General features: G+C 63.4%; 42 protein-coding genes and 1 pseudogene. 27 read left to right on the top strand and 16 right to left on the bottom strand.

Annotation, left to right across the window (positions count from 1 at the left end; translation table 11 throughout):
* Positions 1-200 precede the first annotated feature (200 nt).
* From Q4G22_RS13195 to Q4G22_RS15740, 6 genes are all read right to left on the bottom strand, one after another.
* Entirely contained in the window at positions 201-362 is a 162-nt protein-coding gene (locus Q4G22_RS13195; RefSeq protein WP_303386358.1) for a hypothetical protein, read from the bottom strand.
* A gap of 148 nt (positions 363-510) precedes the next feature.
* Positions 511-702: a hypothetical protein gene (locus Q4G22_RS13190; RefSeq protein WP_303386357.1), complete on the bottom strand. Its 192-nt coding sequence runs from the start codon at positions 700-702 to the stop codon at positions 511-513.
* Positions 703-723: 21 nt separating this feature from the next.
* Positions 724-891, bottom strand: coding sequence for a class IIb bacteriocin, lactobin A/cerein 7B family (locus tag Q4G22_RS13185; RefSeq protein WP_303386356.1), 168 nt, complete (start codon positions 889-891; stop codon positions 724-726).
* A gap of 59 nt (positions 892-950) precedes the next feature.
* On the bottom strand, positions 951-1,103 hold the full coding sequence (locus tag Q4G22_RS13180) for a hypothetical protein (protein WP_303386355.1): 153 nt from the start codon (positions 1,101-1,103) through the stop codon (positions 951-953).
* A gap of 11 nt (positions 1,104-1,114) precedes the next feature.
* Positions 1,115-1,255 carry a hypothetical protein gene (locus Q4G22_RS13175; protein WP_303386354.1) on the bottom strand — a complete coding sequence of 47 codons (141 nt, stop codon included), beginning with the start codon at positions 1,253-1,255 and terminating at the stop codon, positions 1,115-1,117.
* 10 nt (positions 1,256-1,265) lie between these two features.
* The gene (locus Q4G22_RS15740) at positions 1,266-1,379 is read right to left on the bottom strand and encodes a bacteriocin (protein WP_368661481.1); all 114 of its coding nucleotides are present in this window, start codon (positions 1,377-1,379) and stop codon (positions 1,266-1,268) included.
* A 359-nt stretch (positions 1,380-1,738) separates the two neighbouring features.
* Between Q4G22_RS15740 and Q4G22_RS13170 the strand changes: the two genes are divergently transcribed.
* The 3 genes from Q4G22_RS13170 to Q4G22_RS13160 all read left to right on the top strand — a co-directional run bounded on the left by Q4G22_RS13170 (position 1,739) and on the right by Q4G22_RS13160 (position 3,385).
* The gene (locus Q4G22_RS13170) at positions 1,739-2,134 is read left to right on the top strand and encodes a response regulator transcription factor (protein ID WP_303386353.1); all 396 of its coding nucleotides are present in this window, start codon (positions 1,739-1,741) and stop codon (positions 2,132-2,134) included.
* 118 nt (positions 2,135-2,252) lie between these two features.
* Positions 2,253-2,477 (top strand): hypothetical protein, encoded by a 225-nt coding sequence (locus Q4G22_RS13165; RefSeq protein ID WP_303386352.1) that lies wholly within the window; start codon positions 2,253-2,255, stop codon positions 2,475-2,477.
* 65 nt (positions 2,478-2,542) lie between these two features.
* Entirely contained in the window at positions 2,543-3,385 is an 843-nt protein-coding gene (locus Q4G22_RS13160) for a RimK family alpha-L-glutamate ligase (protein WP_303386351.1), read from the top strand.
* A gap of 93 nt (positions 3,386-3,478) precedes the next feature.
* On the opposite strand, the gene Q4G22_RS13155 is transcribed toward Q4G22_RS13160, so the two are convergent.
* The gene (locus Q4G22_RS13155) at positions 3,479-3,832 is read right to left on the bottom strand and encodes an Hpt domain-containing protein (RefSeq protein WP_303386350.1); all 354 of its coding nucleotides are present in this window, start codon (positions 3,830-3,832) and stop codon (positions 3,479-3,481) included.
* A 196-nt stretch (positions 3,833-4,028) separates the two neighbouring features.
* Between Q4G22_RS13155 and Q4G22_RS13150 the strand changes: the two genes are divergently transcribed.
* Together Q4G22_RS13150 and Q4G22_RS13145 are read left to right on the top strand one after the other, a co-directional pair.
* Complete coding sequence (locus Q4G22_RS13150) at positions 4,029-5,219, top strand: PP2C family protein-serine/threonine phosphatase (RefSeq protein WP_303386349.1); 1,191 nt, start codon at positions 4,029-4,031, stop codon at positions 5,217-5,219.
* A 34-nt stretch (positions 5,220-5,253) separates the two neighbouring features.
* Positions 5,254-5,415 (top strand): annotated as a pseudogene (locus Q4G22_RS13145) (M48 family metalloprotease); the annotation flags it as partial.
* A gap of 484 nt (positions 5,416-5,899) precedes the next feature.
* Here the strand turns inward: Q4G22_RS13145 and Q4G22_RS13140 are convergent.
* Together Q4G22_RS13140 and Q4G22_RS13135 are read right to left on the bottom strand one after the other, a co-directional pair.
* Positions 5,900-6,694, bottom strand: coding sequence for a VOC family protein (locus tag Q4G22_RS13140; RefSeq protein WP_303386348.1), 795 nt, complete (start codon positions 6,692-6,694; stop codon positions 5,900-5,902).
* A gap of 11 nt (positions 6,695-6,705) precedes the next feature.
* Positions 6,706-7,128 carry a DoxX family protein gene (locus Q4G22_RS13135; RefSeq protein ID WP_303386347.1) on the bottom strand — a complete coding sequence of 141 codons (423 nt, stop codon included), beginning with the start codon at positions 7,126-7,128 and terminating at the stop codon, positions 6,706-6,708.
* Between the two features lie 125 nt (positions 7,129-7,253).
* Between Q4G22_RS13135 and Q4G22_RS13130 the strand changes: the two genes are divergently transcribed.
* From Q4G22_RS13130 to Q4G22_RS13090, 9 genes are all read left to right on the top strand, one after another.
* Positions 7,254-8,162 (top strand): LysR family transcriptional regulator, encoded by a 909-nt coding sequence (locus Q4G22_RS13130; protein ID WP_303386346.1) that lies wholly within the window; start codon positions 7,254-7,256, stop codon positions 8,160-8,162.
* A gap of 107 nt (positions 8,163-8,269) precedes the next feature.
* Positions 8,270-9,088, top strand: a complete 819-nt coding sequence (gene exbB, locus Q4G22_RS13125) for a tonB-system energizer ExbB (RefSeq protein WP_303386345.1) — start codon at positions 8,270-8,272, stop codon at positions 9,086-9,088.
* 2 nt (positions 9,089-9,090) lie between these two features.
* Positions 9,091-9,510, top strand: a complete 420-nt coding sequence (gene exbD, locus Q4G22_RS13120) for a TonB system transport protein ExbD (protein WP_303386344.1) — start codon at positions 9,091-9,093, stop codon at positions 9,508-9,510.
* Positions 9,507-10,337 carry a TonB C-terminal domain-containing protein gene (locus Q4G22_RS13115; protein WP_303386343.1) on the top strand — a complete coding sequence of 277 codons (831 nt, stop codon included), beginning with the start codon at positions 9,507-9,509 and terminating at the stop codon, positions 10,335-10,337. The genes exbD and Q4G22_RS13115 overlap by 4 nt, the downstream gene beginning before the upstream one ends.
* A gap of 168 nt (positions 10,338-10,505) precedes the next feature.
* Positions 10,506-11,387: a siderophore ABC transporter substrate-binding protein gene (locus Q4G22_RS13110; RefSeq protein WP_303386359.1), complete on the top strand. Its 882-nt coding sequence runs from the start codon at positions 10,506-10,508 to the stop codon at positions 11,385-11,387.
* Positions 11,384-12,340 (top strand): ABC transporter permease, encoded by a 957-nt coding sequence (locus Q4G22_RS13105; protein ID WP_303386342.1) that lies wholly within the window; start codon positions 11,384-11,386, stop codon positions 12,338-12,340. The genes Q4G22_RS13110 and Q4G22_RS13105 overlap by 4 nt, the downstream gene beginning before the upstream one ends.
* A gap of 103 nt (positions 12,341-12,443) precedes the next feature.
* Positions 12,444-13,331 carry an iron chelate uptake ABC transporter family permease subunit gene (locus Q4G22_RS13100; RefSeq protein ID WP_303362080.1) on the top strand — a complete coding sequence of 296 codons (888 nt, stop codon included), beginning with the start codon at positions 12,444-12,446 and terminating at the stop codon, positions 13,329-13,331.
* On the top strand, positions 13,328-14,086 hold the full coding sequence (locus Q4G22_RS13095; protein WP_303386341.1) for an ABC transporter ATP-binding protein: 759 nt from the start codon (positions 13,328-13,330) through the stop codon (positions 14,084-14,086). Before Q4G22_RS13100 ends, Q4G22_RS13095 begins: the two co-directional genes overlap by 4 nt.
* An 11-nt stretch (positions 14,087-14,097) precedes the next feature.
* Positions 14,098-14,376: a DUF2218 domain-containing protein gene (locus Q4G22_RS13090; protein WP_303362048.1), complete on the top strand. Its 279-nt coding sequence runs from the start codon at positions 14,098-14,100 to the stop codon at positions 14,374-14,376.
* 57 nt (positions 14,377-14,433) lie between these two features.
* Here the strand turns inward: Q4G22_RS13090 and Q4G22_RS13085 are convergent, their stop codons facing one another.
* A complete protein-coding gene (locus Q4G22_RS13085) occupies positions 14,434-15,747 on the bottom strand; it encodes a short-chain fatty acid transporter (RefSeq protein ID WP_303386340.1) in 1,314 nt (437 codons plus the stop codon).
* Between the two features lie 206 nt (positions 15,748-15,953).
* Between Q4G22_RS13085 and katG the strand changes: the two genes are divergently transcribed.
* From katG to glpK, 3 genes are all read left to right on the top strand, one after another.
* Entirely contained in the window at positions 15,954-18,113 is a 2,160-nt protein-coding gene (gene katG / locus Q4G22_RS13080; protein ID WP_303386339.1) for a catalase/peroxidase HPI, read from the top strand.
* A gap of 126 nt (positions 18,114-18,239) precedes the next feature.
* Positions 18,240-19,766: a glycerol-3-phosphate dehydrogenase gene (gene glpD, locus Q4G22_RS13075; RefSeq protein WP_303386338.1), complete on the top strand. Its 1,527-nt coding sequence runs from the start codon at positions 18,240-18,242 to the stop codon at positions 19,764-19,766.
* Between the two features lie 143 nt (positions 19,767-19,909).
* Positions 19,910-21,388 carry a glycerol kinase GlpK gene (gene glpK, locus Q4G22_RS13070; protein ID WP_303386337.1) on the top strand — a complete coding sequence of 493 codons (1,479 nt, stop codon included), beginning with the start codon at positions 19,910-19,912 and terminating at the stop codon, positions 21,386-21,388.
* Between the two features lie 57 nt (positions 21,389-21,445).
* Here glpK and Q4G22_RS13065 read toward each other — a convergent pair whose 3' ends face one another.
* The 3 genes from Q4G22_RS13065 to Q4G22_RS13055 all read right to left on the bottom strand — a co-directional run bounded on the left by Q4G22_RS13065 (position 21,446) and on the right by Q4G22_RS13055 (position 24,483).
* Entirely contained in the window at positions 21,446-22,768 is a 1,323-nt protein-coding gene (locus Q4G22_RS13065; RefSeq protein WP_303386336.1) for a TRAP transporter large permease, read from the bottom strand.
* On the bottom strand, positions 22,765-23,391 hold the full coding sequence (locus Q4G22_RS13060) for a TRAP transporter small permease (protein WP_303386335.1): 627 nt from the start codon (positions 23,389-23,391) through the stop codon (positions 22,765-22,767). Before Q4G22_RS13060 ends, Q4G22_RS13065 begins: the two co-directional genes overlap by 4 nt.
* An 81-nt stretch (positions 23,392-23,472) precedes the next feature.
* The gene (locus tag Q4G22_RS13055; RefSeq protein ID WP_303386334.1) at positions 23,473-24,483 is read right to left on the bottom strand and encodes a TRAP transporter substrate-binding protein; all 1,011 of its coding nucleotides are present in this window, start codon (positions 24,481-24,483) and stop codon (positions 23,473-23,475) included.
* A gap of 157 nt (positions 24,484-24,640) precedes the next feature.
* On the opposite strand from Q4G22_RS13055, the gene Q4G22_RS13050 reads away from it, so the two are divergent.
* The 10 genes from Q4G22_RS13050 (at position 24,641) to Q4G22_RS13005 (ending at position 35,505) form a co-directional block, all read left to right on the top strand.
* Positions 24,641-26,614, top strand: a complete 1,974-nt coding sequence (locus tag Q4G22_RS13050) for a sensor histidine kinase (RefSeq protein ID WP_303386333.1) — start codon at positions 24,641-24,643, stop codon at positions 26,612-26,614.
* Complete coding sequence (locus tag Q4G22_RS13045; protein ID WP_303386332.1) at positions 26,611-27,222, top strand: response regulator transcription factor; 612 nt, start codon at positions 26,611-26,613, stop codon at positions 27,220-27,222. The genes Q4G22_RS13050 and Q4G22_RS13045 overlap by 4 nt, the downstream gene beginning before the upstream one ends.
* Before the next feature lie 288 nt (positions 27,223-27,510).
* Positions 27,511-28,065: an NAD(P)H-dependent oxidoreductase gene (locus tag Q4G22_RS13040; RefSeq protein WP_303386331.1), complete on the top strand. Its 555-nt coding sequence runs from the start codon at positions 27,511-27,513 to the stop codon at positions 28,063-28,065.
* Positions 28,066-28,077: 12 nt separating this feature from the next.
* Positions 28,078-29,526 (top strand): LLM class flavin-dependent oxidoreductase, encoded by a 1,449-nt coding sequence (locus tag Q4G22_RS13035; protein ID WP_303386330.1) that lies wholly within the window; start codon positions 28,078-28,080, stop codon positions 29,524-29,526.
* On the top strand, positions 29,523-30,650 hold the full coding sequence (gene ssuD, locus Q4G22_RS13030; RefSeq protein WP_303386329.1) for an FMNH2-dependent alkanesulfonate monooxygenase: 1,128 nt from the start codon (positions 29,523-29,525) through the stop codon (positions 30,648-30,650). Before Q4G22_RS13035 ends, ssuD begins: the two co-directional genes overlap by 4 nt.
* Before the next feature lie 10 nt (positions 30,651-30,660).
* Positions 30,661-31,560: an amidohydrolase family protein gene (locus Q4G22_RS13025; protein ID WP_303386328.1), complete on the top strand. Its 900-nt coding sequence runs from the start codon at positions 30,661-30,663 to the stop codon at positions 31,558-31,560.
* On the top strand, positions 31,557-32,975 hold the full coding sequence (locus tag Q4G22_RS13020; RefSeq protein WP_303386327.1) for an FAD/NAD(P)-binding protein: 1,419 nt from the start codon (positions 31,557-31,559) through the stop codon (positions 32,973-32,975). The genes Q4G22_RS13025 and Q4G22_RS13020 overlap by 4 nt, the downstream gene beginning before the upstream one ends.
* 9 nt (positions 32,976-32,984) lie before the next feature.
* Positions 32,985-33,938, top strand: coding sequence for an aliphatic sulfonate ABC transporter substrate-binding protein (locus Q4G22_RS13015; RefSeq protein WP_303386326.1), 954 nt, complete (start codon positions 32,985-32,987; stop codon positions 33,936-33,938).
* A 4-nt stretch (positions 33,939-33,942) separates the two neighbouring features.
* The gene (locus Q4G22_RS13010; RefSeq protein WP_303386325.1) at positions 33,943-34,761 is read left to right on the top strand and encodes an ABC transporter permease subunit; all 819 of its coding nucleotides are present in this window, start codon (positions 33,943-33,945) and stop codon (positions 34,759-34,761) included.
* Between the two features lie 3 nt (positions 34,762-34,764).
* The gene (locus Q4G22_RS13005; RefSeq protein ID WP_303386324.1) at positions 34,765-35,505 is read left to right on the top strand and encodes an ABC transporter ATP-binding protein; all 741 of its coding nucleotides are present in this window, start codon (positions 34,765-34,767) and stop codon (positions 35,503-35,505) included.
* Between the two features lie 527 nt (positions 35,506-36,032).
* On the opposite strand, the gene Q4G22_RS13000 is transcribed toward Q4G22_RS13005, so the two are convergent.
* The 3 genes from Q4G22_RS13000 to Q4G22_RS12990 form a co-directional block, all read right to left on the bottom strand.
* Entirely contained in the window at positions 36,033-36,533 is a 501-nt protein-coding gene (locus Q4G22_RS13000) for an acetone carboxylase subunit gamma (protein ID WP_303386323.1), read from the bottom strand.
* A gap of 44 nt (positions 36,534-36,577) precedes the next feature.
* Positions 36,578-38,884, bottom strand: a complete 2,307-nt coding sequence (locus Q4G22_RS12995; RefSeq protein WP_303386322.1) for a hydantoinase B/oxoprolinase family protein — start codon at positions 38,882-38,884, stop codon at positions 36,578-36,580.
* 21 nt (positions 38,885-38,905) lie between these two features.
* Positions 38,906-40,812, bottom strand: a 1,907-nt coding sequence (locus Q4G22_RS12990) for a hydantoinase/oxoprolinase family protein (RefSeq protein ID WP_303386321.1), incomplete at its 5' end; no start/stop codon positions are given.

Below are 40,812 nucleotides of genomic sequence, written 5' to 3'. Positions count from 1 at the left end.
CCGACAACGACAACAAAACCTCACCATCCAAGCCCCGAGACTGATGAAAAACAGCAGCATGACGGAAAAGGGGAATCGGCTTTTTGCCTTCCTCCTGCTCGCTCATTGAAAATCCATCCCTGTTGTGATATGTGTGGCGTCAGAGGATGCACCCTCTGACGCCTTGAGGGCGGGTCGGCCCGCTTTGGTGGGCCGACTGGTTATTTGCGGGCCAGATCACGACCAACCTGGTAGCCCAAAGCAGCAGAGGCTACGCCCAGTGCCAGCAGCGGGATTAGCGGGAAGACGACACCGCCAGAGATCAAGTCAACATCCTGATCGTTCAGTTCAAAAGACAGCAGTTCTTTTTCACGAGCATTCATATCTTTTTCCTTTCAGAGATTTTATTTCAGTGATTAGCCAGATCCGATCCGATCCCATAGCCCAAGACCATCGCTAACACCGTCAGGACGGCCAACCAGATGATCGTTTCAGACGAGAGATTGAACATTTTACCAGCCTTCCTTTGGTTTACCGATTGATGAGGTAGCCCAAGCCAATACCAGCCGCGCCACCAGAGGCAATCGCGATAACACCCCAAACAATAAGGGGAATGGCAGCACCCGACACTTCTTCCACGTCCATCGCATTCAGCTCGACGATGGCGTTTTCGTTCAGGTCCTCGAACAGTTTCAGTTCAGTCTTTTCAGCAAACATCTTCATCATTCCTTTCTGATTTTGCGATTAGCGACGACTGGCGCGACCAACGACATAACCAGCAACAAACGCACCGAAAATGATTGCGGGAATAACTCCCCCCGACACTTCCTCTACATCCGCCGCGTTCAATTCGACGATGGCGTTTTCGTTCAGGTCTTCGACCAGTTTCAGTTCGGTCTTTTCAGCAAACATGATTTCCTCCTTTGTTGCTGTGATTTGCCCGAAATGGGCGGTTTTGCCCGGATGGGCGTTCAGCGTGCGCGGAGCATGGCCCAAACCGCACGCAGAATATGCACGGCGACAACGACACGCGCACCGCCAGAAACGTCTTCGATCTGCCGGTCATCCAGCGCGATCACAGAGCTTTCGTCCGCGTCATTCGCCAGAGCATCTTTCCGGCTCATGACACTCTCTATTACCGCCTGAATTTACTGAGCACCCAAAGAGCAAACCGATATCCGATCGGATCCGGAAAAATTGGACCAACAATCATCGCGCCCGAAACCTGTTCAATTTGTATCTGGTCCAGTTCGATGAAGGTGTTTTCCTTGCTCATGCCAAAACCCTCACAGTATCGGCCAACGCGGGAAGGGCTGCCACGGCAGCGGCCAAGGGCGCGGCCAGGGTAGAAACAAGCCACCCGAAACCTGATCGAGTTCTTGCTCGCTCAGTTCTTTCATGTTTCTTTTCATCATAGTTTCCTTACAGGATCATTTGGTTATTCCGACAATCTCTCGACAGCCCCATCAAACCATAACATCCGGCATCTGAAAATCGGGACAGATGGCTTAAAAAATAGAACACAATGGCTAAACTCACGCGATTTTTCGCCGATATCCGCTAAATATCCCATGCCCGTTCCTGACACACCATATTCGAATCACCTCAAGGCTGAGCACAAATCCCGCATTTTTCGACCCGCACAAATGCGGGGGCCGTATCCTGCCCCACCTGATGGGCGGTTATTCACATAAAAAATTTTGGCACAGGCTCTCTCCGGCAAAACCAGACACACCCGGAACCGGAGGAGACAAAAACCATGACCGCCGAGCACGCGCAGGACATCAAAACCAGAATCATCGTCACCAATGCCAACCCGGCCTATCAGGACGACATGCGGCAGATCATCCGGCAGCTTAACCCCGGCGCGGATATCGTCATCATGGCTGCCCCGCCCGCAGAGGCACGGCACCGGGCAACGCCGGGCGGCGGCCCGTTTGAAAGACTGTCGCTGCGACAGCGGACCGTGCTGAAACTGATCGCTGAAGGACGCACGAACAAGGATATTGCCCGCGATCTAGCCATCTCGCCCTCGACGGTGCGAGTGCATGTTTCAGCCGTTCTGCGTGTGCTGGGGGTCAGTTCCCGCACGGCGGCGGCTGTGATGGCCGCAGGGGCCATGCCCCGGCCCGCCGCACAGATCGCCGCCGAATAGACCGGAAGATGGCGTGATTCGCCGGATGTTTAGCACATCCGACCGAATTGCCGCACCTGTCCCGCCCGGCAATCATCAAGCAGCGCAATCCCGCGCAAACAGCAGAAAGGCTGACACGATGACGACAGAAAACAACGCCGTTCGCCCCCTTTCCTTACAGGAATGCGATGATGTTGGCGGCGCGCTGCACGGCTCTGGCTGGGCGACCACCATGGCCATTGGCGAAGAAGACGGCGGCTGGCGTGGTCCGATCATGACCACCATGGCCCTGGGCGAAGAAGAACCGCGCGAGCTGAACCGCCACAAGCTGCCGCTGGATGCAGCTTTTCACATCGGCGTCTAAGCCTGGGCAAGAGGCCAGCCGGGGCGCCTGACGGATGCCCCGGCTGCGGCCTGAAAGGGGGGCAGATGATCTTGATTGCAGGCGGACGGGGCGACCCCAGCATGGTGGTTTTGGCTGACCGTTTAAATCGTCGCGGTATTGATTACCATGATCTGCTGCTGGGGCCGCAGAGCAACGTTCAGTTTCATATTGATATTCAGCCCAATCGTTTTTCAATAAACGGCAAAACCATTTCTCCGACCGGATTCTTTGGTCGCCATGATGTGTTTTTGTATCAGACCGACAACCCGGAACAGGCGCAGGCAGCGGCGTTGAACTGGTATCAGGCTGTTCGCGGCTGGATCAGCGCCCAACCCGGCATCCGAATGTTCAACCGGCACACACATCTGCGGGAAAACAACAAGATCGAAAATCTTTTGACTGCACAGGAGTTGGGGTTGGCGATCCCGCCCACACAGGTCATGAATGACCTGTCCGGCCTTTTCGGTCATGAAAACCTGATTCAAAAGCCGGTTGCAGGTGGGGAATATACAGCCCTGATCGCAGACACACCACAGGGGGCGGATTATCCGCGCTTTGTTCAGCCGCGCCTGAATCGCCCTGAACTGCGGATCTACCGGATTGGCGATGCGATATTGGGGTTCTGGCTGAACTCGCCCGATCTTGATTATCGCCGCAGTCAGACGGCGGAACTGACCGTAGCCGATGTGCCGCCTGATCTGGCGGATCGTCTGGTGCGGTTGTGCGACAGGCTGAATCTGGATTTCGCCGCCGCAGATTTCATGGCGGATGACACGGGCGCGTTGCTGTTTCTGGAACTGAACAGCCAACCGATGTTTGCCGCCTTTGACCGTGTGGCCCAGGGGCGGTTGTGTGATGCGATCATCGACCACTTGCGGGCAGGCTGACCGGCAGATCCTGATCTGGTCGCGGCCCGGGCGGGCTTGTGCCCGCCCTGTCTGGATCAGAAATCCTGCGCCCCGCCCCGGCAAAAGCCGCATTCAGGCGACGCCGGTTTCCTCCTGATCCGGACCGACCGCACAGGCCAGATCGCGCATGAAGATCTGTTTCGAGGTCGAATAGCAGGCCACGAAATCCTCGGGCTTCACATCCTCAGTCCGGCCCCGCATGGCCAGAGTTTCACCCTGCTGACACAGCGCACCGAATTCGGCAAAGCCCAGATTCCATGCACTGCCCTTGAGAAAATGCATGTCGCGCGCCAGCCGTGCCGGATCACTGGCATCAAGGCGCATGACGATTTCTTCTACTTCGTCCATGAATAGTTCCAGAACCGGCCCGAATTCATCCGGTCCCACTTCGTTGCGCAGTTCGATCACACGATTCCAGTCAATCATCCTTGCCCCATACCGAGAATCCCTTTCCGGCACGATAGCACGCGCCGCTTACCGAAACCTTAAGCCATGAGAATTTGTCCTATTTACCCGATCTTTACGCTCGGCAGGTTACGTTCGCCCCATGAAAGAAGCGAATCGATCCTTTGACCCACCATCAGATTGCACCGTGGTCCGGGCGTGCCGACAGGTTTTGCTGGTGGATGACAGCCGCGCCCAGCGACGCACGCTGGCCATTCAACTGCGCCGTGCCGGTTACGAGGTGGTCGAGGCCGCATCAGCACCAGAAGCCATGGCGATCTGTCAGGCGCGCCAGCCCGACATGATTCTGTCGGATTGGGTGATGCCGGGCATGTCGGGGCCGGAGTTCTGTCAAGCGTTCCGGGCGATGAAGCGCGAAGGCTATGGCTATTTCATTCTGCTGACCTCGAAAACCGACAAGGCCGACATTGCCTATGGTCTGGCCGCCGGGGCCGATGATTTCATGACCAAGCCGGTCGCGGGGGCCGAATTATTGGCCCGGCTGGCCGCAGCCGAACGCATCCTGCGGTTCGAAGAACAATTACGCGCCACCAACGCGCAACTGCTCAGCGCATGGGAAAAGCTGCACGCCGCGCAAGAGGCCATGGACCGCGACCTGATCGAGGCGCGCAAGCTGCAACAGGGGCTGGTGCGCGAACGCAACGGCAGTTTCGGCCCGTTCGATCTGTCGCTGATGCTGCGCCCCGCAGGCCATATCGGCGGCGATCTGGTGGGATTTTTTCCTATCGACGCAGATCGGGCGGGCATCTTTGCCATTGACGTGTCGGGCCACGGTGTCGCCGCAGCCTTGCTGGCCGCACGACTGGCGGTGCATCTTTCCGGTTCCGCCGAACAGAACATCGCGCTGCACAACACACCAGGCGGGGTCAATTCTGTGCCGCCCAAACGTCTGGCCCGCATTCTGAACACCATGATGCTGGACGAAATGCAGACGGACACCTATTTCACCATGCTCTATGCCGAACTGAACCACCGCACCGGCATGGTAAATCTGGTGCAGGCCGGGCATCCGCATCCGGTGCTGCAACGCAGTTCGGGCGAGGTGGTGTGGCTGGGCAATGGCGGGATGCCGATTGGTCTGTTTACCGAACCCCGCTTTGACGAAGTATCGGTGCGCCTGCACCCCGGCGACCGGCTGCTGATAACCTCGGACGGCATAACCGAGGCGGAAAACCCCGACGGTCGCCTATTGGGCGAAGAGGGGATGTCGATGATCCTGCGAACCAACCAGATGCTGCACGGCCACAACTTTCTGGAATCAATGTCGTGGTCGATTTCCGAATACACCAAGGGCGAACGCGGCGATGACATGTCGGCGGTGCTGATCGAATACCGCGCCACGCCATGATCCGCCCCGCCACCTGCCGGGAACCGTGCAAGATGCCGGGCAGGTCGTGCCCGAGGAACCAGCCTCGGGCATTGCGCATGAGTCAGGCCATGTCACGCATGGCCACACCCGCCGCCGCATGGTCGATTTCGCCGGTCAAAACGTGATCCGTGTGGTTCTGGCCAACGTGCCGGGGCGGTTTGTTCCGTTCGGCGGCGCAAACAGATACGCATGAACCCGCATCAGAGCAGGTCTCCCGGCACCAGTTTTGTTGCCCGAGGTGACTGACCCTGAACGGTTGTGCTGTGGCTGGCGGGCTGGCGAATGCAGGATCATACCCGATGGTCGCCTGCAAGCAGATCATCCTGCATCCGATTGTCGCACGGATCACGAATGCCCCCGCGCCTGCTTTGCGGCGCTGATGCAGACACCCCGGCAAGGCCGCGATGAACGACACACCGCACGTTCGGCGGTGCGGGCCGTCAGATCAGTTCGCGATACGGTCGCGGAGCAGCAGGCACATTATAAACAGCGTCCAATCTTTCTGGTGATGACGCCGGTGCCTGTCCTGACGTCGCCTGCCGTCTGGCAGCGCGATAGCCTGTCCAGCGCGTCGGGGCGCAACCCCGGCCAATCCCCCAACCCGACCAAAGAAACAGGCCGGGCACCTGCCCCAACCGGGTCACAGGTGCCCGTTACGCTCAGGCCGCCCGCGATGCGACCACCACCCGGTTGCCCCAGGGATCATGCCATTCACGGCGACCCAGACGGGCGATGCTGTCGGCATCCGCACTCAGCACCAGTTCGGCCAGACCGGCGGTATCCGCCCCGCGTGGCCCTGCGCCGCGACTGTTCCAGATATTCGTGGCCAGATGGTGATGATAGCCACCCGTCGCATAGAAACTGGCCCCGTTGATCTGCGAGGTCAGGTCAAAGCCCAACTCCCCGGCATAGAACGCCTCGGCCTGCGGAATGTCACCAACTTGCAGGTGAACATGGCCGATCACCGTGCCATCGGGTGCCGCCGTCCAGTCGCCCGGCGCGCGCATCAGGCCGGGCACATCCAGCGCGACCGTATCCATCTGCACCCGCACGCCGTCGGTTTTCCAGCTCGACCGGGGGCGGTCGGCATAGATCTCGATACCGTTGCCCTCGGGGTCGCGTAAATACACCGCCTCGCTGACCAGATGGTCCGAGGCACCGTCCAGCCGCAGATCCAAAGCCACGGCATGACGCAGCCAGCGGCCCAGATCGTCGCGATGGGGCAACAAAAACGCGGTATGGAACAGCCCGGCCCCGCGCGGCTGCGGGCGCGCATCAGGATCACGCCGCAGTTCCAGCAGGCGGGTATCGCCCTGCCCCAGCGTCAGGCTGTCGCCATCCGAGGTCAGATCGTTCAGCCCCAGCACGCGACGATAAAAATCGCCGGTGCGGGGCAGGTCGCGGACGGTCAGCGCCACATGGCTGACCGAAACAGGAGCATCACTTGTCGTCATCATATTCTCCTTCAGTTACGGGTCAGCGCCTTCGCGCCGCCCCCCAGCATCGCCTGCACCAACAGGGTCACGGCCCAAAATGCCGGATATTCCCAGCCGCCGCCCTGATTGTTGAACCAGAAACCGTTGCCGCCATGGCCCAGCACAGCCGCCCCCAGCAGCACCGGGATCAGCGCCAGCGCGACAAGGCTGGTTTGAAACCCGACGATCAGCGCCAGCCCGCCCAGGGTTTCGGCGGCGATGGTCAGATAGGCCAGCGCCCCCGGCAACCCGAGCGAGGCGAAATAGCCCGCGGTTCCCGATGGGGTGAACACAAAGATCTTCAGCCCGGCATGGGCCAGAAACAGCACGCCCAGTGTGACACGCAAAATCAGCGCCGCATGGGCGGTGGCGTTGGCTTTGCCAAAGCCGAAAGAGGACAGCACATTCGTCATCGGTCATATTCCTGCAAACAAGGCGCCCAAAGCGGCGCGTTTTGTGATGCCCCGCAGATAGGTCTGTTCTTTATGCCCGTTAATAGGCAATATTGGCGGAACACTATCGCCTGAACAGGGATAATATGGATTTCATCGACGGGGTGCGCGCTTTTGTGGCGGTGACAGATGCCGGATCATTCACGGCGGCAGCACAGAGGCTGGGCATCTCGAACAAGCTGGCGGGCAAGCATGTGTCGGCGCTGGAAACCCGGCTGGGCCATGCATTGCTGTATCGCAGCACGCGAGCGTTGTCGTTGACGGCGGCGGGCGAACGTTGGCTGCCCCATGCACGCGAAGTGCTGGCCGCTGTCGAATCCGCCGCTGCGGCGCTGGATGGCGATGGCGCGCTGTCAGGGCGGCTGCGCATCGCCTGCGGCACCACCATGGGCGAGCTGATCGTCGCCGACGCATTGCGCGAATTCGCCGCACAGCATCCGGCAGTGCAGGTTGATCTGGTGCTGGGCGACAGCACCGCCGATCTGACGGCGGGTGGCTTTGATCTGGCGGTGCGGCTGGGGGTGCCGCGCGATTCCAGCCTGCGGATGCGCAGATTGTGCACCACCCGTATCCGTATCGCGGCCAGCCCCAGCTATCTGGCCCGCGCGGGCACCCCGCGCCAGCCTGCCGATCTGGCGGCCCATCGCGCGATTATCGACCTGAACGAAGAGGTTCCGGGCCGCTGGTCGTTCCGGGTGAACGGGCAGGATGTCATTGCCGGACCGCAGGCGAATTTTGCCGTCAACAGCGCCTCGGTCACGATCAGCGCCGCCGTGCAGGGGCAGGGTCTGGTGCGCGCGCCCGACATCTTTCTGGCACCGCATCTGGCCAGCGGCGCGTTGATCCCGGTGCTCGATGACGCGGCCAGCATCGAACGGCAGGTCTATCTGCTGAGCCATGCCAGCGGTTTTCGTCAGCCCAGAATCGCGGCATGTGCCGATGCGCTGCGCAGGCGCTTTGCCACGGTGGCGGTAAATCACCCCGGCGATAGTTGACAAATTTCATATGAATTCTTAACAGCGCCTTAACTGCGCAAGCCATCGCCAGCGCGACGCCCGATTCTGACCCTGCGGATACCGTGCGGGATCATGTCGCCGTGTGGATGGCCGGACCTTTCGCCACGACAGATCGCCCCACACCGCGCCTGCCGCCGAAAGAGACCGACATGAAGCCGACCCGGATTATCCTTCCTGCCTTTGCCCTGCTGGCCGTGGCCAGCACCCCCGTGCAGGCGCAAATCGCGATCGACAGCGGGTTGCCACACGACCTGTCGCCGTTGGGCATGTATCGGCAAGCGGACATCGTGGTGAAATCGGTGATGATCCTGCTGCTGGCGGCCTCTGTGGTGACATGGACGGTGCTGGTGGTAAAAGCCGCCGAGATATTCAGCGCAAACCGCCGTGCCGGCGCCAGCCTGCGCCGCATCATCGCCGCGCCCAGTCTGGACGCCGCCGTCGCCACGACAAAAGGCAGCAGCGATCCGGCCAGCCATATGCTGCGGCTGGCCCAGTATGAGCGTGACATCGCGGCCGACGCGACCTCTGCCGGGCTGAAGGATCGCGTGGCCTCGCAACTGGATGGCGTCGTCGGACGCGCGGGCCGCGCCGCCGGCATCGGCACCGGGGTTCTGGCGACCATCGGTTCGACCGCGCCCTTTGTCGGGCTGTTCGGCACCGTCTGGGGCATCATGAACAGCTTTATCGGTATCGCCGAAGCGCAGACCACCAACCTTGCCGTCGTGGCCCCCGGCATCGCCGAGGCGCTGCTGGCAACCGCACTGGGGCTGGTGGCGGCAATCCCGGCAGTCATCGTCTATAACCTGTTCGCGCGGGCCATCACCGGCTATCGCCAGCGGCTGAATGATGCCGCGCAGGCGGTGATCCGGCTGGTCAGCCGCGATCTGGACCGGCGGGGGGCATAACCATGGCGGGCGGTCTGCATTCCGACGATCTGGACGAAAACCACGACATCAACGTCACGCCCTTCATCGACGTGATGCTGGTGCTGCTGATTATCTTTATGGTCGCCGCACCTCTGGCGACGGTGGATGTGAACGTCGATCTGCCGGTGTCCGGCGCGACGGCGGCGGCGCGGCCCGATCAGCCGGTCTGGTTGACCGTCGGCCCTGATCTTGCGCTGAGCCTTGGCAATGATCCGGTGGGCGAGGGTGCCCTGCCCGCCGCGCTGGAATCCGCAACCGGCGGCGACCGCGAGGCGCGGATTTTCCTGCGCGCCGACCGCAGCATCGCCTATGGCGAGGTGATGGGGGTGATGAACCGCGTCCGCGATGCCGGCTGGACCCGGATCGCGCTGGTCGGGCTGGATCAGGGGACCGCGCCATGAGCGCGGGACGATTCCTGCAAGACACCGCCCGCTGGGCGCTGGCCGCCGGAGTGGTCATCGGCGCACATGGCGGCGTGGCGTGGTGGGCGATGGCGCAGGAACGGCAGCTCGCCAGCATGTCCGCCCCGGTCTATGTCGAACTGCTGGACCTGGAACCACCCCCCGGCCTGCCCGGCGAAGCGGCCCCGCCTCAGGCCGAGGTCGAGGAAATCGAAACCGCCGAAGCCGAGCCGGAAGACGAGCCTGAGCCAGAACCCGAGCCGGAACCCGAAATCGCGGAACTGCCGCCGATCCCGCTGCCGCCCCTGCCCGAAATGCTGACGCCGCCCCCCGATGCGGCGTTTCTGCCGCCCCCGCCGGATAACGCGCTTGAGGTGTCCGAACGTCCCGCCCCCCGGCCCCTGCGCCGCACCCCGCCACGCGAAACCGTGCAGCGCGAACGGGAACGCCCCCGGCAGCAGCAGACTCAGCAACGCCCCACACGGGAAACGCAACAACCCCGGCAAGCACAACGCGCGGGCGGGGGCGGCGGTGGCAGCGGAGCACAGCCAAGCGCCAGCCCACAGCAGATGAACCAGTGGAAATCCCGTGTCGGCGCACAGATCACCCGGCACATGTCGCGCGCCAGCGGGCGCGGCGGGTCGGGCCAGGTGCAGGTCGCCGTCACCGTGGCCCCGAACGGGGCCATCAGCGGGCGACTGGTCAGTTCCACCGGCAATCCACGCACCGATCAGGCCCTGACCCGTCAGGCCGCACGTCTGCCCCGCGTGTCACCCCCCCCCAGCGGACGCAGCGAAAGCTTTATCCAACCGATCACGATCAGATGACCCGCTGCCAGATACCCCCTGCGATACGGGCTGCGACACTGATTCCCGATTTTTTTACTAGGAAAACTGGTCATTCTGCGGCAAAGGCAATAAAAACGCCTCCGCGTGAAGCCAGCCGCACAGCCACACGCCAGACATATGCGAAAGGAACCCCCCGTGCGAGATTTCATGCTGTCCACCCTTGCGGCAATTGCCTTGGCCGCGCCCGTGCTGGCCGAAGATGTGACGATCGCCACCGCACAGGGCGATGTCACCCTGCCCGCGAACCCGGCGACCGTCGCGGTTTACGATATTGCCGCGCTCGATTCGCTGACCGCGCTTGGCGTGCCGGTGCAGGGCGTGCCCGACAATCTGTATCTGCCCGCGCTCAAGGACAGCGTGGCGGCTGCCCCGGTCGGGACGCTGTTCGAACCCGATCTGGAAAAGCTGGCGGCGCTGAACCCCGACCTGATTATCGTCGCGGGCCGCTCGGCCACGCAGAAACAGGCGGTCGAGCGGATCGCGCCCACCATCGACATGACGCTGGGCACCGATGTGCTGGCTGCGGCCAAGGATCGCATCACCGCCTATGGCACCCTGTTCAGCCGTCAGGACCGCGCCGCGGAACTGAACGCCGAACTGGATGACAAGATCACCACCCTGCACGCTGCCGCCGAAGGCAAAGGCACCGCGCTGGTCATTATGACCAATGGTCCCAAGATGGCGGCCTATGGCGAAGGCTCGCGCTTTGGCTGGCTGCACGCTGTCACCGGGATGCCGCAGGCGATCGCCAGCCTTGACCCGACCGCCAATCACGGCAGCGCGCTGTCGCCGGAACTGATTGCCGATGCCAACCCCGACTGGCTGTTCGTGATGGATCGCGGTGCCGCCATCGGCGAGACGGGCCAGTCGGCGCAGGCCACGCTGGACATGCCGCTGATCCACGGCACCAGCGCATGGTCCAAGGGACAGGTCGTCTATCTGCCCTCGACCGAGATCTATATCGCGGCTGGCGGCTATCACGCGCTGAATACCGTCATCGACAATCTGACCGAGGCGCTGACCAAGTGACACGCGGCGCGTGCCTGACCATAGCGGCCTTGGCCGCGCTGACGCTGGTCAGCCTGTGGACAGGCGCGGCCAGCGTCGATGTGACACGCGCATGGCAAGACCCCGGTGCCGCGATGATCCTGATGGAATCGCGGCTGCCGCGCACTTTGGCGGTGATGCTGACCGGCGCGGCGCTGGCCGTGGCGGGGGTGCTGATTCAGGCGCTGGTGCGCAACCGCTTTGTCGGTCCCGACACCGTGGGCACCAGCGAAAGCGCGGCTCTGGGGCTGCTGCTGGTCACGCTATGGGCGCCCGGCGCACCGATCTGGGCCAAGATCGCCGTCGCCGCCATCACCGCCATGGCCGGGACAGCACTGTTCATGGCGGTGATCCGCCGCCTGCCCGTGCGCGAGGTGATGCTGGTTCCCATCGCCGGGCTGGTGCTGTCGGGCGTTATCGGCGCGGTCGTCACCTTTATCGCCTGGCAGGCCGATCTGATGCAATATATCGGCACCTGGCTGATGACGGGCGAGTTTTCGGGCATCGTCGCCGGGCGCTATGAATTTCTGTGGATCGCGGGCGGGGCCGCCGCACTGGCCTTTTTCGCCGCCGACCGCTTTGCCATCCTGTCACTGGGCGATCAGGTCGCCACCGGGCTGGGGCTACGTCGCGCCGGCGTGATGCGGCTGGGGCTGGTGGTGATCGGTATCGTGTCCGCGATGGTCGTCACCACGGTCGGCATGATCCCCTTTGTCGGGCTGGTGGTGCCCAATATCGTGGCACGCCTGATGGGCGACAACCTGCGCCAGACGCTGCCGGTCGTCGCGCTTGGCGGAGCGGCGCTGCTGATGGCCTGCGATATTCTGGCCCGCACACTGGTTCACCCGTTTGAAATTCCGGTGGGCACCGTCATGGGCTTTGCCGGGGCCGGGATTTTCTTGTGGCTTCTCTATCGCAGGCCCGCGCATGGCTGACGTAATGAACACATCCACCCCGGTTTCCGCCCCCGCATTGTCGCGCCCGGACCTGCTGATCGGCGGGCTGGCACTGTTGCTGGCCGGGCTAAGCTGGCTGTGGATGTTTCAGGGCATCGGCGGCGGCAACCGCGCCTTCATCCTGGAACTGCGCGCGGTCAAGCTGGCGGCGCTGATAACCGTGGGCGCGGCGGTCGCTGTTTCGACCATGCTGTTCCAGACCGTCGCAGCCAACCGGGTGCTGACCCCTTCGATCATGGGCTTTGACGCGCTGTATGTGCTGTTACAGACGGCGCTGGTTGCCGGGCTGGGTGCCTCGGCGGTGGCGGCGCTGCCGCTGGCGGGCAAGTTCATCGGCGAAATCGCATTGATGAGCGTGCTGGCCGCGCTGCTGTTTGGCACGCTGCTGGGTCAGGGCAGCCGCGATATTCCCCGCACCATCCTGACCGGCATCATTCTGGGGGTGATGTTTCGTTCGGCCAGCGGGCTGATCGCGCGCGTGATGGACCCCAACGAATATGCCGTGGTGCAGGCGGCCAGCTTTGCCAGCTTTGCCCGCGCCAATACCACGCTGCTGCCCTGGGCGGGGGCGATCTGCGCCACCGCCATCGTGATCGCGCTGCGCCTTGCGCCGCGTCTGGATGTGCTGGCCCTGGGGCATGATGCGTCAATCTCGTTGGGGTTGCGGCGGTCGCGCATGGTGATCGGCACGCTGTGTCTGGTGGCGGTGCTGGTGGCGGTATCGACCGCGCTGGTCGGGCCGGTGGCGTTTTTCGGCCTGATCGTATCGGGCGTGGCGCATGGGCTGGCACGATGTCACCGCCACGCCGTCCTGCTGCCCGCCGCCGCGCTGATCGGGGCGGTGATCCTTGTCGGCGGACAGTTCCTGTTCGAACGCCTGCTGGGACAACAGGCCACGCTATCGGTGGTGGTCGAATTCGGCGGCGGGCTGTTTTTCCTGTATCTGCTGCTGAAGGGACGCATCCGATGATCCGGCTTGACCATCTCAGCCACAAGATCGCGGGCACGACGATTCTTGACGACATCACCGCCACCCTGCCCAAAGGCGGGGTCACGGCGCTGATCGGGCCGAACGGTGCGGGCAAATCGACACTGCTGCGCCTGATCGGGCGGCTGGAGCCGTTGCAGACCGGCAAGATCAGCATCGACGGGCTGGACGTGGCCAGCACCCCCACCGAAACGCTGGCCCGCACCGTCGCCATTCTGGGCCAGCAGACGCTGATCGCCAGCCGGTTGCGGCTGCGCGAACTGGTCGGCTTTGGCCGCTGGCCACATCATCAGGGCCGCCCCGGCCCCAAGGATCAGGTCGCAGTGGACGATGCGCTGAACTGTTTCGGGCTGATGCCGCTGGCTGACCGCTTTCTGGACGAGCTATCGGGCGGACAGGCGCAGCGCGGCTTTCTGGCGATGACATTCGCGCAGGACACCGACTGGCTGCTGCTGGATGAACCGCTGAACAATCTGGACATGCGCCACGCCCGCGCGCTGATGGGTGAACTGGCCGGTCTGGTCCGCCGCACTGGCAAAAGCGTCGTCGTCGTCGTCCACGAGGTGAACTATGCCGCCGCATGGGCCGATCATATCGTCGCGCTGAAAGATGGCCGCATCACGCTGCAAGGCACCCCCGACGAGGTGCTGACCGAAACCGCGCTTGCTGCGCTGTATGACACGCCGATCACCGTGGCGCGGCACAATGACCGCCCGCTGGTGCTGCATCACCACTGAAAGGATCACCGATGGACGCGCAGGCATTTTACCCGACTGAACATGCAGCGAAATATGTGCGGCAACTGGCCAGCCATTTCGCCCACAAGATCGAGGTGACGGACACCGAAGACGGTGCCTCTTTCGCGCTGAAAGCCGCGCAGGTCCGCCTGACCGCCCGCCCCGACGGGTTGCACGCGGCGATGACGGCCGAAAGCGCCGGCGATCTGATCGAGGCGCGCTTTGTCATCGACAAGCATCTGGTGAGTTTCGCCTTTCGCGAAAACTTCATCGGCATGAACTGGGTCTGATGCCTGCCCGACAGACCCGGCGCGCCCACAGGCAGCGCCGGGTCTGCGCTGCTCAGGTCAGATCACCCACAGGATGCCGCCGATGATAAGCCCCGAAATCAGCAGCACCACCACGCAATAGCCCATGATGTCGCGCGGCTTCAGCCCCGCGATACCCAGCATCGGCAGCGCCCAGAACGGTTGCAGCAGGTTTGTCCAGGCATCGCCCCAGGCTACACCCATCACCACTTTGGACATGTCGGCACCCAGTTCCTGCGCGGCGGGCAGCATGATCGGGGCCTGAACCGCCCATTGTCCGCCACCTGACGGGATAAAGATGTTGATGATCCCGGCTGAAATAAAGCTCCAGAACGGCAGGGTGCGGTCGGTGGAAATGGCGACGAACCATTCCGACATGGTGGCCGCCAGGCCGGTGCCGGTCATGATCGCCATGATCCCGGCATAGAACGGGAACTGGATCACGATCCCCGCCCCGCCCTTGACCGCATCATCCAGCGCCGCCAGCAGGCTGCGCGCGGTGCCATGCAGCACCAGCCCAAGGAACAGGAAACCAAAGTTCACCACGTTCAGGTTGATGCCGCCGCCCCCGACGGCATAGATCACCAGCCAGACCAGTCCCGGAATGCCGATGGCCCACATCAGCAGGCGCGAATGCTCCATCCGCTGCGCCGGGGTGGCATCGGCGGGCAGTGGCGGCACGGGCGTATCGTCGCCCAGCTTCGCCGGATCGACCAGCACGGTTTCATCACGCGGCGGCATCATCATCAGGTTGGTGATGGGGATCGCCACGAACAGCGCCGCACAGATCAGCAGGTTCCAGCCCGCAAAGATCGTCTCGCCCGTCGGAATGATGCCAATGATGTCGGCGGTGAAATGATCCGGCGTCGCCACCGTCAGCGGGATCGATCCCGACAGTCCGCCGTGCCAGATGACAAAGCCGGAATAGGCCGACGCCACCAGCAGCCGGTAATCCACCCGCACCTGCCGCGCCAGTTCGCGGGCAAAGATCGCACCGACGACCAGACCAAAGCCCCAGTTGATCCAGCTTGCCAGCAGCGACACCAGCGTGACCATAACGATGGCCCCGCCCGCCGACCCGGCCCGGCCTGCCAATGCCGTCAGCAGCCGCTTGACCGGTGGTGATGACGCAAGGATATAGCCCGTCACCAGCACCAGCAGCATCTGCATGGAAAAGGCCAGCAGCCCCCACATGCCGTCGCCCCAGATACGGATCAGCTCGTCCGGGCGGGTGCCCTGAATGCCGATGGCGGCCAGCATCGCGATCAGCGTCAGCACGATCACAAAGATGAATGCGTCCGGCAGCCACCGCTCCATCAGGCGGGTGGCGGGACGCGACAGGATACGCAGCATAAAGTCCCCCCTTGTTTCGGGTAATGGTGGGGCAAGGGGGCTGGCCGGACAAGCCTTGGCAGCGCATCATCAACATCTCTGATGGATGCGGTCAGAATATCATAATTCCAATGATGGCACAGAGCTGTTACCTTGACCGCGTAACAACCACATAAAGACCATGCGCGGGTCCACCACCCCCGCCGCCACCCGCTAGGAGGAAGCTCATGGACGGAAACGATCTGCCCGCCGGCAAGTGCCCGGTGCTGCACGGCGCCAATACCGAGAACAAGGAATCGGTGACGCGCTGGTGGCCGAAATCGCTGAAACTGGAAATTCTTGCCCAGAACGACACCAAAACCAATCCGCTCAGCGGTTTCGACTATCGCGCCGCCGTCAAGACGCTGGATTACGAGGCGGTCAAGCGCGATGTGCTGGCGCTGATGACCGACAGTCAGGACTGGTGGCCCGCCGATTATGGCCATTACGGTGGCAGCATGGTGCGCATGGCATGGCATGCCTCTGGCAGCTATCGGCTCGAAGACGGGCGCGGCGGCGCGGGCACCGGCAACCAGCGGTTCGCGCCGCTGAACAGCTGGCCCGACAACAGCGGCACCGACAAGATGCGCCGCCTGCTGTGGCCGGTTAAGAAAAAATACGGCAACAAGCTGTCCTGGGCCGATCTGATGATCCTGGCCGGAACGCTGGCCTATGAATCCATGGGGCTGAAGACCTATGGCTTTGCCTTTGGCCGCGAAGACATCTGGGCACCCGAAATCGACACCTATTGGGGTGACGAAATGGAATGGCTGGCCCCCAGCGACGAACGCTATGGCAATGTCGATCAGCCCGACACGCTGGAAAACCCGCTGGCCGCCGTGCAGATGGGCCTGATCTATGTGAACCCCGAAGGGGTGAACGGCGTCCCCGATCCGCAAAAGACCGCCGATCAGATCCGCGAAACCTTCAAGCGCATGGCCATGGACGACGAGGAAACCGCCGCGCTGACCGCAGGCGGCCACACCGTCGGCAAATGCCATGGCAACGGCAGCCCTGATCTGCTTGGCCCCGAACCCGAAGGCGCACCGATCCACGATCAGGGTCTGGGCTGGATTAACCGTGGCAACAAGGGCATCGTCGTCGGCGGGCCGGAAGGGGCGTGGACCACGCATCCGACCACCTTCGACAACGGCTTCATGTCGATGCTGCTGGATCACGAATGGGAACTGACCACCTCGCCCGCCGGGGCCAAGCAGTGGCAGCCGGTCAACATCGCCGAGGAAGATATGCCCGTCGATGCGCATGACCCCTCGGTCCGGCGTATGCCGATGATGACCGATGCCGACATGGCAATGAAGGTCGATCCGATCTATCGCGGCTATATGGAAAAATTCCGCGCCGATCCTGAATATTTCCGCGACACCTTTGCCCGTGCCTGGTTCAAGCTGACCCACCGCGACATGGGGCCGAAGGACCGCTATATCGGCCCGTGGGCGCCGTCCGAAGACCTGATCTGGCAAGATCCGATCCCCGCGGGCAAGACGGGCTGGGATATGGCCGCCGTCAAGGCGCGCATCGCCGACAGCGGCTTGTCGCAGGCCGATCTGATTGCCACCGCATGGGACAGCGCGCGCACCTATCGCGGATCTGACATGCGCGGCGGGGCCAATGGCGCGCGCATCCGTCTGGCGCCGCAAAAGGACTGGGCGGGCAACGAACCCGACCGTCTGGCCCGTGTGCTGTCGGTGTTGGAACCCATCGCCGCCGATGCCGGGGCCAGCCTTGCCGATGTGATCGTGCTGGCGGGCAATATCGGCGTGGAACAGGGCCTGCGCGCCGCCGGGTTCAGCATCGACGTGCCCTTCCATCCCGGTCGCGGCGATGCCAGCGACGAACAGACCGACGCCGAATCCTTTGAACCGCTGGAGCCGCTGGCCGATGGTTTCCGCAACTGGCAGAAACAGGAATATGCCGTTCAGCCCGAGGAAATGCTGCTGGACCGCAGCCAGCTGATGCGGCTGACCGCGCCCGAAATGACCGTGCTGGTCGGCGGGATGCGGGTTCTGGGCACCAACCACGGCGGCACCCGGCACGGCGTGTTCACCGATCGTATCGGCGCGTTGACCAACGATTTCTTCGTCAACCTGACCGATATGAACAACGCATGGGTGCCGGTGGATGGCGGACTGTATGAAATCCGCGATCGCGCCTCGGGTGCCGTGAAATGGACGGCGACGCGCGTTGATCTGGTGTTCGGCTCGAACGCCGTGCTGCGCGCCTATGCGGAAATGTATGCGCAGGACGACAGCGCCGAACGGTTCGCCCGCGATTTTGTGGCGGCATGGGTCAAGGTGATGGAGGCCGACCGCTTCGACCTGCACGCGTAACGCAATCTGCGACAGAAAACGGCGCGGCGGGACAACCTGCCGCGCCGCCTTGTGGTGACGCAAGAAACCGCGTTGACAGACGCGCCTGCCCGTGGCCCCATCCGCCCGGCATACAAGGGGCGACACATGACCGGGATCACCGATCTGTTCATCATCGGCGGCGGCATCAACGGCTGCGGCATCGCGCGCGATGCGACGGGGCGCGGCCTGTCGGTGCGGCTGGCCGAACAGGGTGATCTGGCGCAGGCCACCTCCAGCGCCTCGACCAAACTGTTCCACGGCGGACTGCGCTATCTGGAATATCTGGAATTCCGCCTGGTGCGCGAAGCATTGGCCGAACGCGAGGTGCTGTTGCGCGCCATGCCGCATATCGCCCGGCCCATGCGCTTTGTGCTGCCGCTGGACCCGCAGATGCGCTTTGACAACGACACGCCGGTGTCGCGGATGCTGGGACGGGTGATGCCTTGGGCGCGCGGGCGGCGGCCTGCGGCGCTGATCCGGGCCGGGCTGGCGCTGTATGACAGCCTTGGCGCGCGCAAGATCCTGCCCGGCACCACCGCGCTGGATCTGCGGCACACGCCCGAGGGGGCACCGCTGAAGCCCCGGCTGACGCGGGCCTATGAATACAGCGATGTCTGGGTGGATGACGCCCGCCTTGTGGTGCTGAACGCGCGCGATGCGGCGCTGCGCGGGGCCGATATTCTGACGCGCGCACAGGTGATGTCGGCGCAGCGGCAGGACGGGCTGTGGCAGGTGACACTGGCCGACGGCCGCCGCTTTGGCGCCCGTGCGCTGGTGAATGCCGCCGGGCCATGGATTGGCAGCGTGATCCGCGATGTGGCGCATCTGGCCAGCCGCGAAAGCGTGCGTCTGGTGCGCGGCAGTCACATCGTCGTGCCGCGCCTGTTTGACCATGACAAAGCCTATTTCTTTCAGGGCACGGACGGGCGGATCATCTTTGCCATCCCGTATGAGGGCGATTTCACCCTGATCGGCACCACCGACGCCGAACATCACGGCGCGCCGGGCGAGACGGTTTGCACGCCCGAAGAACAGCAATATCTGTGCGATTTCGCATCCGGTTATTTCCGGGTGCCCGTAACACGCGATCAGATCGTCTGGACCTATTCCGGCGTGCGGCCGCTGTATGACGACGGCGCAAAATCGGCGACGGCGGCAACGCGGGATTATGTGCTGTCGCTGGATACGGCAGGCGGTGCGCCCTGTCTGAACATCTTTGGCGGCAAAATCACCACCTATCGCCGGCTGGCCGAATCGGCTCTGTCACGGCTGGCGCCGTATTTCGCCGGGATGGGGCCGGGCTGGACGGCAGGCGCACCACTGCCCGGCGGCGATTTTTCGGTGGACGGGGTGCCGGGGCTGGTGGCCGACCTGCGCCGCGCCCATCCCGCGCTGGACGGTGCAACCGCGCTGCGGCTGGTGCGCGCCTATGGCACCGAGGCGGCACAGATCATGACAGGCGATCCAGGCCGCGATTTCGGCGCCGGTCTGACCGAGGCGGAACTGCGCTGGCAGATGACCCATGAATATGCGCAACAGGTGGATGACGTGATCTGGCGGCGCAGCAAGCTGGGCCTGCGGATGACACCGGATCAGGTGGCGGCCGTGCGCGACTGGATGGCCAGGCCGTAACGCGGATTGCACGGTTTCGACGCGGGCTGCGTCTTGGGGCAAACAGCCAGCGGGGGGGGGGCTGATCCGGCGGCTGCATGGGTTGCGCAACCCCGCCCCAAGATGCGTATTTAAGCGAACAGAACGATGGCGGGGGAAAACGGATGAGCATTCTGGCCATGGATCAGGGGACAACCTCGTCCCGCGCGCTGGTCTTTTCCGATGATCTGCGGGTGCTGGGTCTTGATCAGCAAGAGTTCGCGCAGCATTTTCCGCAATCGGGCTGGGTCGAACATGATCCGGACGACATCTGGGCATCCAGCGCCGCGACGGCGCGGGGGGCGTTGGAAAAGGCAGGCAATCCGACGCTTGCCGCCATCGGCATCACCAATCAGCGCGAAACCGTGCTGGTCTGGGACCGGCGCAACGGCAAGCCAATCCATCGCGCCATCGTCTGGCAGGACCGGCGCACCGCCGATAGCTGCGCCGCGCTGCGCGAGGCCGGGCACGAACCGGCGGTGACAGCGACAACGGGTCTGTTGCTGGACCCCTATTTCAGCGCCACCAAGATCGGCTGGATTCTGGATCATGTGGACGGCGCGCGGGATGCGGCCAAGGCCGGGCATCTGGCATTCGGCACCGTGGACAGCTTTCTGATCTGGAAGCTGACCGGCGGGCGGTCGCATGTCACCGATGCGACCAATGCGGCGCGGACCCTGCTGTATGACATCCACGCGGGCGGCTGGTCGGAAGAGATGTGCGATCTGTTCAACATCCCCCGCGTCATGCTGCCCGAGCTGCGCGACAGTGCCGATCACTTTGGCATGACCCGCGCTGATCTGTTCGGGCGTGAAATTCCGATTCTTGGCGTGGCGGGCGATCAGCAGGCCGCGACCATCGGGCAGGCCTGTTTCCAGCCCGGCATGATGAAAGCAACCTATGGCACCGGCTGTTTCGCCCTGCTGAACACCGGCGATCAGGCCGTGACCTCGGGCAACCGGCTGCTGACGACGGTGGCCTATCGGCTAAACGGACGCAGCATCTATGCGTTGGAAGGGTCAATCTTTATCGCCGGGGCGGTGGTGCAATGGCTGCGCGACGGGCTGGGGCTGGTCCGCCATGCCTCGGATACCGGGGCGCTGTGGGACGAGGCCGATCCGGGGCAAGAAGTCATCATGGTGCCCGCCTTTACCGGCCTTGGCGCGCCATGGTGGCAGCCGCAGGCGCGCGGCGCGGTATTTGGCCTGACGCGCGCGACCGGCCCGGCGGAAATGGCGCGGGCAGCGCTGGAAAGCGTCGGCTTTCAGACCCGCGATCTGTGGCAGGCGATGGCCGCCGACTGGACCGGAGCGGGCGATACGGTGCTGCGGGTGGATGGCGGCATGACGGCATCGGAACCGGCGATGCAGTTTCTGGCCGATATTCTGGGCGCGCCGGTGGATCGCCCGGTCAACACAGAAACCACGGCGCAGGGGGCCGCCTGGCTGGCGGGCTGGCGGGCGGGCATCTGCCCCGGACCGGATGAATATGCGGCGATGTGGCGGCTGGACCGCCGGTTCCAGCCGCAGATGGATGGTGCGGTGCGACAGGCGCGATACGACCGCTGGCAGCGCGCGGTGCAGGCGGTCATAGCGATGGGCTGACAAAAAAGCCCGCGGCCCTGTTCGGGTCGCGGGCGGTTTTCAGCTTTGCGCGCGGCGCTACATCCCCAGCAATCGCGGCAGGAACAGCGAAATTTCCGGGATATAGGTCACGATCCCCAGGAAAACCAGCGCCGTCAGCAGCCACGGGAAGGCGGCCTTGGTCACCTCGGTCAGACCCAGCCGCGAGATGGCCGAGGCGACATAAAGGTTCAGCCCGACCGGCGGCGTCGCCAGACCGATTTCCATGTTCACCACCAACATGATGCCGAAATGGATCGGATCGACGCCCAGCTTGACCGCCACCGGATACAGAATCGGTGCCATAATCAGGACGATGGCCGACGGCTCCATCACCATGCCGATGAACAGCAGCATGACGTTGACCATCAACAGGAAGCCGATCTTGCCCATGCCCAGATCGACGATCCAGCCCGACAGCGCCTGCGGGATCTGTTCCGAGGTCAGGATAAAGGCGAACATCACCGCATTAGTGATGATATACAGCAGCATCGCCGCCATCCCGGCCGAACTCAGCAGCACACGCGGCACATCCGCCAGGCGAATGTCCTTATACACCCAGACCGCGATGACAAAGGCATAGACGGCGCTGACTGCGGCGGCCTCGGTCGGGGTGAAGATGCCGCCATAGATGCCGCCCATGATGATGACGATCAGCATCAGACCCCAGACCGATTCGCGGAACGCCGTCCAGCGTTCGCCCCAGCTGGCCTTGGGCATCCGGGGATAGCCGTTCTTGTAGGCCCGCCAAAAGGTCGTCGCCCCCAGCATCGTGGCCAGCATCAGCCCCGGAATGACCCCCGCCATGAACAGCGCCCCGATAGAGGCCGACATCACCATTTCGCCGTTCGGGCCGGTGACAACCATGCCCGAGGTGGCGACGGCATACATCACCATCACGATCGACGGCGGGATCAGGATGCCCAGACCACCCGCCGTGGCGATCGAGCCGACGCCAAAGCTGGGCGGATAGCCCTGTTTCACCATCGCCGGAATCAGGATCGAGCCGACCGCCATCACCGTGGCAGGCGACGACCCCGAAATCGCGGCGAACAGCGCACAGGCCACCACCGCAGCCATACCCATACCGCCATACCAATGCCCCACCATCGAGGTCGCAAAGCGGATCATCCGCCGCGCCACGCCGCCGTGGGTCAGGAAATTCCCGGCAAGAATAAAGAACGGGATCGCCATGATCTCGAACTTTTCGATGCCGGTGAACAGTTTCAGCGCGATGCTGTCCATCGGGATATTGGTGAACCCGAACAGAAAGCTGAACACAGTCAGCCCCAGCGCGATGGATACCGGCATCCCGGTAACAAGAAGGATGGCAAGAATGCCAAAGATCAGCAAGGCGGTCATGCGTGGCCTCCCTTGGACAGATCTTTCGCCTCGGCTTCGATGCCTTCGACGGCGCCGTGGTCATGATGGGCGATATAGCCGGTGGTCAGATACCAATACAGCGCCTGAACGAAGCGAAAGCACATCAGGGCCGAACCCAGCGGCACAGCCAGATAGATGATCCACATCGGCCATTCCAGATCAGGCGAGATCTGCCCGCCCTGACGGACGTGCCAGACAAAATCCGTGCCGATCCAGGTGACGATAAAGGTGAACAGGATACCGCCCGACATGGCGATGACCGTCACCCATTTGCGCGCCGCATCCTGTAGCCGTTCGACCACCACGTCAACGCCGACATGGATGCCCATCCGCACGCCATAGGCGGCACCGAACTTGGCCATCCAGACGAACAGATAGATGCACAGTTCCTGCGCCCAGGTCATATTGACCGAACGCACGGTCTGAAAGGCCGACCGCGACCATTGCATCAGCCATTCGATTTCCGCGCCCCGGCTCCACCGGACGGTGCTGGCCAGAATATCCAGCGAATACCGCTGCACGACCGCGACGAAAATCAAAAGCGTCGCAGCCGCCATCAGCACCACGATCAAAGTTTCTTCGAGCCTGTCCAAGACCCGCATGATGTCCCCCCGGCTTTCGCCCTTTTGCATCAGAAAAGACCGGGCGCACGGCGGCACCCGGCCCTGTTGGCGGAGATCCGGTTACGAACCGGCGCCTGTCGCCTCGTAGATCCGGGCGATCAGGTCAGCGCCGATACGCCCGGCCATTTCTTCGTGCACGGGCAACAGCGCCTCACGCCATTCAGCCCGTTCCTCATCGGTCATTTCGTGAAATTCAGTGGTGCCAGCGTCCCGCATCGACTGCATCGCCCACTCGTTTTCTTCTTGCGCGATGCTGTTGGCATAGACGGTGGATTCATCCATGGCGCGTTCCAGACCGTCGCGCACATCCTGGGGCAGTTCGTCCCAGAATTTCTTGTTCACGATCACCGCATAGCCCAGATAACCATGATTGCTGATGGTGGCGTGTTTCTGCACCTCGTTCATCTTCTGGGTGAACATGTTCGAGGGCGGGTTTTCGGTGCCGTTCACAACGCCGGTTTGCAGCGCCTGATACACCTCGGAAAAGGCCATGACCTGCGGCACCGCACCAAGCGCGTTCATCTGCGCCTCAAGCACCTTGGATGACTGGATGCGCATCTTCAGGCCCAGAAAGTCATCGACCGAATGCAGCGGAGAGTTGGCGGACATGATCTTGAACCCATTGTCCCAATAAGCCAGCCCCTTGATGCCCTTGTCTTCCAGCTTGGCCAGCATCGCTTCGCCCACCGGGCCATCCGTGACCTTGCGCAGCGCATCATAGCCGTCAAAGATATAGGGCAGGTCAAAAGCTTCGAAATCCTGCACACCCAGCGGGCCGAATTTCGCCAGCGAGGGGGCCAGCATCTGCACGGCGCCCAGTTGCAGGGCCTCAAGTTCCTCTTTGTCCTTATACAGCTGGCTGTTGGGATAGACCTGAATGTCCACCGCGCCGTTGGTGTATTGCTCGGCCAGTTCCTCGAACTTGGCGGCGCCTTTGCCTTTGGGCGTGTCGGGGGCGACGACATGGCTGAACTTGATGACGATAGGGCCTTGCGCAAAAGCGGCGGTGGTCAGGCCAAATGCGATGGCGGTGCCGGCAGCAAGGCTGGCCAGATGGCGGCGTGTCAGCATGGTTTATCCTCCTTGATCCATGTTGCAGCGACGGATGCGCCTGTTTGGCGCAGATCACGGCCCTGCATCAATTGCGGGTTTCCGCAATCATCCCCCCGGTTGTGTGATGGACAGACCCGCGCAGATCGGCTTTGCTGCCCGGCGAAAGGATGCCCCCGTGACCAGATCCCGCCACCCGTCAGCCCCCGATCCCTGGAGCGCGGACACCGCCGCATCCGGGCGCGGGCGCACCGATCTGTTGCCGCTGGTGCCGCTGGTGGCCATCGTGGCGCTGGCGCTGCTGGTCTGGGCAACGGTCTGGGTCATGGGCCGGGCCGAGGCGGAACGGCTGCGCAATCAACTGGCCATCGACGCGCTGTGGGTGGAACAGACGCTGCGCTTTCAGATGGCGGTGGACGAAGACCTGCTGGTGCGGCTGGCCACCGATCAGGCGCGCGGGGCCGCCCCCGCCACATTGGCCGACCGCGCCCGCATCCATATCGCCGCCAACCCCGAGGTGCTGTCCCTGATCTGGTATGATCCCGATGGCGCTGTGACGCAGGCTGTGCCGGGGCGCAGCGCGCCTTCTGACCCGGCGCTGGCGGCGCTGCTGCTGGGGCGGCAGGTCGCCGCCAGCCGCCCGGTTTACGGCGATGTCACCGATGGCCGGGTCAGCTTTGCCCTGCGCCCGGCCGAAGGCGCGGGGGTTCTGGTCGCCACGGTATCGCTGCCGATCATGCTGGAACGGCATGTGCCATGGTGGATCGCCGAACGATATGCCGTGCAATTAACCGATGGCGGCACAGTTCTGGCCGAACGCACCCGCCGCGCGGTGGCCGAAGGCGCGCCCAGCCACGGCATCAGCTTTGACCCGCCCTTGCGCGGCACAGTGCTGCGCATCGCCACCTACGAGCCACCGCCCCGGTTTGGCAGCGAATTGCTGATCGGGGCGGTGGCGGCGCTGACGTTGTTGGCGATCCTTGCGCTGGCGGCGCTGTATCGCAGCGTGCGGCGGCGGCGGCAGGCCGAGATGCGCCTGCGCGGCGAGGTGGCCTTTCGCCGATCCATGGAGGACAGCCTGACCGTCGGCCTGCGCGCCAAGGATCACGACGGGCGTATCCTTTACGTCAACGCGGCCTTTTGCAATCTGGTCGGCCTGCCCGCCGCCGATCTGGCCGGGCGGGTGCCGCCGATGCCCTATTGGACGGACGAAGGCATGGCCGACACGCTGGCCCGGCAACAGCAACTGACACCGGGCAGCACCGTCATCCAGTCGTTTGAAACCCGGTTCCGCCGCCCCGACGGCACCCGGATCGACGTGCAGGTGTTCGAAGCCCCGCTGATCGACGCCATGGGCCGGCATCGTGGCTGGATGGGGTCGGTCATCGACATCACCGCCGCCAAGGCCGCCGCCCGGCTGGCCCGCGCCCATGACGAAAGCCTTGACCGCACCAGCCGTCTGGTGACGCTGGGTGAAATGGCCTCCAGCCTGGCGCATGAACTGAACCAGCCGCTGGCCGCCATCGCCAGCTATGCCGCGGGCGGGCTGAACCTGCTGGATCAGGGCAAGGCCGACCCGGCGCTGATCCGGCAGGCAATGGACAAGATCTCGCATCAGGCACGCCGGGCCGGGCTGGTGATCCGGCGTATCCATGATTTCGTCAAACGGCGCGAACCCGAATTCACCACGCTGGAACTGGACGAGGTGATCGCCGAGGCCGTGGGTTTTCTGACACCCGCCGCACGCGACATGCGGGTGCGGGTGGAAACCTTGCTGGCGCCAACGCCCGCCGTGCGTGGCGACCGCATCCTGATCGGGCAGTTGCTGATAAACCTGATCCGCAATGCCATCGAATCCATGGCCGAAACGCGCAGCGGTAATGTATTAAGCCTTGGCCTGCGTCCCGGCCCTGATGGCGGTGCCGTGATCGAGATCGCCGATCAGGGCAGCGGCATCCCCGAGGCACTGGCCGGGCAGTTGTTCGACGCCTTTACCTCGACCAAGCCGCAGGGGATGGGCATCGGGCTGAACATCTGCCGGTCCATCGTCGAACTGCACCGGGGACAGTTGTCGCACGCGCCGCGACCGGGCGGCGGAACCGTGTTCACCGTCGCCCTGCCCGCCGCCCCCGCAGGCGAGGCCGCCGCATGACCCATGCCGCAACCGTGCATATCGTCGATGACGATGAAACGCTGCGCGATGCATTGGCCTTTTTGTTCGCGTCGCGCGGGATCGGGGCACGGGTCTGGCCCTCGGGGCAGGCGTTTCTGGATGCCTGGCCGCTGGCCGATTGCGGCTGTATCATTCTGGATGTGCGTATGGATGGCGGCCTGTCCGGCCCGCAGGTGTTCGACCAGTTGCGCGCCGCCGGATCAACGGTGCCGGTGATTTTTCTGACCGGCCATGCCGATGTGCCGCTGGCCGTGCAGACGCTGAAGGCCGGAGCCTTTGATTTCGTGGAAAAGCCGTTCAATGACAATGCCATCGTCGATGTGGCCATCACCGCCCTTGGCGTCAGCGCCAGCCGCCGCGCCGAATTGACCGCGCGCGAGGCGCTGGATCAGCGCCTGTCCACCCTGTCGCAGCGCGAACGCGAGGTGATGGAACTGATGCTGGCGGGCAGCCTGAACAAGCAGATCAGCGACCAGTTGGGCATCGCCATGCGCACGGTCGAGGTGCACCGCAGCAAGGTCTTGTCCAAGATGGGCGCGCGCAATGTCGCGGAACTGGCGGCGATCCTGTCAGGCACGCGGGGTTAGACCGGGGGCTGACAAAGCCCGAATCAACGCCTGCTCACAAGGCAGATTTGGGTAATTCCAACCCGCCCACGCGTTCTTGACCGGGGCGGTTCCCGGTCGGTTTCCACGCATTGCCCAAGCGGACAATCCGCCGCCTCAAGCGCCAGCCACGCTGTCATCTCAGGAATTAATAACGCTTTATCAATAAAATAGAAGAAACATCGGCCGAGCACAGTTTTCATGCTGGACAGGGATCAAATCGCCTGACAGCATAACACGATAAAGACCATCGTGATTCAGGTGATTTATATGCACAACCTCAGGTTCGCCGCCTTTGCCGGTTCATGGAGCCGCCCTTCCAAGACCCGTGCCCTTGTCGATGAGGCGGCAAGGCGGGCCGCAACCAGCTTTGGCGGCAGCGCGCATGTGTTCGATATTGGTGATCTGGGGGCGGATTTTGCCGTCCCCGGTGCCGCGAATAATGCGCTGGTCCACCATATGCAGGCGGTGCTGGATGCCGATGCGCTGATCGTCGCCAGCCCGGTTTACAAGGGCAGCTATACCGGGTTGTTCAAACATTTCTTCGACCTGATCGACCCCGCCGCGCTGGTGGGCAAGCCGGTGCTGCTGGCCGCGACCGGCGGCGGCGACCGCCACGCGCTGATGATCGAACATCAGATGCGCCCGCTGTTCGGCTTTTTCGAGGCCAAGGCGCTGGCCACAGGTGTTTACCTGTCCGCCACCGATTTCGACGGCGACCGCATCGCCCCCGGCGCGGCATCCGACCGGCTGGACCGGGCATTGGCGCAATTCTCTGACCACCTGCCTGTGCGCGCGCCCGTGCCGCTGCGCGCCGCCGTCTGAAAGGAACCGCAGATGACCACCGCAAAGAAACGCATCATCCTGAACGCCTTTGACATGTCCTGCGTGGGCCATCAGGCGGCAGGCACATGGCGGCATCCCTCCAGTCAGGCGTCGCGCTATAACGATCTGGAATATTGGACCAATCTGGCACAGGAACTGGAACGCGGCTGCTTTGACGCGCTGTTCATCGCCGATGTGGTGGGCGTCTATGACGTCTATCGCGGTTCGGCCGAAGCGGCGCTGCGCGATGGTGCGCAGGTGCCGGTGAACGATCCCTTTGCGGCGATTTCAGCGATGGCTGCGGTGACGCAGCATGTCGGCTTTGGCGTGACGGCGGCGGTGACGTTTGAACATCCCTATCTGCTGGCGCGCAGGCTTTCGACGCTGGATCACCTGACCAAAGGGCGCGTGGCATGGAACGTCGTGTCCTCCTATCTGGACAGCGCCGCGCGCAATATCGGCATGGATCGCCAGCTTGCCCATGACGCCCGCTATGATCTGGCCGAGGAATATATGCAGGTCACCTACAAGCTGTGGGAAGGCAGCTGGGAGGACGGCGCGGTGCAGCGCGACCGCGAAAAGGGCGTGTTCACCGACGCCAGCAAGGTTCACCCGATCCGGCACGAGGGCGAATATTTCAAGGTGCCGGGCTTTCATCTGTGCGAACCCTCGCCGCAACGGACTCCGGTCATTTTTCAGGCCGGGGCGTCGTCCAAGGGTCGCGCCTTTGCCGCCCGCCATGCCGAGGCGATGTTCATCGTCGCCACCAGCCCCGCCACCGCGCGCAAGCTGACCGATGCCATCCGCGCCGATGTGGTGGCCGCAGGCCGCGCGCCGGATTCGGTGAAAATCGTCACGTTGCTGACCGTCATCACCGGCCCGACCGACGCGGCGGCCGAGGCCAAATTCGCCGAATATCTGGACTATGCCAGCCCCGAGGGGATGCTGGCGCTGTATGGCGGCTGGACCGGGCTGGATTTTTCCTCGCTCGACCCGGATGCGCCACTGACGGCGGTGGAAAACGACAGCCTGCGCACGGCGCTGGAATCGCTGGCGGCGGACGGTCAGGCGTGGACGGTGCGTGATGTGATCCGCAAGCGGTCCATCGGCGGGCTTGGCCCGGTGCTGGTCGGCGGTCCTGAAACCATCGCCGACCAATTGGAACAATGGGTGGACGAAGGCGGCGTGGACGGGTTCAACCTTGCCTATGCCGTGACCCCCGCATCCACCACCGATTTCATCGACTTTGTGGTGCCCGAACTGCGCCGCCGGGGTCGGGTGCAGACCGAATACACCCCCGGCACCCTGCGCGAAAAACTGACCGGCGCGCCCCGCATTGCCGACAGCCACCCCGCCGCCGAATGGCGCACGCATTACATCGGCCGCGAAAGCGTGGCCGATGCCAGCCGCCCATCCGCCTTCGAAGGCGCAACCACCCGTTTCACAGAGGCCGCAGAATGACTTCCCCTGATATTTTCTGGTTCCTGCCAACATCCGGCGACACGCGCTATCTTGGCACCTCGGATTTTGGCCGTGCGCCGACCGCCGCATACTTGCGCGAAATCGGCATGACGGTTGACAGGCTGGGCTTTGACGGGATGCTGATCCCGACCGGGGCAAGCTGCCTTGATCCTTGGGTCGCTGCCGCCACGCTGGCCCCGGTGACGCAGCGGGTCAAGCTGCTGGTGGCGCTGCGCACATCCGTGCAGGGGCCAACCGTTTCGGCCCGGCAGGTCGCCGCGCTGGACGAGGCGCTTGGCGGGCGACTGCTGCTGAACGTGGTGCCGGGCGGTGATCCGCGCGAACTGGCGGCTGATGGCGTGTTCTTCAGCCATGATGGCCGCTATACCAATGCCGATGAATTCCTGACGGTGTGGAAGCGCCTGATGGCCGGAGAAACCGTTGATTTCAACGGCGAACACATCCGGGTGCAGGGCGCGCGCAATTATCTGCCCGGCCCGCAGCAGCCGCATCCGCCGCTGTATTTCGGCGGCTCGTCCCCTGCGGCGCACGAATTGGCGGGCAAGCATGTCGATGCCTATCTGACCTGGGGCGAACCCCCTGCCGCCGTGGCCGAAAAGATCGCCGATGTGCGCGCCAAGGCCGCCGCGCATGGCCGCACTGTCCGCTTTGGCATCCGCCTGCACGCCATCGTCCGCGAGACCGAGGCCGAGGCATGGGCCGAGGCCGACCGCCTTATCAGCCGCCTGACCGATGACGATATTACCCGCGCGCAGGCGAACTATGCCAAGATGGATTCGGTCGGGCAGGCGCGGATGAACGCACTGCATGGCGGTCGACGCGACCGTCTGGAAATCGCCCCGAACCTGTGGGCCGGGGTTGGTCTGGTGCGTGGGGGCGCGGGAACGGCGCTGGTTGGCGACCCCGAAACCGTGGTCGAACGGATGCGCGAGTATCAGGCGCTTGGCATCGATACCTTTGTCATGTCCGGCTATCCACATCTGGAAGAAGCGATCCGTTTCGCCGAACTGACCTTTCCGCTGCTGGGCAAGGATGCGGTGACGCTGCGCGACACCAGCCAGACCGGCGGTGCCTTTGACATCCGCGCCCGCGCGGCCAGCTAAGGGGGTGGCAATGCATCAGATCATCGACATGCGCTGCCGCCCGGCGTATTTGCATGATTTCTTTGGCAGAACGCCCGGCACCGCGGAATATGATACGGTGCGTTGGCTGAACCGTCGCGTCGGCACACGGGGCGATGACCAGCATTTCACCCGATCATCCACGCCGCAGGGGTTTCTGGATGAGATCACCGATGCGGGCCTGTCCCGCGCCGTGGTTGTGGGCCGCCAGACCCCCGGCCAGCATCTGCCCAATGACGACATTGCCGCCATCGTCGCGCTGGACCACACGCGGCTGATCGGCATCGGCGCGGTTGATCCCGCCTTGGGACAGGCTGCGCTGGCCGAGGTCGAGCGCGCCCAGACCCTTGGCCTGCATGGCATCAATATCGAGCCGGGCTTCGGCACGCCCCCGCGTCATGCCGACGACCCGGCCTTTTTCCCGCTGTATGATCTGTTGCAATCGCTGAACATCCCGCTGTTTATAATGAGCGGCCCGACCACGCCCGACCCGCGTTTCAACGATCCGACGGCGGTCGCGGTGGTGGCCGCCGCCTTTCCGCAGCTGAAAATCGGCCTTTATCACGGGTTCTGGCCGAATGTGCAGGCCGCCATCGGCGTGGCCTTCCGACATGAAAACGTCCACCTGATCCCCGATATGTATCTGTTTCAGGCCGGGTCTGATGCCTATGTGCAGGCCGCCAATGGCTGGATGGGCGATCAGTTGCTGTTCGGGTCCAGCTATCCGTTCCGGCCCATCGGGCAAAGCATCAGCGACGCTGAACGGCTGGGCCTGCGCGCCGATGTGCTGGACCGTTTCTTTGCCGGAAACGCGGCGCGTCTGCTGAGCCTGCCTGCTGCGGCGCACAGCAACACCGCATTGAACCCGGAACCGAAAGGGCGCATTGCATGACCATGATCGCACAGATTGACCAAGGCTCTGCCACCCGCCCCGCACGCCCGACCATCGCCATCATCGGTGGTGGCTTTACCGGGGCTACGCTTGCCTTTCACCTTGCCCGTAACGCGGTTGACGCGCAGATTTTGGTGATCGAGCCGCGCGCCCAGCTGGGCGCCGGGCTGGCCTATTCGACACAAGACCCCAGTCATCGCATCAATGTTCCCGCCAGCCGCATGACCATCGACACCAGCCAGCGTGGCGATTTTCAGCAGTGGATCGAGGATACCGGCACCCCTCTGTCGCCCGGCACGCAGGCGGCGGATGGCGCGCTTTATCCCCAGCGGGCGGTCTTTGGCGCTTATGTCGCGGATCGGTTGCGCCCCTGGCTGCTGTCAGGACGGATCACCCATATCCAGGCCCGCGCCATTGCGGTGGTGCCGGGGACGAATTACGCGATCCGGCTGGACAATGGTCGGGTGATCCGCGCCGATCATCTGGTCATCGCCACCAGCCACCCGGCGCCGGGTGTGCCCACCAGCTTTGCCGCGCTGACGCATGATGCGCGCGTGGTGACAGACCCTTCGGACACGGGCCCCATCACAGCGATTGCCCGAACCGCGCGCAATGTGCTGATCGTCGGCACGGGCCTGACCTCGGCCGATGTGATCGCCAGCCTTGAGAGGCAGGGCTTTGCCGGACGGATCACCGCGATGTCGCGGCGCGGGCTGCGATCACGCGGTCACGCCAGCGATTATCCCGAAAGCGAGGCCGATTTCGCCAGCCAGCCCGAAACCACCGCGCTTGCCGTGCTGCGACGCATCCGCGCCGCCGTGCGCACGGACCGGGCACGGGGCCTGCCATGGCAGGCGGCGCTGGATAATGTCCGCCGTGATGGTCCGGCCATCTGGGCGGCACTGCCACAGGCCGAGCGCGCCCGTCTGGTCAACCGCCTGCGTGTCTGGTGGGATGTCCATCGTTTCCGCATCGCCCCGCAGGTGCAGGCCGTGCTGGATGACCTGATCGCCCGGTCGCGCCTGACCCTGAGCGCAGGCCATCTGCACAGCGCCACAGCAACGCCCGCAGGCATCGCCGTCAACTGGACCCCACGCCGCGCCACGCCCCGGCGCGACCTGTTTGATGCCGTGGTGCTGACCACCGGGCCAGCCCATGGCGGGATCATCGCCAGCAACCCGGTGATCGCCTCGCTGGCGGATGCCGGGCTGGTGCGCCCCGACGCGCTGCACCTTGGGCTGGAGGTGACCGATGGCTGTCGCGCCGTCGGCACAAACGGCCAGCCCAGCCCGAACCTGTCGATCGCCGGTCCCCTTGCCCGCGGACATGTGGGCGAGTTGATGGGCATCCCCGAAGTCACCGCTCATGCCGAAACCGTCGCTGCCGCGCTAAGCGCGCAATTGACCACCATCTGAGAGATCACCATGACCCGACTGACCCGCCGCGCCTTTGGCGCGATTGCCGCCGCATGTGTTGTCGCCGCCGCCATACCCGTGCTGGCCCAGCCCGTTGGCACGCTGAAAATCGGCTATCAGAAAACCAACCTGCCCGTCATCGCCCGCCAGCAAGGGCTGGTCGAAGCGGCGCTGGAACCGCTGAATACCCGCGTGCAATGGGTCGAATTCACCGCAGGCCCGCCGCTGGTTGAGGCGCTGAACGCGGGCGCCGTCGATGTCGGCTGGACGGGTGACGCGCCGCCGATCTTTGGGCAGGCGGCGGGCGCGAACATCACCTATGTCGCAGCCCTGCCCGCCGCCGGTCTGGGCGAGGCGGTGATCGCCCGTCCCGGCACCGGCATCACCACCCTTGCCGATCTGCGCGGCAAGCAGGTGGCCGTGGGCAAAGGCACCAGCGCGCATAACACCCTTGTCGCCGCGCTGGAATCGGCAGGGCTGGATTTTGACGACATCCAGCCGGTCTATCTCGCCCCGGCGGATGCGGGCGCGGCCTTCGCCTCGGGCAATGTCGATGCCTGGTCGATCTGGGACCCGTTCCTTGCCATCGCCGAGGTGCGCCACAACCCCGATGTGCTGGTCCGCGCCGATGATGTGGTGGATGTGCAGACGTGGTTTCTGGCCAATGGCAGCTATGCGTCCGGAAACGCGCCGGTGATCCTTGCCACGCTTGGTGCGCTGGAACAGGCCGCCGAATGGGCTGATGCCCACCGCGATCAGGTGGCGCAGGCGCTGCACGAGGTGACGGGCGTGCCGATCGAGGCACAGCGCCTTGCCGCTGACCGGGCTGCGTTCGGCATTTTCCAGATCACCCCCCAGATGATCGCCGAACAGCAGGCCACGGCGGACCGTTTCCACCGCCTTGGCCTGATCCCGCAGCAAATCAACGTCGCAGATGCGATCTGGCACCGACCCGAGGAGTGATCCAATGACCACGCATATCCTGACCGCCACCCCGCCGCGCCTGTCCCTGCGCCTGCGCCTGCGCCTGCCGCGCGCGGCCATCGGCTGGGTCATGCCGGTGGCAATCCTGCTGGCGTGGGAGATTTTGGCCCGCGTCGGGCTAATCGCCACGCATACGCTGCCCGCGCCCTCGGCGGTGTTGGCGGCGGGCTGGCGGCTGGCGCTGTCGGGGCAATTGGCCGAACATATCGGCATCAGCGCGGGCCGCGCGGCGGCGGGGCTGGCCATTGGCGGCAGCATCGGCTTTGCGCTGGGGCTGGCGAACGGGCTGTCGCGGCTGTCGCGCGATGTGACCGACACCACCTTGCAGATGATCCGCAACATCCCGCATCTGGCGCTGATCCCGCTGGTCATCCTGTGGTTCGGCATCGGCGAGGGGGCCAAGCTGTTCCTTGTCGCGCTTGGGGTGTTCTTCCCGATCTATGTCAATACGTTGCTGGGTATCCAAAGCGTCGATCCGCAACTGATCGAGATGGGCCGCAGTTATGGCCTGCGCCGCTGGGTGCTGTTCCGCCGCGTGATTTTGCCCGGCGCGCTGCCCGCGATCTTTACCGGGCTGCGCTATGCGCTGGGGATCATGTGGCTGACACTGATCGTGGCCGAAACCATCTCGGCGCAGGCGGGCTTGGGCTATATGGCGATGCAGGCGCGCGAGTTTATGCAGATTGACATCGTGGTGCTGTCGATCCTGATCTATGCGCTGCTGGGCAAGCTGGCCGATGTGCTGGCCCGCTGGCTTGAGGCGCGATCCCTGGGGTGGCACCCGTCTTTCCAAAAGGGTTAAGAAATGTTCGACACGCAGACCAACCCCGCCTTTTCCCTGCAATCAGTCCAGCGCCGCTTTGGCGACAAGACCGTCTTGCGCGGCATCAACCTGACCGTCCAGCCGGGAGAGTTCATCGCCATCATCGGCAAAAGTGGCTGCGGCAAATCCACGCTGCTGCGGCTGCTGGCCGGGCTGGATCGCCCCGATGCCGGGCGGATCGAGATGGGCGCACATGAGGCCGGTCATGCAGGGGTCCGGGTGATGTTTCAGGAACCGCGTCTGCTGCCATGGGAACGGGTGCTGGATAACGTCGCGCTTGGGCTGACCGGGCTGGCCGACCGTGACACCGCGCGCCAGCGGGCGGCGGGTCTGCTGGCCGAGGTTGGTTTGCAGGACCGCGCCGACGCCTGGCCCGCCGCCCTGTCGGGCGGTCAGCGCCAGCGCGTCGCGCTGGCCCGCGCGCTGATCGGCGCACCCTCGGTTCTGGCACTGGACGAACCGCTTGGCGCGCTGGACGCGCTGACCCGGATCGAGATGCAGCAATTGCTGGAACGCATATGGCAGGAAAAACGCTTTGCCGCCGTGCTGGTCACCCATGATGTGACCGAGGCCGTGTTGCTGGCCGACCGCGTGGTCGTGCTGGAAGAGGGCCGGATCACGCTGGACCTGCCCATCGACCTGCCCCGCCCCCGCCGCCACGGCAGCGCGGAAATCGCCGCGCTGGAAAAGCGGCTTTTGACCGAACTGCTCGGGCAAGATTAAGCATATCCATTACAGGAGAAACAAGCGCGGGCCACAACAGATCGGGCGCGTGCCAGCCAGACATAATGCATTATCGCCCCCGCGCTGGTCGCCCCGAAACAAGCGACAAAGCCCCACATGACCGCTGGTGAAACACGCGCCGGTTTTGACCAAAATCCCCGCCGGTCTTAAAGGTGCAGTGATCGCCGCGCTGCCATTCAGGTTCCTCATCCGCGCAGCCATGCCACCAGCCTTCGATAACAGCCTGACGGCAAAAATCGCGTCAGGCGGATGCCAAAGCTTTGCCAAAGGCAGCGCATGTTCCGCCAAGAACAGGCATAAGCAACATGGCTGCGCCAATCTGCCGATCAATGCACCTTGCCGGAAACGGCCAGGGCAGTTTCAGCCCCCACCAGTGGGCAACAGATGTCATGGCCGGGACGGTCATCTGGCAGACGGGATATGCCTGTTTACATAAATGGCAGATCTTGCCCGGCTGACGAAAACGGGGCACCCTGCGGCGCCCCGTTTGTATTTTTCCTGAACGCTCAGGCGCGTTCAGGGACCGGCAGATCCAGCCAATCCTTGTAAAAGGCATCGATGTCCGGCTCAAAATCGTGGATCACCGGATACCATGGCGTCGGAGCCTCGACATCCAGCAGGTCGCCGGATTTGGGGCAGTAATATTCCCGGATCACCTGCCAGTCGGTCGAAGGCGCCATCAGGCGGGGATACAACTCTTCCATATCCGCGGCGGTTTCGCGGACATAAACCACCGCATGCAGTTTCCAGTTTTCGCGCCAGTCGCAAAATTCGTGCCCGGCATGGGATTTGATGACCCATTTATTGTCCGCCTTGCGCTGAACGATGAACAGTTTCGGCCCAAGCGGCAGGATGATCCTGTCATCCCAGGGCACCTGTTCCTGCAAAATATCCAGATACATCTCGAACCGCTCTTTGTCCTTGGGTGTGGACAGCATGGTCTGCAAGGTATCGCGGTCGATCGTGCCATCAACGAGGTCTTTGATCTTTGCCTTGGTGTAAGCCATTATTTCCTCCTGTTGCGGGGGGAAGCGCCCGAGGGCGCCGCCCGTTATTCATCCACGAATTTGACGGTTTTCACGTCGGGCAACTCGCTGACATCCATCGAATATTCGCGGCCATAGGACGGGATCGGCAGATCCTCTTCCAGCAGTTTCCAGTCATCGGGCAGATCCCAGAATGTGCGGAAGTCCTGCTCGAAACGCGGGCCAAGCTTAAAACTGGCGGCGAACATTTGTTGCACCTGCAAACCCGCATCCTTGGCCAGAATACGGTCGCGTTCCTTGGCCATCCAGTCGCGGGTCGGCACGGCGCGGGCCAGTCGGGCCTTGCGGATGTCGGCACGCCTGGTCTGAGTCGCCGCCTCATCGACGGCGAAATGATCGCCTGCCTTTGTCAGAACCACGCCGTAAACCGATGCGGCAAAACGCTCGACCAGATAGCCACCGTTCACATCATCGGCCACCGCCTGCGGATCACGTTCCAGCGGGTCGCCAAAGCCCGGACCGCCCCGCATATAGTTCAGATACAGATCGTAATCCTTGAACATCGCCTCGGTGGTGATGGCCTGCTTGTCGCGCTTGATTTTCGCGGTGGGCAACATCGCATCCCAGACCGGGTTCTGCGGATCATGATCGCCGCCCGAGGGAACTTTCCCGCCCGAGGCAATGGCCTCCTTCAACCCCGTATCATGCGCCTGAAAGCGATAGCCGGATGCCGCCGGATAACCACCCATCAGCCCCCAGTCGGTGCTGATATTGCCGTTGCCCATAAAGAACATCGTCCAGTCCTTGGCGTTCCAGACCATGCGCAGGGACTGATAACCGCAGCCGCCGCGATATTTGCCGGCACCGCCGGACGACGCCTTGATCTCGCGGCCCAGATACAGCAGCGGTTCGGCCAGTTCCCAGATCTCCATGTCGCCCATGTCGCCTTCGGGGTTCCAGATTGCGGCGGCATGGCTGATGCCATCACCCACGGCACTGGCACCGACCCCGTTGGCGGCACATTCAAAGCTGTTGACGGCATGGATTTCGTCATACTGGTTGAACCCGCCGCCTTGCAGCCAGTTGCCGGTATAGGCGTTGCCCGCGTTCACCTCTTCCAGATAGCCGCGGCCGAAATAGCTGCGTGACAACCCGCGCCACAGCGATGTCCAGGACGACACGAGGAAGTGCCACGCATAGCTGAAGGCCACCCGCCGGTCGTCAGGGTTCATCCATGTGCCTTTCGGCAGGCGGAATTCGGTTCCATAGGCGGCACCGTCGTTAATCATCTCGGTCGGGATCAGGGTCTGGGTCATCATCACCCAGATGCCGGATGTAAAGCTGACCGCATGGGCATTATAGGTATGCCAGCCCCAACGGGATGAGCCTTCGAAATCCAGCCGCCATGTGCCATCGGGCCGGATCGTCATTTCCGATGGCGTGTGCATGATCGTGTTGACCTTGGCGAAATCCGAGGGCACGCGCACATCTTCGTGGTCATAAGGCACATCGACAAAGCCGACCTGCCGGTAGGTGCCGGGGATAGTCATCGCCTTGATACGGTTTTGCAGGCCGATGCGACCATGTTCGACCGATTCATAGGCGAATTTCCAATAGGCATCGATGCCTTCCTCGGCGATCACCTCTTCGACCAGTTTGCGGATCATGTGGCAGCCGGCGACGCGGGTGCGTTCGTCCAGCATCCAGTAGCGCGTCGTCCGCACCATCCGCTGCGATTCATGCAGCCAGTCGCGGAACAGCGTGTCGTTTTCACCGATCTTGCGGCAGGTGATCGAATAGCCGTCGCCGAACCGCTGCACCTGCCCCGTGGACATCGACCCCGGCCCGACCGAGCCGGTATCAATGACATGGGTCACGCCGCCAACCCAGCCGATCAACTCGCCCTCGTGAAAGATCGGAACGATGGTGTGAATGTCGCAGGGGTGGACGTTGCCGATCAGACTGTCATTGTTGCAAAAGATGTCCTTGTCCCGGACGCCGGGATTACTTTCCCAGTCGTTTTCGATCATGTATTTGATCGCAGCGCCCATGGTGCCGACATGGATGATGATCCCGGTCGAGGTCAGAATGCTGTCGCCCGCCGCATTATACAGGGTAAAGCAAAGCTCGCCTTCCTGTTCCACGATGGGGCTGGCGGCGATTTTCTTGGCGGTTTCGCGGGCGTCCACAACCCCGGCACGCAGCCGCGAAAACAGCTTGTTATACATGATGGGATCGCTGTCGCGCAGTTCCATCTTTTTCAGACCAGCATAGCTGCCCGTCTTTTTCGTGGCATCCATGATTTCGTCGCGGTGCTGTTTCAGCGTCTGACCGCCACGGACGATGCCTTTGACTTTGGTTTGCACATTCATGGTGATTTCCTCCCTTGCCCGTCACACTTCTTTCAGGTGGAACAGGCGGTGGCCGTCCAGCCAGGTTTCAAAGCCGCCGGGGACAACGAAGGTCGTCGCGTCGGATTCGATAATGGCAGGGCCGGTGATACGGTTGCCGGGTTGCAGCTTTTCCATCTGGTAAAGCTGCGCATCGACCCATTTCTTTTTGCGATAGAACTTGCGGGTGCCAAGTTTCGCTTCCTCGGGCGGTTCGGCACCGACTTCGGGTTCTTTCGGGATTTTGGGTTTCGGGATCGGCACGGTGCCGCGCATGATCGCGCCCGTCACCGAATAGCCCAGTTCCGGCGAACGCGCCGACGCGGCATACACCCGGCCATAGGTATCGTTGAACGCCTCGACCAGCTTGTCCCAGTCACCGGCCGTGGTGGCATGGTCGATGGGGCTTTCGATTTCGATGTCGTTCAACTGGCCACGATATTGCATCCGGAAACCGGGCGTCAGCGTGACCTGTTCGCGGGTGTAGCCGTTCAGTTCGAATTCCTCCAGAACACGTTCTTCCAGCTCGTGCCAGGCGTCGTCCAGGATCTTTGCCTCGGCCGCTTTCAGGTCGTCGCTGGCGTCTTCCGCGATGTTCAGGTCCAGCGACTTGTCATAGCGGTATTCGAAATCCGCCGCCGCACAACCGAATGCGGAAAAGCCCGCGGCCCATGCCGGAACGATGACATCCTCGAACCCCAGCCCTTCGGTATAGCCATAGGCATGAACCGGCCCCGCCCCGCCATAGCTGAAGCAGGTGAACGACGCCGGGCTGTAACCCTTGCCCGAAATCATGCTGCGCAGGTAATCGCGCAGATCACTGTCCAAGAGTTCGATCACACCGGCGGCGGCGTCTTCGACCGACAGACCAAGGGGGTCGGCGATCTGTTCCTTCATCGCCTTGACGGCGCGTTCGCGATCCAGTTTCACCTGACCACCCAGGAAATTATCCGGGTTCAGATAGCCAAGGATGACGTGGCAATCGGAAATCGTCACCGTCTCGATCCCCGATTCCGCCCAGCATACACCGACGCGGTAGCCCGCCGAATCCGGCCCCAGCTTGATCGCCTTGGTATAAGGGTCCAGCCGGATAAAGCTGCCCGCGCCAGCACCGACCGAGTCCATGGCCACAAGAGGGAGGCTGAGAACAAGCCGGGCCATGTCAGGGTCATTCTTGATCGTCAATTCGCCCTGGGTAATCAGCGCCACATCGAACGAGGTGCCGCCGATGTCGGAACAGGCGATGTTCTTGTAACCCAGCACCTCGCCCAGATATTTCGCCCCGATCACGCCGCCGATGGGGCCGGATACGATGGTGCGGGCCAGTTCCTTGGCCTTCCACGAAATCGTGCCGCCATGCGTGGCCATCACCCGGAAATCGAATTTCGATCCGTTGTCCTTAAAGGCCGAGGTGATCTTCTTCAGCGTCTGACGACTGGGTTCAGCGGCATATGCCTCTAGAATAGTGGTATTGGTGCGGTGGGTTTCCTTGCGCACCGGATAATAATCAGTCGAGGCGAAAACGGGGATGTCCTTGCCCGCCTTTGCGATTTCCTCTTTCACGATGTCGCGGACGCGACGTTCATGGCCGGGGTTCTTGTAGCTGTGCAGAAAGGAAATCACGATCCCTTCCACATCCTGCGCGATCAATTCGCGCGCGGCAGTCACCGCATCATCCTCGCGCAGGGGAATGACGACGGTGCCGAACATATCGACCCGTTCCATCACACCGCGCGTCAGATGACGCGGCACCAGCGGTTCGTCGAAATAATGAGTGTTCAGGTGAATCCGGTCCTCATAGGCAAAGCCCAGATAGGCCTGAATGGCGCGGCCCATGCGGTGGAAATCCTCCATTCCCGCATTGACGATCAAGCCGCATTTCAGCCCCTTGCGCTGCACCACACGGTTCA

The organism is Paracoccus sp. (in: a-proteobacteria) (genome assembly GCF_030538655.1).
Lineage (GTDB): Bacteria > Pseudomonadota > Alphaproteobacteria > Rhodobacterales > Rhodobacteraceae > Paracoccus.
The sequence above is the reverse complement of the archived record's forward strand: the minus strand, read 5'-3'. Positions and strand labels throughout refer to the sequence as shown.

Excerpts from the sequence above, each read along its gene's own strand:
- Q4G22_RS13195 (WP_303386358.1), bottom strand. The coding sequence starts at position 362 with ATGAATGCTCGTGAAAAAGAACTGCTGTCTTTTGAACTGAACGATCAG.
- Q4G22_RS13190 (WP_303386357.1), bottom strand. The coding sequence starts at position 702 with ATGAAGATGTTTGCTGAAAAGACTGAACTGAAACTGTTCGAGGACCTG.
- Q4G22_RS13185 (WP_303386356.1), bottom strand. The coding sequence starts at position 891 with ATGTTTGCTGAAAAGACCGAACTGAAACTGGTCGAAGACCTGAACGAA.
- Q4G22_RS13180 (WP_303386355.1), bottom strand. The coding sequence starts at position 1,103 with ATGAGCCGGAAAGATGCTCTGGCGAATGACGCGGACGAAAGCTCTGTG.
- Q4G22_RS13175 (WP_303386354.1), bottom strand. The coding sequence starts at position 1,255 with ATGAGCAAGGAAAACACCTTCATCGAACTGGACCAGATACAAATTGAA.
- Q4G22_RS15740 (WP_368661481.1), bottom strand. The coding sequence starts at position 1,379 with ATGAAAGAACTGAGCGAGCAAGAACTCGATCAGGTTTCGGGTGGCTTG.
- Q4G22_RS13170 (WP_303386353.1), top strand. The coding sequence starts at position 1,739 with ATGACCGCCGAGCACGCGCAGGACATCAAAACCAGAATCATCGTCACC.
- Q4G22_RS13165 (WP_303386352.1), top strand. The coding sequence starts at position 2,253 with ATGACGACAGAAAACAACGCCGTTCGCCCCCTTTCCTTACAGGAATGC.
- Q4G22_RS13160 (WP_303386351.1), top strand. The coding sequence starts at position 2,543 with ATGATCTTGATTGCAGGCGGACGGGGCGACCCCAGCATGGTGGTTTTG.
- Q4G22_RS13155 (WP_303386350.1), bottom strand. The coding sequence starts at position 3,832 with ATGATTGACTGGAATCGTGTGATCGAACTGCGCAACGAAGTGGGACCG.
- Q4G22_RS13140 (WP_303386348.1), bottom strand. The coding sequence starts at position 6,694 with ATGACGACAAGTGATGCTCCTGTTTCGGTCAGCCATGTGGCGCTGACC.
- Q4G22_RS13135 (WP_303386347.1), bottom strand. The coding sequence starts at position 7,128 with ATGACGAATGTGCTGTCCTCTTTCGGCTTTGGCAAAGCCAACGCCACC.
- Q4G22_RS13130 (WP_303386346.1), top strand. The coding sequence starts at position 7,254 with ATGGATTTCATCGACGGGGTGCGCGCTTTTGTGGCGGTGACAGATGCC.
- exbB (WP_303386345.1), top strand. The coding sequence starts at position 8,270 with ATGGCCGGACCTTTCGCCACGACAGATCGCCCCACACCGCGCCTGCCG.
- exbD (WP_303386344.1), top strand. The coding sequence starts at position 9,091 with ATGGCGGGCGGTCTGCATTCCGACGATCTGGACGAAAACCACGACATC.
- Q4G22_RS13115 (WP_303386343.1), top strand. The coding sequence starts at position 9,507 with ATGAGCGCGGGACGATTCCTGCAAGACACCGCCCGCTGGGCGCTGGCC.
- Q4G22_RS13110 (WP_303386359.1), top strand. The coding sequence starts at position 10,506 with ATGCTGTCCACCCTTGCGGCAATTGCCTTGGCCGCGCCCGTGCTGGCC.
- Q4G22_RS13100 (WP_303362080.1), top strand. The coding sequence starts at position 12,444 with ATGTTTCAGGGCATCGGCGGCGGCAACCGCGCCTTCATCCTGGAACTG.
- Q4G22_RS13095 (WP_303386341.1), top strand. The coding sequence starts at position 13,328 with ATGATCCGGCTTGACCATCTCAGCCACAAGATCGCGGGCACGACGATT.
- Q4G22_RS13090 (WP_303362048.1), top strand. The coding sequence starts at position 14,098 with ATGGACGCGCAGGCATTTTACCCGACTGAACATGCAGCGAAATATGTG.
- Q4G22_RS13085 (WP_303386340.1), bottom strand. The coding sequence starts at position 15,747 with ATGCTGCGTATCCTGTCGCGTCCCGCCACCCGCCTGATGGAGCGGTGG.
- katG (WP_303386339.1), top strand. The coding sequence starts at position 15,954 with ATGGACGGAAACGATCTGCCCGCCGGCAAGTGCCCGGTGCTGCACGGC.
- glpD (WP_303386338.1), top strand. The coding sequence starts at position 18,240 with ATGACCGGGATCACCGATCTGTTCATCATCGGCGGCGGCATCAACGGC.
- glpK (WP_303386337.1), top strand. The coding sequence starts at position 19,910 with ATGAGCATTCTGGCCATGGATCAGGGGACAACCTCGTCCCGCGCGCTG.
- Q4G22_RS13065 (WP_303386336.1), bottom strand. The coding sequence starts at position 22,768 with ATGACCGCCTTGCTGATCTTTGGCATTCTTGCCATCCTTCTTGTTACC.
- Q4G22_RS13060 (WP_303386335.1), bottom strand. The coding sequence starts at position 23,391 with ATGCGGGTCTTGGACAGGCTCGAAGAAACTTTGATCGTGGTGCTGATG.
- Q4G22_RS13055 (WP_303386334.1), bottom strand. The coding sequence starts at position 24,483 with ATGCTGACACGCCGCCATCTGGCCAGCCTTGCTGCCGGCACCGCCATC.
- Q4G22_RS13045 (WP_303386332.1), top strand. The coding sequence starts at position 26,611 with ATGACCCATGCCGCAACCGTGCATATCGTCGATGACGATGAAACGCTG.
- Q4G22_RS13040 (WP_303386331.1), top strand. The coding sequence starts at position 27,511 with ATGCACAACCTCAGGTTCGCCGCCTTTGCCGGTTCATGGAGCCGCCCT.
- Q4G22_RS13035 (WP_303386330.1), top strand. The coding sequence starts at position 28,078 with ATGACCACCGCAAAGAAACGCATCATCCTGAACGCCTTTGACATGTCC.
- ssuD (WP_303386329.1), top strand. The coding sequence starts at position 29,523 with ATGACTTCCCCTGATATTTTCTGGTTCCTGCCAACATCCGGCGACACG.
- Q4G22_RS13025 (WP_303386328.1), top strand. The coding sequence starts at position 30,661 with ATGCATCAGATCATCGACATGCGCTGCCGCCCGGCGTATTTGCATGAT.
- Q4G22_RS13020 (WP_303386327.1), top strand. The coding sequence starts at position 31,557 with ATGACCATGATCGCACAGATTGACCAAGGCTCTGCCACCCGCCCCGCA.
- Q4G22_RS13015 (WP_303386326.1), top strand. The coding sequence starts at position 32,985 with ATGACCCGACTGACCCGCCGCGCCTTTGGCGCGATTGCCGCCGCATGT.
- Q4G22_RS13010 (WP_303386325.1), top strand. The coding sequence starts at position 33,943 with ATGACCACGCATATCCTGACCGCCACCCCGCCGCGCCTGTCCCTGCGC.
- Q4G22_RS13005 (WP_303386324.1), top strand. The coding sequence starts at position 34,765 with ATGTTCGACACGCAGACCAACCCCGCCTTTTCCCTGCAATCAGTCCAG.
- Q4G22_RS13000 (WP_303386323.1), bottom strand. The coding sequence starts at position 36,533 with ATGGCTTACACCAAGGCAAAGATCAAAGACCTCGTTGATGGCACGATC.
- Q4G22_RS12995 (WP_303386322.1), bottom strand. The coding sequence starts at position 38,884 with ATGAATGTGCAAACCAAAGTCAAAGGCATCGTCCGTGGCGGTCAGACG.